37 protein-coding genes are annotated in these 57,533 nt (G+C 44.6%); 31 read left to right on the top strand and 6 right to left on the bottom strand.

The features are described from left to right. From eno to mgtE, 3 genes are all read left to right on the top strand, one after another. Nucleotides 1–878, top strand: an 878-nt coding sequence (gene eno / locus RWS24_RS03670) for a surface-displayed alpha-enolase (protein WP_314365501.1), incomplete at its 5' end; no start/stop codon positions are given. Between the two features lie 68 nt (nucleotides 879–946). Then, nucleotides 947–1,564, top strand: coding sequence for an HAD-IA family hydrolase (locus RWS24_RS03665; protein WP_314365502.1), 618 nt, complete (start codon nucleotides 947–949; stop codon nucleotides 1,562–1,564). Between the two features lie 59 nt (nucleotides 1,565–1,623). Next, a complete protein-coding gene (gene mgtE, locus RWS24_RS03660; RefSeq protein ID WP_314365498.1) occupies nucleotides 1,624–2,964 on the top strand; it encodes a magnesium transporter in 1,341 nt (446 codons plus the stop codon). A gap of 52 nt (nucleotides 2,965–3,016) precedes the next feature. On the opposite strand, the gene RWS24_RS03655 is transcribed toward mgtE, so the two are convergent. Then, nucleotides 3,017–3,202: a hypothetical protein gene (locus RWS24_RS03655; RefSeq protein ID WP_125332215.1), complete on the bottom strand. Its 186-nt coding sequence runs from the start codon at nucleotides 3,200–3,202 to the stop codon at nucleotides 3,017–3,019. 68 nt (nucleotides 3,203–3,270) lie between these two features. Next, the gene (locus tag RWS24_RS03650; RefSeq protein WP_314365495.1) at nucleotides 3,271–4,281 is read right to left on the bottom strand and encodes a lactonase family protein; all 1,011 of its coding nucleotides are present in this window, start codon (nucleotides 4,279–4,281) and stop codon (nucleotides 3,271–3,273) included. A gap of 241 nt (nucleotides 4,282–4,522) precedes the next feature. On the opposite strand from RWS24_RS03650, the gene RWS24_RS03645 reads away from it, so the two are divergent. The 13 genes from RWS24_RS03645 (at nucleotide 4,523) to RWS24_RS03585 (ending at nucleotide 37,944) form a co-directional block, all read left to right on the top strand. Continuing rightward, complete coding sequence (locus tag RWS24_RS03645) at nucleotides 4,523–4,795, top strand: hypothetical protein (RefSeq protein ID WP_002895853.1); 273 nt, start codon at nucleotides 4,523–4,525, stop codon at nucleotides 4,793–4,795. A gap of 28 nt (nucleotides 4,796–4,823) precedes the next feature. After that, on the top strand, nucleotides 4,824–6,089 hold the full coding sequence (locus RWS24_RS03640; protein ID WP_314365492.1) for an efflux RND transporter periplasmic adaptor subunit: 1,266 nt from the start codon (nucleotides 4,824–4,826) through the stop codon (nucleotides 6,087–6,089). Next, nucleotides 6,076–6,750: an ABC transporter ATP-binding protein gene (locus RWS24_RS03635; protein WP_314365490.1), complete on the top strand. Its 675-nt coding sequence runs from the start codon at nucleotides 6,076–6,078 to the stop codon at nucleotides 6,748–6,750. Before RWS24_RS03640 ends, RWS24_RS03635 begins: the two co-directional genes overlap by 14 nt. Before the next feature lie 12 nt (nucleotides 6,751–6,762). Further along, a complete protein-coding gene (locus RWS24_RS03630; RefSeq protein ID WP_314365488.1) occupies nucleotides 6,763–7,980 on the top strand; it encodes an ABC transporter permease in 1,218 nt (405 codons plus the stop codon). A 21-nt stretch (nucleotides 7,981–8,001) separates the two neighbouring features. After that, nucleotides 8,002–8,658: a response regulator transcription factor gene (locus RWS24_RS03625; protein ID WP_268686529.1), complete on the top strand. Its 657-nt coding sequence runs from the start codon at nucleotides 8,002–8,004 to the stop codon at nucleotides 8,656–8,658. Then, nucleotides 8,655–10,028, top strand: a complete 1,374-nt coding sequence (locus RWS24_RS03620) for a cell wall metabolism sensor histidine kinase WalK (protein WP_048774436.1) — start codon at nucleotides 8,655–8,657, stop codon at nucleotides 10,026–10,028. The genes RWS24_RS03625 and RWS24_RS03620 overlap by 4 nt, the downstream gene beginning before the upstream one ends. 169 nt (nucleotides 10,029–10,197) lie before the next feature. Continuing rightward, nucleotides 10,198–11,376 (top strand): AI-2E family transporter, encoded by a 1,179-nt coding sequence (locus RWS24_RS03615; protein ID WP_314365480.1) that lies wholly within the window; start codon nucleotides 10,198–10,200, stop codon nucleotides 11,374–11,376. Continuing rightward, entirely contained in the window at nucleotides 11,363–12,592 is a 1,230-nt protein-coding gene (locus tag RWS24_RS03610; protein WP_314365478.1) for a tetratricopeptide repeat protein, read from the top strand. The genes RWS24_RS03615 and RWS24_RS03610 overlap by 14 nt, the downstream gene beginning before the upstream one ends. Nucleotides 12,593–12,741: 149 nt before the next feature. After that, nucleotides 12,742–13,461, top strand: a complete 720-nt coding sequence (gene budA / locus RWS24_RS03605; protein ID WP_314365476.1) for an acetolactate decarboxylase — start codon at nucleotides 12,742–12,744, stop codon at nucleotides 13,459–13,461. A gap of 74 nt (nucleotides 13,462–13,535) precedes the next feature. Then, nucleotides 13,536–14,027, top strand: coding sequence for an NAD(P)H-dependent oxidoreductase (locus RWS24_RS03600; RefSeq protein ID WP_314365475.1), 492 nt, complete (start codon nucleotides 13,536–13,538; stop codon nucleotides 14,025–14,027). A gap of 170 nt (nucleotides 14,028–14,197) precedes the next feature. Then, nucleotides 14,198–23,467: a CshA/CshB family fibrillar adhesin-related protein gene (locus tag RWS24_RS03595; RefSeq protein ID WP_314365474.1), complete on the top strand. Its 9,270-nt coding sequence runs from the start codon at nucleotides 14,198–14,200 to the stop codon at nucleotides 23,465–23,467. 205 nt (nucleotides 23,468–23,672) lie between these two features. Then, nucleotides 23,673–29,294: a CshA/CshB family fibrillar adhesin-related protein gene (locus RWS24_RS03590; RefSeq protein ID WP_314365472.1), complete on the top strand. Its 5,622-nt coding sequence runs from the start codon at nucleotides 23,673–23,675 to the stop codon at nucleotides 29,292–29,294. 337 nt (nucleotides 29,295–29,631) lie between these two features. Further along, a complete protein-coding gene (locus tag RWS24_RS03585) occupies nucleotides 29,632–37,944 on the top strand; it encodes a CshA/CshB family fibrillar adhesin-related protein (RefSeq protein ID WP_314365470.1) in 8,313 nt (2,770 codons plus the stop codon). A gap of 188 nt (nucleotides 37,945–38,132) precedes the next feature. On the opposite strand, the gene fbpA is transcribed toward RWS24_RS03585, so the two are convergent. After that, the gene (gene fbpA, locus RWS24_RS03580) at nucleotides 38,133–39,782 is read right to left on the bottom strand and encodes an Rqc2 family fibronectin-binding protein FbpA (protein ID WP_314365466.1); all 1,650 of its coding nucleotides are present in this window, start codon (nucleotides 39,780–39,782) and stop codon (nucleotides 38,133–38,135) included. Nucleotides 39,783–40,314: 532 nt separating this feature from the next. On the opposite strand from fbpA, the gene trpX reads away from it, so the two are divergent. The 9 genes from trpX (at nucleotide 40,315) to RWS24_RS03535 (ending at nucleotide 49,515) form a co-directional block, all read left to right on the top strand. Next, a complete protein-coding gene (gene trpX, locus RWS24_RS03575) occupies nucleotides 40,315–41,322 on the top strand; it encodes a tryptophan ABC transporter substrate-binding protein (RefSeq protein ID WP_314365463.1) in 1,008 nt (335 codons plus the stop codon). Nucleotides 41,323–41,433: 111 nt separating this feature from the next. Further along, entirely contained in the window at nucleotides 41,434–41,733 is a 300-nt protein-coding gene (locus RWS24_RS03570; RefSeq protein WP_314365461.1) for an AbrB/MazE/SpoVT family DNA-binding domain-containing protein, read from the top strand. A 220-nt stretch (nucleotides 41,734–41,953) separates the two neighbouring features. Continuing rightward, the gene (locus RWS24_RS03565) at nucleotides 41,954–42,703 is read left to right on the top strand and encodes an ABC transporter ATP-binding protein (RefSeq protein ID WP_314365458.1); all 750 of its coding nucleotides are present in this window, start codon (nucleotides 41,954–41,956) and stop codon (nucleotides 42,701–42,703) included. Then, nucleotides 42,700–43,434 (top strand): ABC transporter permease, encoded by a 735-nt coding sequence (locus RWS24_RS03560; RefSeq protein ID WP_314365455.1) that lies wholly within the window; start codon nucleotides 42,700–42,702, stop codon nucleotides 43,432–43,434. The genes RWS24_RS03565 and RWS24_RS03560 overlap by 4 nt, the downstream gene beginning before the upstream one ends. 282 nt (nucleotides 43,435–43,716) lie before the next feature. Next, on the top strand, nucleotides 43,717–44,766 hold the full coding sequence (gene pheS, locus RWS24_RS03555) for a phenylalanine--tRNA ligase subunit alpha (RefSeq protein WP_002900605.1): 1,050 nt from the start codon (nucleotides 43,717–43,719) through the stop codon (nucleotides 44,764–44,766). A gap of 45 nt (nucleotides 44,767–44,811) precedes the next feature. Beyond that, entirely contained in the window at nucleotides 44,812–45,321 is a 510-nt protein-coding gene (locus RWS24_RS03550) for a GNAT family N-acetyltransferase (protein ID WP_314365451.1), read from the top strand. Between the two features lie 246 nt (nucleotides 45,322–45,567). Then, nucleotides 45,568–47,973 carry a phenylalanine--tRNA ligase subunit beta gene (gene pheT, locus RWS24_RS03545; protein ID WP_314365450.1) on the top strand — a complete coding sequence of 802 codons (2,406 nt, stop codon included), beginning with the start codon at nucleotides 45,568–45,570 and terminating at the stop codon, nucleotides 47,971–47,973. 171 nt (nucleotides 47,974–48,144) lie between these two features. Then, entirely contained in the window at nucleotides 48,145–48,537 is a 393-nt protein-coding gene (locus tag RWS24_RS03540) for a YbgA family protein (RefSeq protein ID WP_314365448.1), read from the top strand. Between the two features lie 150 nt (nucleotides 48,538–48,687). Then, entirely contained in the window at nucleotides 48,688–49,515 is an 828-nt protein-coding gene (locus RWS24_RS03535) for an alpha/beta hydrolase (protein WP_314365445.1), read from the top strand. Between the two features lie 123 nt (nucleotides 49,516–49,638). On the opposite strand, the gene RWS24_RS03530 is transcribed toward RWS24_RS03535, so the two are convergent. Beyond that, nucleotides 49,639–50,784 carry a cobalamin-independent methionine synthase II family protein gene (locus RWS24_RS03530; RefSeq protein WP_314365443.1) on the bottom strand — a complete coding sequence of 382 codons (1,146 nt, stop codon included), beginning with the start codon at nucleotides 50,782–50,784 and terminating at the stop codon, nucleotides 49,639–49,641. A gap of 131 nt (nucleotides 50,785–50,915) precedes the next feature. Continuing rightward, entirely contained in the window at nucleotides 50,916–51,383 is a 468-nt protein-coding gene (locus tag RWS24_RS03525) for a GNAT family N-acetyltransferase (RefSeq protein WP_314365441.1), read from the bottom strand. 233 nt (nucleotides 51,384–51,616) lie between these two features. Between RWS24_RS03525 and RWS24_RS03520 the strand changes: the two genes are divergently transcribed. Both RWS24_RS03520 and RWS24_RS03515 read left to right on the top strand, forming a co-directional pair. Continuing rightward, nucleotides 51,617–52,087, top strand: a complete 471-nt coding sequence (locus tag RWS24_RS03520) for an SP_0198 family lipoprotein (protein WP_314365440.1) — start codon at nucleotides 51,617–51,619, stop codon at nucleotides 52,085–52,087. 331 nt (nucleotides 52,088–52,418) lie between these two features. Beyond that, the gene (locus RWS24_RS03515; RefSeq protein ID WP_314365437.1) at nucleotides 52,419–53,456 is read left to right on the top strand and encodes a zinc-binding dehydrogenase; all 1,038 of its coding nucleotides are present in this window, start codon (nucleotides 52,419–52,421) and stop codon (nucleotides 53,454–53,456) included. Between the two features lie 90 nt (nucleotides 53,457–53,546). Here the strand turns inward: RWS24_RS03515 and RWS24_RS03510 are convergent, their stop codons facing one another. Further along, nucleotides 53,547–54,272 (bottom strand): hypothetical protein, encoded by a 726-nt coding sequence (locus RWS24_RS03510; RefSeq protein WP_314365436.1) that lies wholly within the window; start codon nucleotides 54,270–54,272, stop codon nucleotides 53,547–53,549. 109 nt (nucleotides 54,273–54,381) lie between these two features. Between RWS24_RS03510 and RWS24_RS03505 the strand changes: the two genes are divergently transcribed. From RWS24_RS03505 to RWS24_RS03490, 4 genes are all read left to right on the top strand, one after another. Continuing rightward, entirely contained in the window at nucleotides 54,382–54,990 is a 609-nt protein-coding gene (locus tag RWS24_RS03505) for a TetR/AcrR family transcriptional regulator (RefSeq protein ID WP_314365433.1), read from the top strand. Between the two features lie 67 nt (nucleotides 54,991–55,057). Further along, nucleotides 55,058–56,119, top strand: a complete 1,062-nt coding sequence (locus RWS24_RS03500; protein WP_002925166.1) for an ABC transporter permease — start codon at nucleotides 55,058–55,060, stop codon at nucleotides 56,117–56,119. Beyond that, nucleotides 56,120–56,785, top strand: a complete 666-nt coding sequence (locus tag RWS24_RS03495) for an ABC transporter ATP-binding protein (protein WP_314365427.1) — start codon at nucleotides 56,120–56,122, stop codon at nucleotides 56,783–56,785. It begins immediately after the preceding gene. A gap of 48 nt (nucleotides 56,786–56,833) precedes the next feature. Continuing rightward, nucleotides 56,834–57,250, top strand: a complete 417-nt coding sequence (locus RWS24_RS03490) for a GNAT family N-acetyltransferase (protein WP_314365424.1) — start codon at nucleotides 56,834–56,836, stop codon at nucleotides 57,248–57,250. The last annotated feature ends 283 nt before the right edge of the window (nucleotides 57,251–57,533 follow it).

The following is a 57,533-nucleotide window of genomic DNA, read 5'->3' as shown; positions in this document are numbered from 1 at the left end:
CAACTCCAATGATGAACATCATCAATGGTGGATCTCACTCAGATGCTCCAATCGCATTCCAAGAGTTCATGATCTTGCCAGTTGGTGCTCCAACATTTAAAGAAGCTCTTCGTTACGGTGCTGAAATCTTCCACGCTCTTAAGAAAATCCTTAAATCACGTGGTTTGGAAACTGCCGTAGGTGACGAAGGTGGATTCGCTCCTCGTTTCGAAGGAACTGAAGACGGTGTTGAAACTATCCTTGCTGCTATCGAAGCTGCTGGTTATGTTCCAGGTAAAGACGTATTTATCGGATTTGACTGTGCATCATCAGAATTCTACGATAAAGAACGTAAAGTATACGACTACACTAAATTTGAAGGTGAAGGCGCTGCTGTTCGTACATCTGCAGAACAAATCGACTACCTTGAAGAATTGGTTAACAAATACCCAATCATCACTATCGAAGATGGTATGGATGAAAACGACTGGGATGGTTGGAAAGCTCTTACTGAACGTCTTGGTAAGAAAGTACAACTTGTTGGTGACGACTTCTTCGTAACAAACACTGACTACCTTGCACGTGGTATCCAAGAAGGTGCTGCTAACTCAATCCTTATCAAAGTTAACCAAATCGGTACTCTTACTGAAACATTCGACGCTATCGAAATGGCTAAAGAAGCTGGTTACACTGCCGTTGTATCACACCGTTCAGGTGAAACTGAAGATTCAACAATCGCTGACATCGCAGTTGCAACTAACGCAGGCCAAATCAAGACTGGTTCACTTTCACGTACAGACCGTATTGCTAAATACAACCAATTGCTTCGTATCGAAGATCAACTTGGGGAAGTTGCTCAATATAAAGGTCTTCAAGCTTTCTATAACTTGAAAAAATAATCTACCAAGATATAAGAGGAGCTAGGACTTAGTCCTAGCTTTTTTGATGTGTAAAGATATAACAATGAATATTTTTTGATTTAGGAACCACCCTAATTGATGAGAGGGAGATTTATCATCTTTTCCTAGAGCATTGCTTAGAAGTTCTGTGTGAGGCTGGGCATACTTTATCTCTTGAGGAATTTGAGGCTAAAATGATAGCTTTTGCTAAGGAAAATAAAGATCCTGTTAAGAAGACATGGACTTTCTTTGCACCGAGTGCTCTTTCACATCCCAAATGGGATCATACAACAGATATTCTCTTTCAAGATGTAGCAACTGTTTTGGGAGAATTGAGCAAATCTTATCGCTTCGGCATCATTGCCAATCAGCAAGAAAATCTAGCAGAGCGTTTAGAACGATTTGAACTAGGCTCTTATTTTGGAGTAGTTGTAGGTTCTGCTGATGTTGGATTCAGTAAACCTGATCTAGCTATTTTTGAATACGCTTTGGAAAAAACAGGTATTTCTCCACAGGAAGCTATTTACGTTGGAGATCGTATTGACAATGATATGATTCCTGCTAAAAAGCTAGGAATGACAACAATCTGGATTCGACAAGGTTTAGGAAAACATAATCAAGAGAACCCTGCGTTTCCTTGTGACTACATGGTTGAAAAAGTGAGTGATTTACTAAAGATTTTATAGCTTTCTTGTATAAAAATCAGTCTTTTATGGTATACTAGCAAAGTGGAAGGAGGAGCACAATGGAAGAATTATTAAATCAGGTCTTACTATCACAGGATAGGGAAGTTTTTAATCAGATATTTGACGATTACTATCCCATTGATATTGCTCTTTCTTTGGAGGCCTTGGAGGATGAGGAAGGAAATCTCCTCAAAACCTTTACGGAAATGGCTAGTGATGATCAATTGGTAGAGATTTTAAAAGAAGCCGAGCCGGAGTTGCAACGACAGATTATCCAATCGATTTCTTTCAAACGTACCAGCACTCTTTTTTATCTTATGCCAGATGATGATGTGGTAGATATTTTGGGTTACTTGAGTGTTGACTTGCGTAAGCAATACTTAAGTATGATGAAAAATGCCAGTCAAGAGAATTTGAAAGCTATGTTGGCTTACGATCCTCAGACAGCTGGTGGTCTGATGACGAAAGAATTCATTACCTTAAATGAAAATCTGACCGTCTCAGCAACTCTCAATAAATTGAGAGAAATTTCGCCCAATACAGAAGTTATTGATACCTTATTTATTAGAAATGTGCATCATTCGCTAGTTGGCTGGATTGATATCCGTGATTTGTTTATTCATGATGCGGAGATGAAACTCAGCGAATTTATGAACACTCAGTTAGTGACTGTGACGCCAGAGGTTGACCAAGAAGAGGTAGCCCAGCTTTCTGCCAAATATAATTTATCTGTCGTACCGGTCGTCAATCATCGGCAGGTATTGCTAGGAATCATCACAATTGACGATATCGTCGATGTTTTGCAAGAAGAGTACCAAGAAGATATCTTGCGGATGGGTGGTGTCCAAGAAAGTGAAGAAATTGGAGGACCTTTCAAAGAATCACTCAAGAAACGCTTACCTTGGTTAATGATTAACCTAGTGACAGCCTTTCTGGCTTCTGCGACAGTAGCACTTTTTGATGATACGATTTCAAAAGTTGTAGCATTAGCAGCGATTAGTCCTATTATCACGGGAATGGGCGGAAATTCTGCCTCTCAGACACTTGCTTTGGTTATCCAGGGGATTGCCTTGGGCAAACTAGATCTGAAAGAAGATCGGTATTTAGTATTTAAAGAAATCGTGCTAGCTTTGGTTAATGGTTTCTTTACTGGCTTGATTGCAGCGATTGTCATGTTTGTCTTCTATCAAAATTTCTATCTGTCTGTTATTGTGGTATTGGCAATGATGATCAATCTAGCATGTGGTGCTCTATTTGGTTACTTTGTACCGCTGATTATCAAGACACTGAATCAGGATCCAGCTCTAGCTTCGACCATTTTCATTACCACGGCAACAGATGTATTGGGTTATCTAGCTTTTCTAGGCTTAGCACAGGTTTTCTTGCCATTGATTATATAAAAAAGAGAACACAAAAAACGCTTGATTTTTCAAGCGTTTTTGTTATGTTTACTTAGAACAAACCTTTAATTTTATCAATCGCGCCGCTAGCCATTTCATTTCCAGCTACTAGTTTTTTAGCTTGATCAAGGTATTCACCGAGTTTGTCTTTGTTTTCTTCAATAAATTTTTTGGCACCATCAAAGTCTTTCTTTTCAATCATTTCTTTTACTTGGTTAAATAAATCTACTGAATTCATAGATGTTGCTCCTTGGTAATTTTTTATACTATTTAATCACATTTCTCATAGAAAAACAAGAAATCGGTTTATTTAAAGGTCACACAAACAGCTTCGGGAACGTAGAAATCATGGGAGATTTCAGTTAATTTTCCGCTCTCTGCATCGCGTTTGAAAATAGTTGCATTATCAGAGTCTTGATGGACAGCGATGATATGGTTTTGATCCGGTGTGATGTTGAAATCTCGTGGATTTTTTCCATTGGTAGGTACAATCTGGATTAAGTCCAAACTGCCGTCAGCTAAGATTTTGTAAACGGCAAGAGAGTCATGGCCGCGGTTGGAACCGTAGAGAAACTTGCCATCAGCAGACAGGCGGATAGCAGCTGTTCCATTGGCTCCTTCAAAGTCCTCTGGTAAGGTGGAGACAGTTTGCAGGTGTTCAAAATGGCCGACTCCATCGTAAATCAGGACTTCAATAGTAGAATTAAGCTCACAAATCAAATAGGCGATTTTGTAATGATGGTGGAAAACGATATGACGGGCACCAGCTCCAGCGGCACACTTGTAGGTGTTCAGAGGAGCAATCTTTCCATCTTCAGCAACATCATAGGTGGTGACTTCATCAGTTCCCAAGTCGCAGGTGATCAGGTATTGATCTGGTGTAAGGTCAGCATAGTGGACATGGGCAGAGGTTTGGTTGGCGTGTGGTCCTTGACCTTGATGGCTAGCTGAGTCAGCCAGTTCCAGTCTTCCATCAGCCAGTTGTCTGTAGACCAAGACTTGTCCCTTATGATAATTGGCACCGTAAACCAAGTCACGCTCTTCGTCAACTGCCACATAGCAAAGCGGAGCTCCTTCTTCAACGACATGGTTGAGGAGCTGACCTGCCTTGTCAAAGGCTGCAATTCCCCCCTGTCCGTCCTTTGCCCCGACAGAATAGAGATGTCCAGCCTTATCAAAGGCTAGGTAGGTTGGACTAGGCTCTTCAGCGATCAAGGTCAAGTTTTCTAGCGCTCCCTTGGTAGAGTTAAAATCTGCCTTGTAAATTCCCTTGGAATCTCTGCGAGTATAGGTTCCAAAGTAAACTGTTTGTGTCATTCCATTACCTCGTATGTATTTAGATTGCTTGCTACTATTATATCATAAAAGCAGATGATAGGTCTTAGAGCGGAGGATTTGTCTGATTTTCAAAAGAATAGTATTGGTTTTAAAAAACAGATAAAAAACAGATAGCGGGTAGGAAGGGGATAGATGGCTTTGTTAGAATAGAATTGTTCAAAAAAACAATTACTGTCAGGAAGCAACAAAATTCCTGCTTGCTAAACAAAGGAGAAATCAAATGAACGTTAAAAAAATTGCTATGCTCGTTGCCCTTATCGGAATGTCAGGATTCTTTTTAGCCGCATGCGGAAATAAAGAAGCAGATAACTCAGAAATTAAGGACGGGAAACAAGTAGACTTCCAAAAGGATGCTGTTGATAAGAAGACCAAGACAGTCGATGGCAAAGAAGTGACAGAATACACAATGCCTGATGGAAATGTTATCCAAATCCCAGCAGATGGTGAAGAAATTCCAGAAGATGGATCAGGATCTAGCTCAGAAGCTGAATAAAGATTAAAACATGTAGGTTGGAGGCAATATGTTTCGAAGAAAAAAAATGAATCGTAAGACCATTCTATTGGGCAGCACGGTCATTCTCGCTTGTGCTGGACTGGGAGGCTATCTGTATTTTAGACAGATCAATCAACAACAGGCCATGAAAATGGCAGATAAGACGATTGATTCGCTGACGGTCCAAGAAGCTGTCAACAACAGTAAAAAAACAAGCCTGGTTTTATCTGGGGAAGTAGTTGCCAACAATAGCAGTAAGGTCAAAATTGACCCTTCTAAAGGGGAAGTCAAGGAAGTATTTGTCAAAAATGGTGATACCGTTACACAAGGGCAGCCACTCTTTTCCTATGCGACAGAGCAGCAATTGACAGCCCAGTCGGCTCAATATGATGCCCAGTCCAAGGCTAATGGCATCACAGCCGCTCAAAACAGCGCTGCGATTAAATGGGAAACTTATAATCGCAAGTTGGCCAGTCTCAATGCTCTCAAAGACAAATACAATTCCAGTCAGGATGAGTCACTGCTGGAGCAGATTAAGTCAGCTGAAGACGAGCTGGCTCAGGCGCTGAGCGATGCCAAGACGGCGGATAATGAAGTAACGACAGCTCAGATTGAGGCTGAAAAGGCTCAGGTGACAGCTCAGACAGAATCAGATCGAATGAAGTATGATACTGTGACTGCAGATACAGCAGGAACAATTACCGTTATGAATGAAGATTTGCCCAATCAGTCCAAGGCCAAAAAGGAAGAAGAAAACTTTATTGAGATTATGGACAAGTCCAAAACTCTGATTAAAGGTACTGTCAGTGAATTTGACCGTGAGAAGCTGAGTGTCGGCCAGAAAGTGGAAGTGGTGGATCGCAAGGATCCTAAGAAACGCTGGAGTGGTACGGTAACTCAGGTCGGCAGTCTGACAGCAGAAAATACTTCCAATAATAATGGTGGGAATAAGCAACAGGAAAACCCAAACCAAGGTAAGTATCCTTATACTGTTGAGCTGGATCAAGGTGGTGAAATGCCGCTAGTGGGCTCCCATTCCTATGTCAATATCGTGGAGAATGCTCCCGAGGCAGGAAAGGTAGTTGTCAATAAGGCATATACTTTCAATAAAAATGGCAAGACCTATGTCTGGAAGGTAGAGGGTAAGACTCTGAAAATGCATGAAGTCAAGACCAAGAAAGTGTCTGACCGTTTGGTAGAGATTACAGAAGGTTTGACTATGCAGGATACCATTTCAACCCCGAGAGCAGGTATGGAAGAAGGGATGGAGGTAGGACAGCATGTTAAAGCTTAAGGATATCCACAAATCTTATCAGCAGGGCAGTCAGGAATTCTCAATTTTAAAAGGAATTGATCTGCATGTGAAAGAGGGGGATTTTCTGGCTATCATGGGACCGTCTGGATCAGGTAAGTCCACTCTGATGAACATTATCGGCTGTCTGGATAAGGCAAGTTCAGGGACTTATCATATCGAAGGAACCGATGTGTCTGAGCTGTCTGACAATCAGCTGTCCGATTTGCGCAATCAGAAAATTGGCTTTGTTTTTCAAAATTTTAACCTCATGCCCAAGCTAACGGCCTGCCAAAATGTGGAACTGCCTCTGACTTACATGAAAATTCCTAAAAAAGAGAGACGGGAGCGGGCTCTGGAAATGTTGCGATTGGTCGGACTGGAAGAAAGAAGTGATTTCAAGCCTATGGAGCTGTCCGGTGGTCAAAAGCAGCGGGTAGCTATTGCACGAGCCTTGGTAACCAATCCCAGCTTCATCCTTGGTGACGAACCAACGGGGGCTCTGGATACCAAGACCAGTGTGCAGATTATGGACCTTTTCAAGCAGTTTAATGATGAGGGCAAGACTATTGTCATCATTACCCATGAGCCGGAAGTAGCCCAACTCTGCAAGCAGACGGTTATCCTGCGGGACGGTAATATAGAGAGCAAAGCGATAGGATAGAAAGGAAGCTGTATGGAAGATATTTTTGTAGCTCTGAATTCAATCTTGTCGCATAAAATGCGCTCTATGCTGACCATGTTGGGGATTATCATCGGGATAGGTGCTATCATTGCTATCTTTTCCATCATTGAGGGAAATACGGAAAATACCAAGCGTCAGCTCATCGGCGGCAACAATAACACAATCAAGGTCGTCTATGACAAGAAAAGCGCCATCGATCCAACCATTCCAGAGAAATCTCAAGCCCAGAAGCCTTCTTATATTCCCTTTATGGGAGAGGATGTTTTGAGTAAGATTAAGGAAATCTCTGGGGTCAAGAATGCTCTGCTGACCTATGGTACAGATGAGAAGATTTACTACCTGAGCCAAAAGTCATCTGGGAAGATTCAGGCGGTTTCGCAGACAGCCGCTGACATCAAGCAGCAACGCCTGCTAGAAGGTGAAGGATTTGACTCAGAAGCCTTTAAAAATCAAGAGCAGGTGACCTATCTGGAAAAGTCCCTTTATGATAGTCTTTTCCCAAAGGGGGATGGCATTGGCAAATATGTGGAAGTCTTGGGCAATCCCTTTAAGGTTATTGGCGTATTTGAGTCAACTGAGCAGAGTGGCCTAACAGCTGGTGCGGAAAAGGTGGCCTATATTCCCCTGCAGCAGTGGCATCGGATTTTTGATACCATTAATGTCAGTCCTGAAGTGACTGTCCAAACCCACAAGGCAGATGATTTGAAGAAGGTGGCCAAGAAGGTCAGTGATTATCTCAATCAGCAAATGTCACCGTCGGACTATATGTTTGGTGTGCTCAACCTGCAGGAATTTGAACGGCAGCTGGATAATCTCAATAAGTCTAACTTCGTCTTGCTAGCAGGTATTGCCAGCATCTCTCTCCTAGTCGGAGGTATCGGTGTTATGAATATCATGCTGGTTTCAGTGACAGAGCGGACTCGTGAAATCGGAATTAAAAAGGCTCTGGGAGCTCGACGGAAGATCATTCTCAAGCAGTTCCTGATAGAGGCAGTCATCCTAACCTTGATGGGAGGAATTATTGGCGTGGTGGCTGGTATCGCCTCTGGCTTTGCCATCACCCAGTCTCTAGCATATCCGTATATTCTATCCCTCTTTTCTGTCTTTGTAAGTTTGCTCTTTTGTTGTATAATAGGAGTAGTATTTGGGCTCCTGCCAGCTGTGAAAGCATCCAAGCTGGATCCAATCGAGGCCCTGCGATTTGAATAGGTAAAGGAGAAACATCTAAGTATGCACAAGATTTTAGTGGTGGAAGATGATACGACGATTAATCAAGTGATTTGCGAGTTTTTAAAGGAAAGTCAGTATGAGGTGAGGCCAGTATTTGACGGAGGCGATGCCTTGCAGGCTTTTGAAGAAGAACCCTTTGATCTGGTCATCTTAGATATGATGCTGCCGACCAAGAGCGGTCTGGAAGTACTGAAGGAAATCCGCAAGACTTCTCAGATTCCGGTCATGATTTTAACAGCACTTGATGACGAGTATACCCAGCTGGTCAGCTTTAACCATCTCATCAGTGATTATGTAACCAAGCCTTTTTCACCGCTAATCTTGGTCAAACGGATTGAGAATATTCTGCGCAGAAATACAGTTGCTTCAGAGATTGCTGTTGGCGACCTGACGGTCTCTATTGATGACTGCACGGTTTACTGGCAGGGCGAAAAGATGCCTCTGACCAAGAAAGAATATGAAATCTTGCAAGCTCTGGCTAAGAGGAAGGGCCACTTGGTGACCCGTGATCAGCTGATGAATACCATTTGGGGCTACAGCGAGCTGGATAGTCGGGTACTGGATAATCATATCAAGAATATCCGTAAAAAGATTCCGGGTGTGCCTCTGAAAACCATTACGGGTATGGGTTATCAGCTTGGAGGAGAAGACAAGTGAAAATTGTCAAAAAGAACTTTCTCTTGACCTCGTCCATCATTTTCGTGGTGGTGACTATCGTTCTGGCCAGTCTTTACTTTGCCATGCCGGTGTATTATCAGCAGGTTAAGAGCGGAGAAGCTCAGAGAGAATTTGACCAAGTTTCCAAGCAAGTCAAGGGAAAGTCCAGTCAGCAAATCGGCGAGCTGTTGAGTGATTATAGTAAAAAGAGCAATCTGATTTGGTTTACCTTGCTGGCGAAAGACAATACTATTCTCTATCCCTCTCTTGAGGCAGGAGATGAAAGTTCTCTGCAGCTGACCATCGTTCCAACGATTGCCAACAGTGACTATGAGAGTAAGAGTTTATCAGAAAGCTTTCGAACTTCAGATGGTAAAGAAGTTGTCCTGAGAGGGGAATATTCCTTACAGCCGGTTTCTGATGCTAGTCGGATTTTGCTCAATCTCTATCCATTTGTCTTGCTTGTGTCTCTGAGTCTAGGTGGTCTGGCTGCCTATCTCTATAGCCGGACTTCCAGTCAGCGGATCAAAGCTATCTCTAAGAGCACCCGTCAAATGACGAGTCTGGCTCCAGATGTGACCTGTCAGGTCAAGGGGCGTGATGAGATTGCTGAACTGGCCCAAGACATCAATCATCTCTATGCTAATCTACTGACCAGTATTGAGGCTCTGCGCCTAGAAAATGAAAAGGTAGCAGAAAGCGAGCGGGAAAAGGCTGAGTTTTTGCGGATGACATCGCATGAGCTCAAGACACCCATTACCAGCATGATGGGGATGGTTGATGGCATGATCTATGGAGTAGGAGAGTTCAAGGATCGAGACAAGTACTTGCAGAAGTGCCGAGAAATTCTAGAAGAGCAGTCGGAGTTAGTCCAGTCTATCTTAGCCATTTCTAAACTGGAGATGAAGACTGAAACTGAACAGGAAGTCTTTTCACTCAAGCAGGTCTTGGAGGAAAATCTGAGCACCTATCGAGTTTTAGCAGATGTCAGACACTACCATTTTCAGGTTGAGCTGGCAGAAGCGAAGGTTAAGGGTAACCGCACCTATCTGCTCAAGGCTATCAAGAATCTTCTGGACAATGCCTTTCATTATACAGTAGAAGGTGGACAGATTCTACTTAGGCTGGAAGAGCGTAAGCTAGTCATCGAAAATGAAGCAGAACGAGTCTTAAACAAAGACCAAATCCAGCAGATTTTTCAGCCTTTCTACCGACCAGACTACAGCCGCAATCGCAAGGATGGCGGAACTGGTCTGGGACTCTTTATCGTTCAGCAAATTTTGGACAAGCATGGTCTGCGATATCAGTTTGAAGCCGTTGATGGGCGGAAGATGCGCTTTAGCATTTCTCTGCCGGCTGTTGAAAAATAGTCTTGCATTCTAGCCGGTCCTGCAGAAGCCGAAGAGAGAAGTCAGAAGCTGTATTTTGCGAAAAATACAAGTCTTCTGGCTCCTCTCTTTTTTGCTTTTCCCTATAGCTGAGCAGAGAATTTTTCTCTGAAAAATGTTACAATGAAATGACGAGTCAAAGGAGGAGAATATGGAGCACAAAGAAAAAGATTTTAGCCTATCTTGGTTTTTTAAATGGTTTTTGGATAACAAGGCCATTACAGTATTTCTAGTGACCCTTTTGATGGGACTGAATATTTTTATACTTAGTAAAATCAGTTTTATTTTTAACCCAGTCATTGAATTTTTGGGAGTAATCATGCTGCCGGTTATTTTAGCTGGCCTGCTTTATTATCTGTTAAATCCCATTGTCGATTGGATGGAAAAGCACAAGATTAATCGACTGGTTGCTATTACCATTGTCTTTGTTTTAATTGCTTTTTTGATTATCTGGGGCTTGGCTGTTGCTATTCCTAGCTTGCAGCATCAGGTCATGGCCTTTGTCAGAAATGTTCCGGCTTATCTGAAGCAGGCTGACAAGTTCATCGATGATGTCGTGACTAAGTATATTTCGGCAGATTTCAAGCCGCAGATTGAGGAATACACTAGCAATCTGTCTAGCCAGATTACCGATTGGGCCAGCAATTTTTCATCGCGGGCAGTCAATTGGGCGGGGAACTTAATCAGTACAACTTCGCAGATTGTCGTGGCTATTATCATCATGCCGTTTATCCTTTTTTACCTGCTGAGAGACGGGAAAAATCTGAAAGGCTATGTGACCCAGTTTCTGCCGACTAAATTCCGAGAATCTTTTGGTCAAGTGATGACGGATATCAACAGCCAGCTGGCTAACTATGTGCGAGGTCAGGTGACGGTCGCTATCATTGTAGCTCTGATGTTTATCGTTTTCTTTAAGATTATTGGTCTGCGCTATGGTGTCACTCTTGGAGTAATTGCCGGCGTTCTCAATCTGGTACCTTATCTGGGCAGCTTTTTGGCCATGCTTCCGGCTCTGGCAATCGGTTTGATTGCTGGCGGTCCGGTGATGTTGGCTAAAGTCATTGTCGTTTTCATCATTGAGCAGACTATTGAGGGACGTTTTGTGTCTCCTCTGGTCTTGGGCAGTCAGCTCAGCATTCATCCGATTACGATTTTATTCGTATTATTGACTTCTGGTACTATGTTTGGGATTTGGGGCGTTTTCCTGGGAATTCCTGCCTACGCTTCGGCCAAGGTAGCCATTGCGGCCATCTTTAAGTGGTATCAGAAAGTAAGTGGACTTTACGAAGCCGATTTTGAACAAGAAGGAGAAATCAGTGAGCAAGAGTGAGCAAATGATGGCAGCTTTACAGGAGCAGGACCTAGCTCTGGCTGACCGCTATTTCGAGCAAGCCCTGACTACAGACAGCGAAGAAGAATTATTGGATTTGGCCGATTACTTAGAGAGTATCGGCTTTTTCCCTCAGGCCAAGCGTATTTTTGAAAAGTTGGCTCCTGACTATCCAGCTTCTTATATCAGTCTGGCAGCTATTGCCAGTGACGATGGGGACTTGGAGCAGGCTTTTGCCTATCTGGAGGAGATTCAGCCAAGCAGTGACTGGTATGTCGCTGCTCTCTTGGCTAAGGCTGACCTCTATCAGCTAGAGGGGCTTCCTGATGTGGCTCGTGAAAAATTAGCTCAGGCAGCAGAGCTGACTGATGAGGCTTTAGTAACCTTTGGTCTGGCTGAGATAGATTTGGAGTTGGGGGATTTTTCTCAGGCGATTAAGGAATACGCCCAGCTAGACAATCGCTCAATCTTTGAGCAGACAGGTGTCTCAACCTATCAGCGGATTGGGGTCTGCTATGCCAGTCTTGGAAAATTTGCAGCGGCCATTGAGTTTTTGGAGAAAGCAGTTGAGCTGGAGTATGATGATGCCACAGTTTATGAACTGGCGACTATTTTAGCAGACCAGGAAGAATACCAAAAGGCCAATCTCTATTTCAAGCAGTTAGATACTCTATCGCCGAATTTTGAGGGCTACGAGTACGGCTTTGCCCTGTCTCTTCATGGAGAGCATCGGACGGCTGAAGCCCTGACGCTCGCCCAGCAGGGCTTGGCTAAGAATCCTTTTGAGACTCGGCTCTTGCTCCTAGCCTCACAGCTTTCTTATGAACTTCATGATGAGAAAGCGGCTGAACATTATCTCTTGCAGGCTCAGGAAGATGCGGATGATATGGAAGAGATTGTCTTGCGGCTGACCACTCTTTACTTGGAACAGGAGCGCTATGAGGATATTTTAGAATTTGCAGAGCAAGAAGTTGATAATGCTTTGACCCGCTGGAATCTGGCGCGTGCTTATCAGGCTTTGGAAAATCTGGAAAAAGCAGAGGAGCTCTATAATCAACTGGCTCGTGAACTGCAAGATAATCCAGAGTTTCTAGAGCAGTATGTCTATCTTTTGCGAGAACTAGGCCGATTTGAAGAAGCTAAAAGGGCTGCTGCTTCTTACCTGAGATTAGTACCTGATGATGCTAGTATGCAGGAGCTTTATGAAAGCTTATAAGAGCTGAAGAAGCACTCATTCAGCCATTTCCCGCGATTTATGGTATAATGATTGGCGTTGAAATTCAGTAAGCCAATGTAATAAAGATGGAAAAAACTTAGCTGGATGGGCAATAGTATTTATAAGAAGAGAAAGATTAAGGAAAAAGAATGGCAGAACCAATCAAATTATTTCAATATAATACTTTGGGAGCTTTGATGGCTGGTCTTTACGACGGCAGTATGACTGTTGGAGAGCTGCTGCAGTATGGAAATTTGGGCTTGGGAACGCTGGACTCTATTGATGGCGAGCTCATTGTTCTCAATGGTAAGGCTTATCAGGCAAAGGGATCTGGAGAAGTGCCAGAAGTGGTTGAGGTGTCACCAGATATGACAGTACCTTACGCGGCAGTGGTTCCTCATCAGGCGGAGGTCATTTTCCGTCAGCGTTTTGAGATGGATGACAAGGAGCTAGAGAAGCGGATTGAGTCTTACTATGATGGGGAAAATCTTTTCCGCTCTATCAAGATTCATGGTGATTTCGCCCGCATGCATGTTCGGATGATTCCCAAGTCTACAACGGAGCGGAAGTTTGCAGAAGTAGCGGTCAATCAGCCTGAGTACTGTAAGGAAAATATCACTGGAACCATCGTTGGTATCTGGACGCCTGAGATTTTCCACGGGGTCAGTCTGGCAGGCTATCATCTGCATTTTGTATCGGATGATTTGACTTTTGGCGGTCATGTCATGGACTTTGTCATCAAGGAAGGTGTCGTCGAGTTGGGCGCTGTAGACCAGCTGGATCAGCGTTTTCCAGTTCAGGATCGCAAGTATCTCTTTGCTAAATTTAATATGGATGAGATGAAAGAAGATATGGAAAAGTCGGAATAAATAGCAGGGGCTAGCATTGTTTGCTGCCCTCTTTTTTGATATAATTGGAAAAAGAATAGAGGAGAAGTGAAGCTATGATTTATTTGGTAAACGCCAGCCCAAATAGGAATGGCAATAGTTTTAAGCTGGGGCACTTTTTTCTGCGAGATAGAGATTATGAGGCCCTTCAGTTAGTGGACTACCACATTGAGCAATATGGCCAGTCAGCAGAAAACGATCAGTTCTTTCAAGTCTATGAGCAGCTGAGCCAAGCCGATGTACTGGTGTTTACCAGTCCTATTTATTGGTGGTCTTTCTCGGGTCTGCTAAAAACTCTGTTGGACCGAGTAGCTGATGTGCATGAGCCGCAGGAAGCACTTAAGGGCAAAAAGGTATTCTTGCTCTTGCAAGGTTCTCAGCCCAGCAAAGAAATTGAAATGCTGGACTACGTCATGAACCGCTTTTGCCGGAACTGCGGACTCAAATATGAGGGGCTGGCAGTGACCAATCATAAGCTAAAAGAAATCGAAGGTTGGGAATTAGAAGCCCTGCAGGAAAAATTAGATAAGGTTTTATCAGAAGGTTAAAAGTTAGAAGATTCGTTTGCGGATCTTCTTTTTTACTATAAAAATGGAGCCTTTTTTTTATGTGTCCATTTTTGGACACAATAGCCCTCAACTACAGTCATATCCATGGCTAACTAAATATAAATGTTGTATAATACCAGTTGCTATTAAATATTAATATAGGAGATTCTATGGGAAAAGAATTATTTAATCCCCATTTAAACAAGTTTTCAATTCGAAAATTAAATGTCGGAGTTTGTTCGGTATTATTATCTACCGTTTTCCTTTTAGGTACTGCGGCTACAGTCAATGCAGATGAAACTACCAGCGGATCTGTAGATGATAATATTTCACTGCCAGAAAAACCGACGGACTCTGCTGTGAGTCAGCCAGTCAGTCAGCCTGCTCTTGAGAATACAGCAACATCTGCTGTTTCTGAAACAGCTAACTCAGAAGCAAGAGCGGAACAAAATCAGCTGGTAAGCCCAGCTGCAGCTCCAGAGCAAGCGACACCTGAAAAGGCGCAAGAAGCTAATCAGACAGCTGAGACCTCTAATGAAGCAGAACCTGCTGAAGCTAGTCGGACGCGCTCTTACTCAGTGCAATATACGCCAAAACCAAGTTCTGCAGCTATGCCTAGGTCTGAACGTAATGGCCAGCCGATGGAGAGAGGAACATCATTCCGTACTACCAGTCCTGCTGGCCAAGCTAGTTCTGCCATACAAGATGCAACAGCTAATCCTACAGTTTCTAAACCAACACTGGAAGAATCTGTAAGAAAACGCTCTGATGAGTTGATGAAGCAAGTAAACTGGCTAGATTTTGGTGATACGAAATCACTGAGAAATCTAGATAGAGATGGCTCCTTTAAAGTTGGAACGGTCTATGAAAAAGAGATTTCTCCAGGCTATGTGGTCAAACTGACTGTTACTGAATTGAAACCTTTCTATGCGACAGAGATCTATCGTGATCGAGTAAAGGGAACTGAGTACGAAAACAGTTATGATCCCAATGCAAAAAATACTTGGCTTCAATATAACAATAGTAATAATTATGCTTATCAGTATTGGTATGGTGATGATTACCGTCCTAAAATTACTGGTGCTGCTCAGAATCAATATTCAGCTATTAAGTCAGAGGGAATTGATACTAAAGGTCGTAAGACCCAACTGCAGGTTCCTAAAGATGAAGCCAACTATGGTGTGAAGTTCAAAGTTGAAGCTAGATATCGTGGGAAGCCAGTTAAAGCAACAGTTGTCATGGCTGATGGAGAAGAGGCAAACCCTGGTGAGTATGCTATCTTTACAACCAATGGTAAGGGTTGGGAACATTTGGCCGAGTGGAAGCGCACAGTTACAGACGCAAATGGTGTGACTACTGAGATTACAGAAACCTATAAGCCGATGAAGCCTACTACAGAAGGCCAATTTATTGGAGATGACGGTACTGGTGTTCATTGGCAGGCCTATGTCAGTCCTGACCAAAAGACTGGCGGACTGGGAAGTCAAGTATTTGGACCTAACATTTCTAGAAATAATACGATTCCACTTGTGATGACTCGTGGTGCATCAGAGGTTGGTATTTACATAGCTTCTTCTGGTCAGCAGGCTGCGATGATTGGTTTTATGGCAATCGATGAAGGTGATGCACCGGATTCCTATGGAAAAGCTATCCATGCTATTTCAAGATACAATGCAGAAACTGGCGGTCAAAATCCACAGCCATTCTTGGGCCGTGTTGCGGCTGATATTGATACCACATCTGGAAACAACTGGAAGCATGACGATCAGAATGATTTAGCCGATGAAGGTATTAATCAGCTCTTGTCAGATGATTTAGTCGGGAAAACCAATGGTCTTTTTCCAGTAAACCGTCTGCACGACGGAGATTATTCTCTCCGCATCCATGCTTCAGCTAACGGATACGAAAAAGCCTATGTCCGTGCCTGGATTGACTTCAATAATAATGGTGTCTTTGACGAAGACGAAGCCAGTGAATTTACCGAAGTAACAACTGCGGGAGATTATACTGTCAACTTTAAGAAGAATCCAGCCATGACCAATCCTGAACTTAGCAAGCTTGGAATGCGGGTTCGGATTGCCTTGAACAAGGGAGATATTGAAAAGCCAACTGGAACTGCATTTAGTGGTGAGGTGGAAGACCTAGAAGTTGAACTGACTTACCCACCAAAAGGTGAGGAGAAGGAAAGTACTGGAATCCGTGATCAGAGACAGACAGCCACTCTTCATTTCACTCCACAGGGGATTGCTCAAAATACTGAAAATAAGAAAGTAGCAATTGATACTACTAAAGCTCCGATTGTATTGGATGCGAGAGGAAAGGTTCTGACTGCTGATGCAGCAGGCTGGTACAACACTGCTGAAGGCCGTTATAAAGTAACAGCAAACGGTGCTGATGTAGATGTGGTATATGAGCCTAAGGCTGGCTTTATCGGCACAGCTCAGGGGATTAACATCCGTCGTTTTGATACTAACGGCGCAAGTACAGATTGGATTGCAAAAAATCAGGCTGAAGCAGTCATCAATGACCAGCTCAACACCATGGACGGACGCTATGTACCAACCGTGCTGAATGTTCCTAAGTATGAAACAAGGGATGCTCAAGGACTAACGCAAGAAAAGACGCCTATCTTTCATGATGGTGATGCTAGCAAAAGTCCGGCAAGTCCAAGTACAGCAAATCCTGTAAAATTTGTGAAAGCAGATGGAACAACTACAGATGATACTAGAGTTCCAGCTTTATCAAATGGTCAGGAAGTTGGCCGTTTTGAAGTGGAGCCTGCAACAGGTAAGATTACTTTCAAACCAAACAAAAACTTTGTTGGTACTGTTGACCCTGTGTCTGTTCAAATGATTGATGGCAAAGGTATTCCGCATCAAGCTGTTTATCAGCCAAAGGTGACTCCTGTTAGACCATCTGCTCAAGGTGCCAGCAGCGAGGGCATTCAAGGCGCAGTTCAGACAGGACAGCTGACCTTCAATCCAGGCAATAATCGTGTACCTATTGATAGCAAGAAGTTGCCAACCTTTGATAATGGCAGCCAGACTAAAACAGTTGCTGGTGTTGGTACCTATCAGGTTGATAATCAAGGTCTAGTTACCTTTACTCCACTGCCGACTTATACTGGACGTCCAGAGGCAGAGACTGTCAAGCGAGTAGATGTCAATGGAACAGAAGTAACAGCTAACTATCAGGCTGATGTAAAAGCAGCAACACCAAGTGCGACGAATGCTGAAACCAGTGGCATACAAGGCCAAGTTCAGCGAGGCAAAGTCAGCTTCACAGAAGGTTCTGCGCAAGTCAACGGTCAAAAACAAACTGTGGCCTTTCCAGCTGATTCAACTCCGCTCTTTGACAATGGTTCGACTGTTAAAGAAGTGCCTACTGTTGGTAAGTTTGAAGTTGACGTGAATGGAAATGTAACCTTTACTCCAGAGAAACAATTTAAAGGCCTTACGCCAGACATCAGGATTACTCGTATAGATACGAATGGCAGCACAGCTACAGCTATCTACAAGGCAACAGTCACTGCTGTAACTCCAACAGGAACAAACATCACCAGCACTGGTAAACAAGGCCGCCCACAGACAGGTAAGCCAAACTTTGTCAGTGGCAACCCAGATGTACCATTGGATAATGATACTCCAGCGACTTTCGAAGATGGAAGCAAGCGCAAGGTGGTTCCAAATGTCGGAATCTTTGAAGTGGCACCAGATGGATCTGTTACTTTCACACCTGACAAGCAATATGTTGGCACACCAGATCCGGTTGTTGTTAAGCGTGTAGATAAGAATGGCACTCCTGTGACGGCTAAGTACACGCCTACTGTTGAGAAAGTGACTCCAAGAGCCACAGGCGCTCAGACAAAAGGCCCTCAAGGTCAAGTTCAAAAAGGCAAGGTTACTTTTGAACCAGGAAGTCCTCAGGTTGGTTTCCCAGAAAACAGCACACCAGTCTTTGATACTGGTACGAATGTGAAAGAAATTGCCAAAATCGGTAAGTTCGAAGTTGATGGAGAGGGTAATGTCACCTTTACTCCAGTCAAAACGTTTGTCGGCAAAACTCCAGAAGTTGAACTTAGCCGTGCAGATGTCAATGGCACAGTAGTCAAGGCTAAATATCGGGCGATTGTGACTGCTGTGACTCCGACAGGAACTGGAGATCAGACAGAAGGTACGCAAGGTCAAGTTCAAAAGGGCCGTGTAACTTTTAAAGCTGGCGATCCAAAAGTAGGATTCCCAGCCAATAGCACGCCAGTATTTGACACGGGTACGAATGTCAAAGAAATTGCCAAAGTCGGTAAGTTTGAAGTGGATATAGAGGGCAATGTTACCTTTACCCCAGTTAAAACCTTTGTAGGTGAAACACCCGAAATCAGCATTGTTCGAAAAGATGCAAATGGTATTGCCGCGAAAGTTACTTATATCGCGACAGTTACATCAGTAACTCCAACAGGAACTAATGTGACTAGCACAGGTCCTCAAGGTCTTCCGCAAACAGGTACCCCAACTTTCCAAGGTGGTGATCCGCAAGTTCCGATTGATGAAGCAGTCACGCCAACCTTTGAAGATGGAAGCAAGGAAAAGACTATTTCAGGTCAGGGAACCTACACCATTGCACCAGATGGCACAGTGACCTTCACACCAGAGAAGCAGTTTGTAGGAAAGCCAGATTCAATCACTGTAAAACGTGTCGATAAGAATGGTACACCAGTCACTGCGACTTACAGTCCAGAGTTTACCAAGGTAACTCCAACAGGTACTAGTGATAAGACAGAGGGCTTGCAAGGTCAGGTTCAAGAAGGTCATGTCACCTTCACGCCTGGTCATGCCTCTGTACCATTCCCAGCTGAAACAACTCCGCTCTTTGACAATGGTTTGACTGTTAAAGAGATTCCAACCGTTGGTAAATTTGAAGTGGATGCCAATGGCAAGGTTACTTTCACGCCAGACAAGCAGTTTAAGGGAACCACTCCTGAGCTGACATTGGTTCGAGCTGATGTGAATGGCACTCCTGTCACCGTCAAATACCAAGCTGTAGTGAAAGAAGTGGTTCCAACGGGAACAAATATTACCAGCATTGGTGAGCAAGGCCGTCCACAAACAGGCAAGCCAAACTTCGTGAGCGGCACTCCAGGAGTTCCACTGGATAATGATACTCCGGCTACTTTCGATGACGGAAGCAAGCGCAAGGTTGTTCCAAATGTCGGTATCTTTGAAGTGGCACCAGACGGTTCTGTTACCTTTACCCCGGATAAGCAATATGTTGGGACGCCAGATCCAGTTGTTGTTAAGCGAGTGGACAAAAATGGCACTCCTGTGACCGCTAAGTACACGCCAACAGTTGAAAAAGTGACTCCAAGAGCGACAGGTGCTCAGACAGAGGGGCTTCAAGGCCAAGTTCAAAAAGGTAAGATTACTTTTGAAGCCGGAAGTCCGCAAGTCGGCTTCCCAACCGACAGCACACCGGTCTTTGATACTGGCACGAACGTCAAAGAAATTGCCAAGGTCGGTAAGTTCGAGGTTGATGCGGATGGTAATATTACCTTCACACCAGTCAAAACGTTTGTCGGTAAGACACCAGAAGTTGAACTTAGCCGTACAGATGTTAACGGTACAGCAGCTAAGGCCAACTACCAAGCAACTGTGACTGCTGTTACTCCGACAGGTACTGGTGATAAGACAGAAGGATTACAAGGTCAGGTTCAAAAAGGTCATGTCACCTTCACGCCAGGCCATAAATTAGTTCCATTCCCAGCAGATTCGACTCCGCTATTTGGTAACGGAAAAAATATTAAAGAAGTACCAAATATCGGTAAGTTCGAAGTAGATGCTGATGGCACTGTGACCTTCACTCCAGACAAACAGTTTAAGGGTGAAACACCAGAATTAGGAATTATTCGTGTGGATGCCAACGGAACTCCAGTAACAGTTAAATACCAAGCGGTAGTGAAAGAAGTAACTCCGACAGGTACCACCGTTACGAGCACCGGTCCACAAGGTATCCCGCAAACAGGAACTCCAATCTTCAAAGCTGCGGACCCACTAGTTCCGATTGATGAAACAGTTGAGCCAACCTTTGCAGATGGAAGTAAGGAGAAGACCATTCCAGGTCAGGGAACTTACACCATCACTCCAGATGGCGTAGTGACTTTCATGCCAGAGAAGCAGTTTGTAGGCACACCGGACCCAATCACAGTGAAGCGAGTGGACAAGAACGGCACTCCAGTGACGGCAACTTACAGTCCAGAGTTCACTAAAGTAACTCCAACAGGAACCGACGCGACTAGCACCGGTCCACAAGGCCGTCCACAAACTGGTACCCCAACCTTTGAGGGTGGAGATCCACTGGTTCCAATCGATGAAACAGTTGAGCCAACCTTTGCAGATGGAAGTAAGGAGAAGAAGATTCCAGGTCAGGGAACTTACACCATCACTCCGGATGGAGCAGTGACCTTCACGCCAGAGAAGCAGTTTGTAGGCAGACCAGATCCAATCACTGTGAAACGAGTGGATAAGAATGGTACTCCAGTAACTGCGACTTACAGTCCAGAGTTTACCAAGGTGACTCCAACAGGTACCGGCACTAAAACAGAAGGTCTTCAAGGCCAAGTCCAAGAAGGCAAAGTGACCTTCACGCCTGGTCATGATTCAGTTCCATTCCCAGCTGGTTCGACTCCGCTTTTTGATAACAATTCAACAGTGAAGAAAGTACCGAATGTTGGTAAGTTCGAAGTGGATGCGGACGGCAAGGTGACTTTCACTCCAGACAAGCAATTCAAGGGTGAAACGCCAGAACTTGAATTGACTCGTGTAGATGCCAACGGCACCCCTGTTACAGTTAAGTACCAAGCGGTAGTGAAAGAGGTAACTCCAACAGGCACCACCTCAACCAGCACTGGTCCACAAGGCCGACCACAAACGGGTAAACCAAACTTTGTCGGTGGCGACCCGAATGTACCACTGGATAATGATACTCCAGCGACTTTCGATGATGGAAGCAAACGCAAGGAAGTTCCAAATGTCGGAATCTTCGAAGTAACACCAGATGGATCTGTCACTTTCACACCTGACAAGCAATTTGTTGGCACACCAGATCCAGTTGTTGTTAAGCGAGTGGATAAGAATGGTACACCAGTGACGGCTAAGTACACACCAACTGTTGAGAAAGTGACTCCGACAGGCGCCGCCACGACCAGCACCGGTCCTCAAGGCCTGCCTCAAACGGGTACTCCAACCTTCACAGGTGGTGATCCGCTGGTTCCAATTGATGACTCAGTCGAGCCAAGCTTCGACGATGGCAGCAAGGAAAAGACCATTCCAGGTCAGGGAACTTACACCATTACTCCAGATGGCTCAGTGACCTTCACTCCAGACAAGCAGTTTGTAGGCAAGCCAGATCCAATCACTGTTAAACGTGTGGACAAGAATGGCACTCCAGTAACGGCAACCTACAGTCCAGAGTTTACCAAGGTAACTCCGACAGGTACCGGCACTAAGACAGAAGGTCTGCAAGGCCAAGTCCAAGAAGGCAAAGTCACCTTCACGCCAGGACATGACTCTGTTCCATTCCCAGCAGGTTCAACTCCACTGTTTGACAATGGTGCAGCTGTTAAGGAAGTTCCAAATGTTGGTAAGTTCGAAGTGGATGCGGACGGCAAGGTTACTTTCACTCCAGACAAGCAATTCAAGGGCGAAACGCCAGAACTTGAATTGACTCGCACTGATGTCAATGGAACCCCTGTTACAGTTAAGTACCAAGCGGTAGTGAAAGAGGTAACTCCAACAGGCACCACCGTGACGAGCACTGGCCCACAAGGCCTTCCGCAAACAGGCACTCCAACCTTCAAAGGTGCGGATCCACTGGTTCCAATCGATGAGACTGTTGAGCCAACCTTTGCAGATGGCAGCAAGAAGAAGACCATTCCAGGTCAAGGAACTTATACTATCACTCCGAATGGCATTGTGACCTTCACGCCAGAGAAGCAATTCGTAGGCAAGCCAGATTCAATCTCTGTGAAACGAGTAGATAAGAATGGTACACCAGTGACTGCGACCTACAGTCCAGAGTTCACCAAGGTAACTCCGATAGGTACTGGCACCAAGACAGAAGGCCTGCAAGGTCAGGTTCAAAAAGGTCAAGTGACTTTCACGCCAGGACATAAATTAGTTCCATTCCCAGCAGGTTCGACTCCACTCTTTGGTAACGGAAAGAATATTAAAGAAGTGCCAAATGTTGGTAAGTTCGAAGTGGATGCGGATAACAAGGTGACCTTCACCCCAATAAAACAATTCAAGGGCGAAACATCAGAACTGGGATTAATTCGTTTAGACGCTAACGGAACTCCTGTTATTGTCAAATATCAAGCAATAGTGAAAGCAGTAGTCCCAACTGGTAAAGATACCACATCTACAAATATCAAGGGACATGTTCAAACTGGCACCCCTGTATTTGAAGCAGGTGATCCATTGGTTCCAATTGATAAAACCGTTGAACCAAGCTTTGAAGACGGAAGCAAGGAAAAGACCATTCCGGGTCAGGGAACCTATACTATCGCACCAGACGGTACAGTCACTTTCACTCCAGAAGCTGATTTCCTTGGTCAGGGAAGCGGTGTGACTCTTGTCCGTCGTGATAAGAATGGCACCTCAGTGACGGCTAGCTATGTTCCAACCGTGGTTGAACCATCAACCAGCAAGGACAGTGTGTCCAGCGGTCGCAAGGGTCAAGCTCAAACGGGAACGCCAACCTTTGAAGGGGCGATTGACCAGGCGGTAGCACCAACCTTTGCGGATGGTAGCACCGAAATGGTTGTCCCAGGAGAAGGAACTTATCGTTTCAATATGCTGGGAGCAGTAACCTTTGCGCCGGAAGCCGACTTTGTCGGAACTGCTCGCGGAGTTGTCGTGAAACGTTCAGATATTTATGGCAATGTCGTGACGGCTACCTATACCCCAACTGTCTTGGGAAGCACTGATACAGAAGATACCAGCAGCACTGGTCTTAAAGGCCAGCCTCAGACCGGCAAGCCTATCTTTGAAGGGGATGTGGATCCAACCGTTCCGCCAACTTTCGAGGATGGCAGCACGGAAAAGGTTGTTCCAGGTCAAGGTACTTACACGATTGCGCCAGATGGCACTGTGACCTTTGTACCGGAAACGGGCTTTGTCGGTCAAGCTGATGGCGTGACAGTGATTCGCAAAGATCGTAATGGTCAGACGATTTCAGCGGTTTACATTCCGACTGTGACAGAAGATCCTGTTCAGCCAGAGCGAACGATTACGCCTGCACCACCGTCTCTTTCTAAGAGTGAGGGAGCACAATCTCTTCCTAAGACCGGTACAGAAGAAACCTCATACTTAGCTGCAAGCTTACTTGCGGGAGTGTCAGGTTTGGGACTGATTGGCTTAGATAAGAGAAAGAAAAAGTCTGAAGACTAAAAATTAAGAATTTAGGTTTTAGATACCAAATTAAAAGAGGAAAGATTCGTTTAAGGATCTTTCTTTTTTTTAAAAAATAGACCATTTTTAAAAAGTGTCTATTTCTAAATAAAAATTCCATAATTATAGTTATATATATAGCTAAGTAAAAAGGAATAGTGTATAATAAAGCCGTTGTAATTAAATGATTATTTAGGAGATTATTATGGGAAAAGATTTGTTTAATCCACACCTGCGTAAGTTTTCGATTCGAAAACTAAACGTCGGTGTTTGTTCTGTGCTCTTATCAACCCTGCTTCTTTTGGGAGCAGCTGCGCAGGTTAGCGCTGATGAGACTGTTTCTTCTGGGACTCAAAACGAGGTTTCTGAAATAGGTATAGCTGATTCCTCAGTAAATACTGCAGAGCCGCTAAATTCACCAGCTGAGGAAAGTAATCCTGCCACTATTTCAGCTCAGGCAGAAGATGCATCTGCTGTAACGACTACAACGCCTAATTCAGATGGCAAGTCAACAAGTGAGCAGCCGGCTGCAGAAACTGCCTCTTCACAAGCAGGTATTCCTACAGAAGTTAAGTCTGAGGAGAATATCCAACCAGCTCCTGCTCAACCAGCAGCAGTCGCAGAGGCAGCTCAGCCTAATCGCTCTCGTCGGGTAAGACGGGATGCGGCACCTACTGGTCTGCGAGATGGTGATCCTAACAACACAATTGAAAAGCCTACTTTGGCTGACTCTGAAAAAAAGAACCCAACGGAGTTGATGAAGCAGATCAACTGGCTGGATCTCGGTGATAGAAGCGCCATCAGAAACTTAGATACGGATGATTCCTTTAAAGTTGGTACTGTCTATGAGAAAGAAATTTCTCCAGGCTATCGTATCAAACTGACAGTGACGGAATTAAAACCCTTCCACTCAACAGAGATTTATCGTGACCGCGTCAAGGGTACTGCGTATGAAAACAGCTATGATCCGAATGCGAAAAATACTTGGTTTAAATATGTAAAAGAAGAATTTCAAAAACAAGAAGTCGAGGGAGATTCAGCTAGACCGAAAATTATAGGAGCGGAACAGAATCAATGGACAGCCGTCCGAGACCAAGGGATTAATACTAATGGTCGAAAGACTCAATTACTAGTCCCTAAAAATGGTGCTAGTTATGGAATAAAATTCAAGGTAGAAGCGACTTACCTTGGGAAACCTGTAAAAGCAACCGTTATCATGTCTGATGGAGAAGAAGCCAACCCAGGGGAGTATGCTATCTTCACGACCAATGGCCAAGGATGGGAACACTTGGCAGAATGGAAACGTGTCCTGCCAGATGGTCGGGAAATTACCGAAACTTATGCACCGATGAACCCTAACAGATATGGTCAATACATAGGGGATGATGCGACTGTACCTGTAATCGACTGGACTGCTTTTACTAATCCAGATCAAAAAACAGGAGGCTTGGGCTCTCAGGTCTTTGGTCCTAATACTTCTAAAGATCACACTGTTCCGATTGTGATGACACGTGGCGCTTCAGAAGTTGGGATTTATATTGCTTCTTCTGGTCAGCAAGCTGCTATGATTGGTTTTATGGTAGTAGATGAGGGAGATGCACCAGCTTCTTATGGAAATGCTGTTCATGCTATTTCTGGTTATGATGCTAATACAGGTGCAAGAACTCCTCAGCCATTCTTGGGTCGGGTTGAAGCTGATATTGATACTACTTCAGGTAATGACTGGATGCATGATGAAAATACTGATCACGCAGACGAAGGGGTTGATCAGCTCTTGCCTTCAGATTTGACTGGTAAGACAAATAACCTTTTCCGAGTTAATCGTCTTCAAAATGGTGACTACTCAGTTCGTCTCCAAGCCTCAGCCAATGGCAATAGCAAGGCTTATGTCCGTGCTTGGATTGATTTCAATCAAAATGGTGTTTTTGATGAAAATGAGGCCAGTGAATTTACTGAAGTAACAACGGCTGGTGACTATACTGTTAATTTTAAGAATAATCCAGCGATGACCAATCCTGCAGTTAGCAAGCTGGGAATGCGGGTCCGTATTGCCCTGAATAAGGGAGATATTGAAAAACCTACAGGAACAGCCTTTAGTGGGGAAGTTGAAGACTTAGAAGTCATCTTGACCTATCCACCAAAGGGAGAAAAGAAGGAAAGTACGGGAATAATTGGTCAGCGTCAGAAAGCTACTCTTCAGTTTACACCTCAAGGTATTGATCAAAATGATGAAAGCAAGAAAGCGGCTATTGATACAACTGTAGCACCTCTTGTTTTGGACAATGCAGGTCATACATTAACAGCAGATGGCGACGGTTGGTACAATACTGATGAGGGACGATATAAAGTAACAGCCAAGGGTGCAAATGTGGATGTGATATTTGAACCTAGCACTGGCTTTATCGGTACTACTCAAGGAATTAATATCCGCCGTGTTGATACTAATGGTGCAAGTACAGATTGGATTGCGAAGAATAATGGAGAACCTGTTATCAACGATAAGTTGAATAATATGGATGCTCGCTATATTCCGACTGTTTTGAATTTCACAGAGCATCGTTCGACGGACGCACAAGGTTTGCCTCAAGTGCAGGATATTGTCTTTAATGATGGCAATCCTGCTAAGACACCTGCTCAACCATCTGCAACGAATCCTGTCTTTTTCTTGGATGCTGATGGCAATCGTATTGTTGGAACAAGTGCGAAGGCAACCTCGCAAGGCCAAGAAGTGGGAACCTTTGAATTAGATCCAGCTACTGGGCGAGTGACTTTCACTCCGAATAAGTCATTTGTGGGAACGGTCGACCCTGTTAACCTACAATTGCATGATACCGATGGAACAGAGCACCGTGTAACCTATCAACCAACAGTAACGCGTGTTGTTCCAACAGCGCAAGGAGCAAACTCTGAAGGTATTCAAGGTGCTGAACAATCTGGTAATTTGATCTTTAAGCCAGGTGATAATCGTGTGCCAATTAATGAGGCAGTTGCTCCAACTTTTGATAACGGTCAAACAACTAAGGTTGTTCCGAATGTTGGAACTTATATGGTTGATAACGCAGGTCGTGTAACCTTCCAACCAGTTCCTAGCTACACTGGCCGTCCAAGTGCTGAATCCATTAAACGTGTTGATATGAACGGGACTGAAGTAACCGCTGCTTATCAAGCTGAAGTTAAGGCCGCAAGCCCAACTGGTCAAGATACACAGTCTACTGGTTTACAAGGGAAACTTCAAACGAGTCACCTAAACTTTACTCCAGGTCAAGCAAGTATTAATGGACAGACTGCTACTGTGCCTTTAGCGCCAGAGGGACCACAATTTGTAGTTAATGGGCAAATTCAACAAGCTAATAGTCTGCCTGTTTATGATGCAAGTGGCAAGCTACAAGGAACTTATACTGTTCAAGCTAATGGAGATATTAGCTTCCAACCTGCACCTGATTTCCATGGGACGCCAATTCCTGCTCGTCTTCGTGTAAGGGATAAGAACGGATCTACAGCAGAAGCAGTTTACCAACCTACAGTGATTCAAGTAATTCCAACTAGCACCGATGCGACTAGCACTGGTCCTCAAGGTATTCCACAATCAGGTACACCTACTTTCACTCCTGGCGACTCAGCTGTTCCAATTGACATGGATAGTCCAATGACCTTTGAAGACGGTCATCCTAAGAAGACTGTTCAGCAAGTAGGGGAATTCACTATCAACTCGGATGGTTCTATCACCTTTACTCCTGAGAAACAGTATGTTGGCACACCAACACCAGTTACAGTAAAACGTGTGGATAAGAATGGAACCCCGGTAACGGCTACATACATTCCAACCGTTACCAAGGTAACTCCGACAGGTACTGGCACCAAGACAGAAGGCCTGCAAGGTCAGGTTCAAAAAGGTCAAGTGACTTTCACGCCAGGACATAAATTGGTTCCATTCCCAGCTGGTTCGACTCCGCTGTTTGATAACAATTCAGCAGTGAAAGAAGTGCCGAATGTCGGTAAGTTCGAAGTGGACGCAGACGGTAAGATTACTTTCACTCCAAACAAACAATTCAAGGGTGAAACACCGGAACTCGAATTGACTCGTGTGGATGCTAATGGCACTCCTATCACCGTCAAATACCAAGCGGTAGTGAAAGAAGTGATTCCAACCAGCACCGATGCGACAAGCACCGGTCCTCAGGGTGTGCCTCAAACCGGTACCCCAAGCTTCCAAGGTGGCGATCCCCTGGTTCCAATCGATGACACAGTAGAGCCAACTTTCGCAGATGGCGGTAAGAAGAAGACCATCCCAGGTCAAGGAACTTATACCATCGCACCAGACGGGGCAGTGACTTTCACGCCAGACAAGCAGTTTGTAGGCAAACCAGATCCAATCACTGTGAAACGTGTTGATAAGAACGGCACACCAGTGACTGCCACTTACAGTCCAGAGTTTACTAAGGTAACGCCAACTGGCACTAACGCAACTAGCACAGGTCCGCAAGGTGTTCCTCAAACGGGTACCCCAACCTTCACAGGTGGTAATCCACTTGTTCCAATTGATGAAACAGTAGAGCCTACCTTTGAAGATGGAAGTAAAGAGAAGAACATTCCAGGCCAAGGAACTTACACTATCACTCCAGATGGGGCAGTGACCTTCACTCCTGAGAAGCAATTCGTAGGCAAGCCAGATCCAGTTACTGTGAAACGTGTTGATGAGAACGGTACACCAGTGACTGCCACTTACAGTCCAGAGTTCACGAAAGTGATTCCTACAGGTTCCAACGCGACGAGCACAGGTCCTCAGGGTGTTCCACAAACCGGCACCCCAACCTTTGCGGGTGGCGATCCATTGGTTCCAATCGATGAAACAGTAGAGCCAAGCTTCGAAGATGGAAGCAAGAAGAAGACTATTCCAGGTCAAGGAACATATACCATCACTCCAGATGGCGCAGTGACTTTCACTCCAGACAAGCAATTTGTGGGTAAACCAGATCCAATCACTGTGAAGCGAGTAGATAAGAACGGTACACCAGTGATAGCGACATACAGTCCAGAGTATACTAAGGTAACTCCGACTGGTAAAGATACCACATCTACAAATATCAAGGGTCATGTTCAAACCGGCAAACCTGTCTTCGAAGCAGGTGATCCATTGGTGCCAATTGATGAAACCGTTGCGCCAACCTTTGAAGACGGAAGCAAGGAAAAGACCATTCCGGGTCAGGGAACCTATACTATCGCACCAGACGGTACAGTCACTTTCACTCCAGAAGCTGATTTCCTTGGTCAGGGAAGCGGTGTGACTCTTGTCCGTCGTGATAAGAATGGCACCTCAGTGACGGCTAGCTATGTTCCAACCGTGGTTGAACCATCAACCAGCAAGGACAGTGTGTCCAGCGGTCGCAAGGGTCAAGCTCAAACGGGAACGCCAACCTTTGAAGGGGCGATTGACCAGGCGGTAGCACCAACCTTTGCGGATGGCAGTACTGAAAAGGTTGTTCCAGGTCAAGGTACTTACACGATTGCGCCAGATGGCACTGTGACCTTTGTACCGGAAACGGGCTTTGTCGGTCAAGCTGATGGCGTGACAGTGATTCGCAAAGATCGTAATGGTCAGACGATTTCAGCGGTTTACATTCCGACTGTGACAGAAGATCCTGTTCAGCCAGAGCGAACGATTACGCCTGCACCACCGTCTCTTTCTAAGAGTGAGGGAGCACAATCTCTTCCTAAGACCGGTACAGAAGAAAACTCCTACATAGCAGCAAGCTTACTTGCGGGAGTATCAGGTTTAGGACTGATTGGCTTAGCGAAGAGGAAAAAAAGTCTGAAGGCTAAAATTTAAGAATTTGGGTTTCTTAGATACTAAAATAAAAGGGAAAAGATTCGTTAGTGAATCTTTTTTCTTTATATCCAAAGAGAAAAACTCTTAAAAACTTCATAATAATAGCATTTCTAAAATATTAAATATTAAAGTAGAATCTGAAATATCCTTAGATTTATTTAATTTATAAGGATTTTTCTATGGTTTATTTTTTCTTTTGTTTTAAAAAATAGACTGCAAAGCGCTTTATGTCCATTTTTAAAAAATTTTATATAATTATAGTTATATATATAGCTAATTAAAACGGAATGTTGTATAATAAAACTATTGTAACTAGATGATTATTTAGGAGATTATTATGGGAAAAGATTTATTCAATCCTCACCTGCGTAAGTTTTCGATTCGAAAACTAAACGTCGGTGTTTGTTCTGTGCTCTTGTCAACCCTGCTTCTTTTGGGAGCAGCGGCACAAGTTAGTGCTGACGAAGCTAGTGATTCTGGTGTCCAAAACGAAGTTTCGCAAACAGGAATAGCCGAATCATCAGTGAATTCTGCTGAAACTGTTGCTTCTGAACATATACAAGCAAAAGAAAGTTCAGCACTTGCTTCTGCTACTGAGATTCCTCAATCAGATGATAATCCTAGTCCAAGAAGCTCAGAGCCTGAGAAAGTTGAAGGATCTACTGAATCTACAGCAACTAAATCAGTTGAGAATACTCAACCAATCACTGTTCACCCAGAAATATCTAACGCGGCTGTCGTGGCTGAAAAGTCAGAAGCAATAGCAGATGTATCTCAGCCTAATCGCTCTCGTCGTGTGAGACGGGATGCTACACCTACTGGACAACAGAACAGCCTAACAACAGGAGTTACGATAGGTACTGGACCAGCTGGGGCAGATGATGCTACCTCTACGCCACGAGTACCTAAACCAAGCTTGGAGGAATCTGTCAAGAAAGATAGTACCCAATTAGCCAAACAGATTACTTGGCTTGATTTTTCGGATACTGCAAGTTGGAAAGGATTGGATTCACGAGGCGGACTCCAAGTAGGAACTACCTTTAAAAAGGAAATTTCACCGGGCTATGAAGTAACCCTGACGGTCACTGAGCTTAAACCTTTTAACTCGACTGAAACTTATAGAAAACGGGTTGAAGGAACACCGACAGCAAATACTTATGACCCAAATGCTCAGAATGGATATTTAAAGTCTGCAGCAAAGTATGGTCAAACCCCTCCTTCGGTGACAGGAGCTATTCAGAATCAATGGACTGCCATCCGTGATCAAGGGTTCAATACGCAAGGACGAAAGACCCAGCTGGTTTACCCAGAGAACTCAACCAACTGGGGAGTAAAATTCCAAATTGAAGCTACCTATCTAGGCAAGCGCGTAGCCCCTACGGTGGTTATGGCCGATGGTGAAGATGCCAACCCAGGTGAATTTGCTATCTTCACTACTAACGGAGAAGGATGGGAATATCTCGGTGAATGGAAGAATAAGAGTACTGCCAAAGAAGCCTATACCGTTATTACCAAGCAAATGTTGGATGATGAAAATGTAAAGAGAAGAGGTCTCTTAATCTTAAGAGATACAAGCGTAGACTGGTATAAATACCTCAGTCCGGATACAGTGACAGGTGGCTTGGGGACTCAGGTCTTTGGGCCAAACCGCTCTAACGAACGGACGGTTCCTGTGGTGATGACGCGTGGGGCATCTGAAGTAGGTTTCTATGTAGCATCATCTGGGCAACAGGCTATGATGATGGGATTCTTAGTGGTGGATGGCAGTGATGCGCCAGCGACTTATGGCGAAGCCTTCCATACCATTTCAGGTCGTGATTCTCTGACTGGTAAGTTAATTAATCAGCCTTACTTAGGGACTACTCCAGCAGACATTGATGTTGATACAGCTAATAATTGGGTTCTGGATGATAAAAAGGAACACAAGGACGAGGGGGCCAGCCAATTACTAGCGGACGATCAATTAAGTGCTTCTAATGATTTGCTTGATTTAGACAAAGCAAAAAATGGAACTTACACAATTAAAATCAAAGCTAACCCAAATGGCAATGCTAAATCTTATGTCAAGGCATGGATAGACTTCAATAATGATGGAGTCTTTAATGAAAGCGAAGGTAGCAACCTACAAGAGATTACAGCTGCTGGTGACTATACCTTGACCTTCAATGCCAACCCAAATATTATTGGTGGCCAAGTGGACAAATTGGGTATGCGTTTCCGAATTGCGACTAATAAAGGCGATATTGAGCAACCAACCGGTATTGCCTTTAGCGGTGAAGTAGAAGATATGCTCTTGCACCGCATTTATCCTCCAAAGGGGGAGAAGCAGACTACAGACGGCTTTACAGGCGAGACTCAAACTGCTGTCCTTCACTTCACACCTAAAGGAACGGATCGCTCAGACGACAGTGTCAATGCAGTTATGAGCACCCAAGCGCCTCAGGTTTTGGATAAGCAAGGCCAAGTTCTGACAGCCGTTGATGGCAACTATATTCGTCCAGAAGGTACCTATCACTTGACCGTCAAGGACAATGATGTGCAAGTTGCCTTCACACCAAATGCTGCCTTTTCTGGAACTGCTGATGGAATTAATATTCGTTGGAGTGACAGCAATGGCACCTCGACTGGTTGGACTTCGACGGATGCTTCTGACCCTAATAAAAATGATCAGTTGAATAACATGGACGGCCGTTATGTGCCAACAGTCCGTAAGATTCCAAACTACGAATCAAGTGGTCTTCAGGGACTGGAACAAAATAAAACGCTAGTCTTTAATGATGATGATGCGAATACGACCCCTGTCATGCCAGAAGCTACTCGTCCGGCTAGCTTTGTGGATGCTAACGGTCAGCCGTTAGCAGGCAACACGGTGCCAGCCATGTCCAATGGCCAGCAAGTCGGGACCTATGAATTGGATCCAAATACCGGCCAAGTGACCTTCAAGCCTATCAAGACTTTTTATGGCACGCCAGACCCAGTGGTAGTTCAAGTCAGTGATACCGACGGTAAAGCACACCGAGCACGTTATCAACCTAAGGTAACCCAAGTAACGCCAAGAAGTACCAATGCTGAATCAACTGGTCTTCAAGGTCAAGCACAAAGTGGTAAGCCAACTTTCACTGCAGGTGACCAACAAATCCCAATTGACATGAGCAAAGCCATGACTTTTGAAAATGGGACGGACACCTTGGAAGTAGCTAATGAAGGAACTTATACTATCAATTCAGATGATACCATTACCTTCAAGCCACTTAAGCAATTCACTGGCAAGGCAACACCGGTTACAGTCAAACGTGTCGATGCCAACGGCACAGAAGTGACTGCAACCTATACACCGAACGTGACCAAGGTCACACCAACCAGCACACCTGCTACTTCATCAGGTCCTCAAGGTGTTCCACAAACAGGAACGCCAGTCTTCAAGGAGGGCGATCCAGCGGTCCCAATCGATATGACCAAGCAAATGACCTTTGACGATGGTCAACCTAAGAAGATTGTTGCGGGCGTAGGGGAATACACCATCAATTCAGATGGATCTATTACCTTTACTCCAGATAAGAAATATGTTGGAACCCCAGCCTCGGTGACGGTCAAACGAGTTGACGAAAATGGCACCGAAATAAGAGCAACCTATACGCCAACCGTGACGGAAGTGACGCCAAGAAGTACCAATGCCGTTTCAAGCGGCTTGCAAGGACAACAACAAAGTGGCAAGCCGATCTTCACCCCAGGCGACAAAGCTGTGCCGATTGATATGGCCCAACCAATGACCTTTGAAGATAATCAAACAACTAAGAAGGTAGACAAGGTTGGGACTTATGTCATTGAGTCAGATGGCTCGATTACTTTCACGCCAGACAAACAATACGTCGGAACCCCAGCTCCAGTGACAATCAAACGAGTAGACACAAATGGAACAGAAGTGACGGCTGCTTACACACCAACCGTGACGCGTGTCACACCAAGAAGCATCAATGCTGAATCAACCGGTCTCCAAGGTCAACCGCAAAGTGGCAAGCCGACCTTTACCCCAGGTGACCAAGCAGTTCCAATCGATATGACCAAGCCCATGACTTTTGAAAATGGGACTGACACGTTAGTAGTAGCTGATCAAGGAACTTATACCATTAATTCAGACGGTTCCATTACCTTTAAGCCGGAGAAGAAATTTACTGGTAAGGCAACACCAGTCACGGTCAAACGTGTAGATGCGAATGGAACCGAAGTGACAGCTAAATATACTCCTACTGTTGAAGAAGTTATTCCAAACGCAACTGGCGATCAGACTGAAGGTCCACAAGGATTGGTTCAGAATGGTAAGATTACTTTTGAAGCCGGAAGACCAGAAGTTGGTTTTTCAGCAGATAATCCGCCAGTTTTTGACACTGGTACCAATGTGAAAGAAATTGAAAATGTTGGCAAGTTTGAAGTGGATATTGATGGTAATATTACCTTTACACCGGTTAAGACTTTTGTAGGTAAAACACCAGAAATTGAAGTCAGTCGTGCAGATGTCAACGGTACCGTTGCTAAGGCAAAATATCAAGCAACAGTAACGGCTGTAAAGCCAACTGGTGTTGGAAACAAGACAGAAGGCCTGCAAGGTCAAGTTCAAGAAGGTAAAGTGACCTTCACCCCAGGGCATGACTCTGTTCCGTTCCCTGCGAATTCAACACCATTGTTTGATAATAATTCAACAGTGAAAGAAGTACAGAATGTCGGTAAGTTTGAAGTAGATGCAAATGGTAAAGTGACCTTCACGCCAGACAAGCAGTTTAAGGGTGAGACACCGGAACTTGAATTGACTCGCACCGATGCTAATGGCACTCCTGTTACAGTCAAATACCAAGCAGTGGTGAAAGAAGTGGTTCCAAGAGGCACCGATGCGACTAGCACAGGTCCTCAGGGTGTTCCGCAAACAGGTAGTCCAAGCTTCCAAGGTGGTGATTCACTGGTTCCAATTGATATGGATTCTCCAATGACATTTGAAGATGGCCAGCCTAAGAAGACTGTTCAGGGAGTGGGAGAATATACCATCAATTCAAATGGTACTATCACCTTTACTCCAGACAAACAGTATGTTGGCACACCAACACCAGTCACAGTAAAACGTGTGGATAAGAACGGAACGGAAGTGACTGCGACCTATACGCCAACGGTAACACGAGTAACGCCTACTAGTACCAATGCTGAATCAACCGGTCTCCAAGGTCAGCCGCAAAGTGGCAAGCCGACCTTTACCCCAGGTGACCAAGCGGTTCCAATCGATATGACCAAACCAATGACCTTTGAAAATGGAACTGACACTTTAGTAGTGGCTAATCAAGGAATTTATACCATTAATTCAGATGGTTCCATTACCTTCGCCCCAGATAAGCAATTCACTGGCAAGGCGACTCCAGTGACGGTCAAACGTGTAGATGCTAACAGCACAGAAATAACTGCTACTTATACCCCAGAAGTTACCAAAGTAACCCCAACTGGCACCAATGCTGAATCGACTGGTCTCCAAGGTCAACCGCAAAGTGGCAAGCTGACCTTTACCCCAGGTGACCAAGCAGTTCCAATTGACATGGATTCTCCAATGACTTTCGAAGATGGTCAGCCTAAGAAGACTGTTCAGGGAGTGGGGGTATACACTATTAACTCAGATGGTTCTATCACCTTTACTCCTGAGAAACAGTATGTTGGCACACCGACACCAGTTACAGTAAAACGTGTAGATAAGAATGGAACTGAAGTAACCGCTACCTACACTCCAACCGTTACTAAGGTTACACCGGTAGGTACTAATGCGACTAGCACAGGCCCTCAGGGCGTTCCACAAACTGGTACCCCAACCTTCCAAGGTGGTGATCCACTGGTTCCAATCGATGAAACAGTAGAGCCTATCTTCGCAGATGGTAATAAGGAAAAAGTGATTCCAGGTCAGGGAACTTACACGATTGCACCAGATGGTGCAGTAACCTTCACACCAGACAAGCAATTCGTAGGCAAACCAGATCCAATCACTGTGAAACGTGTTGATAAAAACGGCACTCCAGTAACGGCTACCTATAGTCCAGAGTTTACTAAGGTAACTCCAACTGGTACTGATGTCAAGACAGAAGGCCTGCAAGGTCAAGTTCAAGAAGGTAAAGCGACCTTCACACCAGGGCACGACTCTGTTCCATTCCCTGCTGGTTCAACTCCGCTGTTCGATAACAATTCAACAGTTAAAGAAGTGCCGAATGTTGGTAAGTTTGAAGTGGATGCTAATGGCAAGGTTACCTTTACGCCAGATAAGCAGTTCAAGGGTGAAACACCAGAGCTTGAATTGACTCGTGTGGATGCCAATGGCACTCCAGTAACCGTCAAGTACCAAGCGGTAGTGAAAGAAGTGGTTCCAACCGGCACTGATGCGACTAGCACTGGTCCTCAAGGTCTTCCGCAAACTGGCACTCCAACTTTTGCGGGTGGTGACCCACTAGTTCCGATTGATGAAACAGTGGAGCCAACCTTCGAAGATGGCAGCAAGGAGAAGAAGATTCCAGGTCAAGGAACATATACCATCACTCCGGATGGTGCAGTGACTTTCACACCAGACAAGCAGTTTGTAGGCAAGCCAGATCCAATAACAGTGAAGAGAGTAGATAAGAATGGTAGCCCAGTAACGGCTACCTACAGCCCAGAGTTTACTAAGGTTACGCCAATCGGCACCAACGCAACCAGCACTGGTCCTCAGGGTGTTCCACAAACCGGCACCCCAACCTTTGCGGGTGGTGATCCACTGGTTCCGATTGATGAAACCGTTGAGCCAACCTTTGCGGATGGAAGTAAAGAAAAAACCATTCCAGGTCAGGGCACCTACACGATTGCCCCAGATGGCGCAGTGACCTTCACTCCAGACAGGCGGTTTGTAGGTAAACCAGATCCAGTGACTGTGAAACGCGTTGATAAAAACGGAACGGAAGTGACTGCTACCTATAGTCCAGAGTTTACGAAAGTAACGCCAACAGGAACAGGCGACAAGACAGAAGGCCTGCAAGGTCAAGTCCAAGAAGGCAAAGTCACCTTTACTCCAGGCCATGACTCAGTGCCATTCCCAGTTGACTCGACTCCGCTGTTTGATAACAATTCAACAGTGAGAGAAGTGCCAAATGTCGGTAAGTTCGAAGTGGATGCAGATGGCAAGGTTACTTTTACTCCAGACAAACAGTTCAAGGGCGAAACGCCAGAACTCGAATTGACTCGTACGGATGCCAATGGCACCCCTGTTACAGTCAAGTACCAAGCGGTAGTGAAAGAAGTGATTCCTTCAGGTGCCAATGCGACCAGCACTGGTCCTCAGGGTGTTCCACAAACAGGTACTCCAACTTTCCAAGGTGGTGATCCACTGGTTCCAATTGATGACTCAGTAGAGCCTACCTTCGCAGATGGAAGTAAAGAAAAGACCATTCCAGGTCAGGGAACTTACACCATTGCTCCAGATGGGGCAGTGACTTTCACACCAGAAAAGCAATTTGTGGGTAAACCAGATCCAATCACTGTGAAGCGAGTAGATAAGAACGGTACACCAGTGATAGCGACATACAGTCCAGAGTATACTAAGGTAACTCCGACTGGTAAAGATACCACATCTACAAATATCAAGGGTCATGTTCAAACCGGCAAACCTGTCTTCGAAGCAGGTGATCCATTGGTGCCAATTGATGAAACCGTTGCGCCAACCTTTGAAGACGGAAGCAAGGAAAAGACCATTCCGGGTCAGGGAACCTATACTATCGCACCAGACGGTACAGTCACTTTCACTCCAGAAGCTGATTTCCTTGGTCAGGGAAGCGGTGTGACTCTTGTCCGTCGTGATAAGAATGGCACCTCAGTGACGGCTCGCTATGTTCCGACTGTGGTTGAATCATCAACTAGCAAGGACAGTGTATCCAGTGGCCGCAAGGGCCAAGCTCAAACGGGCACGCCAACTTTTGAAGGGGCGATTGACCAGGCAGTAGCACCGACCTTTGCGGACGGCAGCACAGAGATGGTTGTCCCAGGAGAAGGAACTTATCGGTTCACTATGCTAGGGGCAGTGACCTTCGTACCGGAAGCAGACTTTGTTGGAACTGCTCGCGGAGTCGTCGTGAAGCGTTCAGATATTTATGGAAATACCGTGACGGCTACCTATACCCCAACTGTTTTGGGAAGCACGGCCACAGAAGATACCGGTAGCACCGCTCTCAAAGGCCAGCCGCAGACTGGTAAACCAATCTTTGAAGGAGACGTGGATCCAACCGTTCCTCCAACTTTCGAGGATGGCAGTACTGAAAAGGTTGTTCCAGGCCAAGGAACTTACACGATTGCGCCAGATGGCACAGTGACCTTTGTACCGGAAACTGGCTTTGTCGGTCAAGCTGACGGCGTGACTGTCATTCGCAAAGACCGCAATGGTCAGACGATTTCAGCAGTCTACGTTCCGACTGTGACAAAAAATCCTGTTCAGTCAGAGCGGACGATTACGCCTGCACCACCATCTCTTTCTAAGAGTGAGGATGCAAAATCCCTTCCTAAGACTGGTACAGAAGAAACCTCATATTTAGCAGCAAGCTTGCTTGCGGGAGTATCAGGTTTGGGACTGTTTGGCTTAGACAAGAGAAAGAAAAAGTCTGAAGACTAACATAGGCTTGAAGAAATTCCGTTAATAAACTAGAAGAATTTCGGAAAAGCTCAAAAACAGGTAGAACTTATGTTCTACCTGTTTTTTTTTAACAAAAAATTGTTGGAATTAATAGAAAGAATAGAAAGCTTCAGCTAGCTAATGACCGTCCTGCTCCTAAGTCAGTTTGATAGTTAAAGAGGGTAACTTTATATCTTCATGCTTTTAATTTTCTCTTCATCTGGTGTGACGCGCAAGGTTTTCTGGCCCGTATAGGTGACAAATCCTGGCTTTCCACCGGTTGGTTTATTGAGTTTTCTAGTCTCAATCATATCAACTTGGACCAGATTGGAGAGTCTGGCCTTGGAGAAGTAGGCCGCTAGCTCGGCAGCGTCTGTCTTGACCTCATCGCTAGGCTGAAGATTGCCTGTGATGACCACATGACTGCCTGGAATATCCTTGGCGTGAAACCAAAGCTCGTCCTTCTTGGCCATCTTAAACGTCAGCACATCATTTTGTAGATTGTTACGTCCAACCAGGATAATGGTTTGGCCATCTGTTGCCAAATATTTCTCCGGTTTCTGCCTTTTTTGGATTTTCTCTCTCTGGCGTCGGCGGATAAATCCAGTCTGGATTAGTTCCTCTCGTATTTCTGCAATTTCAGTCAGGCTGGCCTGAGCAAGAGCTATTTCCACGCTCTCTAGGTAGAGAATCGTAGTCCGTGTCTCCTCAATCAAGCTGGTCAGGTGTTTGACGGCTTCCTTGAGCTTCTGGTAACGTTTGAAATAGCGCTGGGCATTTTGGTTGGGAGTCAGGGCCTTGTCAAGCGAGATAATAATCTTCTCACCTGTATAGTAATTATCCAACTCAACCTGGTCCTGATCGTTAGGTACCTGATGGAGAAAGGTAGTTAAGAGCTCCCCTTTTTGGCGGAATTCTTCTGCATTCTCCGTTGCTAGGAGCTCTTCCTCTTGCTTGCCCAGCTTTTTCCGGTTCTTTTCCAACTCATTTTCTACTCGGCGAATCAGTTCGCTGGCCTGCTGGTTGACCCGATCTCGCTCTGCTTTGTCCTTATAGAAAGAGTCCAAAAGCTCGGATAGCGTGGACATTTGGGTCTTGCTGTCGGAAAATAGCAGAGCAGAGAAGGATTTTTCGGTTAGGCTTGGCTGAGTCGGACTGGCAAAGAAGGCTCGGAAAGTTTTGAGCTTGTCAGCTGTCAGACGATCACTGAGTTCAGTAGCCGTATCCCGACCCAATCCCTGAAAAATTTGCTGCAGGCGTTTGGGCTCTAAATCCTCAGTATGTAGGATTTCAAAGAGTTTTTCATCGCCCACAGTGAAAGGGTTGAGACTGCTTGGCTGAGGTGGTGCAACATAAGTTGAACCTGGCAGGATAGTTCGGTAGCTATTTTGAGAAAATCCGACATGTTTGATGGCTTCAATAATCTTACCGCTAGCCTTGTCCAAGAGAATGATGTTGCTGTGCTTGCCCATGATTTCAATAACCAGAGTCACAGCCACGCTATCGCCGATTTCGTTCTTATTGGAGACGCTGATTTCCAAAATCCGGTCATTCTCCACTTGCTGGATTGCTTCAATGACAGCGCCCTGCAGGTATTTGCGCATCACCATGATAAAGGTATTGGGAATAGCTGGATTTTCAAAAGTAGTCTCAGTCAGCTGGACGCGCCCAAAGACAGAGTGGGCTGATAGGAGTAGCTTATGGCTTTTGCGATTACTACGAATTTGTAAAACCAGCTCCTGTTCAAAGGGCTGATTAATCTTCTGGATGCGGCCGCCCACTAATTCGTGGCGAAGTTCCTCAGTCATGTGATGTAAAAAAAATCCGTCGAAAGACATGCTTATCTCCTTGAAAGTTACTATAGAAAATTATAACAAAAAAATAAGGTAAAAGCTTCTAAAGTCTCGGCAAAAAGCAATTTAATTTTTTCCTATAACTGCCTCTATAAATCAAATCCGAACATTTTATAAAAATTTTCAAAAAGGTCTTGACATCTTTTCAGGAAAAACTTAAAATATAGGAAATTAGAAAAGTAGTAGATGCATTTGTTTTTAGCGAGCTTGTGGGTGGTGGAAATGAGCAGCAAATCTTTATGAAATTGGGCTAATGGATAAAATGAATTTGAAACAATAAGAATTCGGTAGGCACACCTTACAGTGCAGCTTGTTTGATGACAAGACAGAGATATGGAGAATACTATCTTTTTTCCATAATTGAGGTGGCACCGCGATTTTCGCCCTCACACAGAATACCTGTGTGAGGATTTTTTGTTGCTTATTATAAAAAACAAGGAGAATTGCCTATGTTTAAACGATGGCGTCCCTAGGGATTATACAGAAAAAATATAAAACATAGAAATGGAGAAAGAACATGAAAAACAAACGATTAGTAACTATCTTAGGCCTTTTGGCCGTTTTGGCAATCGGTGGGATTGTCTATTCCAGCTTGAACAGCAAAGGCAACACTACTAAGACTAGTAGTGATAGTCAGACAGTCAAGGTAGGCGTGCTGCAGTATGTCAGCCACCCTTCGCTGGATTTGATTTACAAGGGGATTCAGGATGGTCTGGCTGAGGAAGGCTATAAGGGCGGCAAGATTAAGATTGACTTTATGAATGCTGAGGGCGATCAGAGTAAGGTCTCTACTATGAGTAAGCAGTTGGTTTCCAATGACAACGATGTGCTGATTGGGATTGCGACTCCGTCTGCACAAGGACTGGCAGCAGCTACTAAGGACAAGCCTATCGTCATGGGAGCTATCACAGATCCGGTCGGAGCGAACCTAGTGAAAAATCTGGACAAGCCAGGTGGCAATATCACTGGTGTCTCTGACCGCAATCCAGCTAAGCAACAGCTAGAGCTGATTAAAAAATTGACTCCAGATGTCAAAACTATCGGTGCGCTATACTCTAGCAGTGAAGATAACTCCAAAGCTCAGGTAGAAGAATTCAAAAAATTGGCTGAAGAGGCAGGCTACAAGGTAGAGGAATACTCTGTTCCTTCGACCAATGAAATTGCTTCAACCATGAATGTCATGACTGGCAAGGTTGACGCTATCTGGATTCCAATTGACAATACCATTGCATCAGCTTTTGCGACAGTTGTGTCCAGCAATAAAGAAGCTAAGAAACCAATTTATCCAAGTGCGACAGCCATGGTAGAAGAAGGTGGTCTTGCCTCTGTCGTTGTAGACCAGTATGACCTAGGTGTTGCGACTGGTAAAATGGCAGCTAAAGTCTTAAAAGGTGCTAAACCTGCTGATACTGCAGTAGATATTTTTGATACTGGTAAATCTGTTATCAATACCAAAAATGCGAAAGAACTTGGCATTACTGTGCCAGAAGATGTTTTGAAAGAAGCAGGACAAGTGATTAAATAGAAAGAAAGGGAGTCTGTTGTTTAACAGACTTCTTTTTCTCGATTGTCTCTTCTTGTAAAACCTTTCTCGCAGTTGTATAATAGAATTGGCTCAAGTGAATGGGAAGAGCAAATGAAGTGCAGTTTGCTCCAGTCGATTTTACGAAGAGATAGAAGCGGAAAGGGAGTTAGTCAAGATAGAATGGAAGAAGATATTCAAAAAAACCGCTATATGGGATCGGTCAAGGTTGGCCCCAAGGGGCAGATTGTCATTCCAAAAGAAGTGAGAGATATGTTTGAAATTCAACCTGGGGATGCTCTGGTCCTCTTTGCAGATGCCCAGCAAGGTATTGCCATCCAGCGTTACGAGCTCTATGAAGATCTATTTAATCAGACCTTCAATGGAGACAAAAGTTCAAAAAGTGATTTATAAAATCGGAATCTGCTCAAGCAGATTTTTTCTTTTGCTTTTATTTGCTACTACTAATGAATAGGTGTATAATAAGTATAATAAGTTATACAAATTATACCAAATTCTTTTGAGATTGAGTTTAAATAGCTTAGTTTTTAGCTAAATGAATAAGTTATGACTAGCTTTAGATGTCAAAGTCTTATCTTTAAATAACATTTCGTTTTTTATTTCCTCATATCTGATGAAAGGAGATGTCCTTATGTATGCAGTTGAGATGCAGGATTTGACTAAGCAATACGGCTCAAAGACGGTTGTTGATGGTTTGAATCTAAAAATTGAAGAAGGTGAATTCTTTGCCATGCTGGGGTCTAATGGTGCGGGGAAGACAACAACGATTAAGATGCTGTCCTGTCTAGTTGAACCGACAGCAGGAGATGCCCTAATGCTAGGTCATAGCATTCGCAAGGAGGAAGATGCTGTCAAGGAAGTGATTAATGTTTCACCTCAGGAAACAGCTGTTGCACCCAAGCTGACGGTCAAGGAGAATCTGGAGATGATTGCGCGTCTTTATGGATTTTCTAAGGAAGAAGCGGCGCAAAAGACAGAGCATCTGATGGAGACATTTGACCTGACGGATAGGCAGCATGATCGGGCCAAGTCCCTGTCAGGTGGCTGGCAGCGCAAGCTCAGTATTGCAATGGCTCTAATCAGTCAGCCCAAGATTTTGTTTCTGGACGAACCGACCTTGGGGCTGGATGTACGGGCTAGAAGGGAGTTATGGAAGAATATTGAGCAGCTAAAGGGAAAAGTTACAGTAATTCTAACCACCCATTATCTAGAAGAAGCAGAGGCTTTGGCCGACCGACTTTGCATTATGGATAAGGGAGTGGTGCAGATCTTGGGAACAGCAGAGGAAATTATCCAAGCTTCCGGCAAGAAGGATTTTGAAGAGGCCTTTCTGTCCTATACGGAAGGAGGGGAATTAACATGAGAGCCTTTATTTTTGCTAAGCGTAATTTCAAAGAGATCATGCGTGATTATGTCAGCAGTCTGATGGGAATTGGTTTTCCGGTCTTTCTGATTATTGCCCTGTCCTTGATGAAGCAGAGTCTCAAAGGGATGCCAGCTATCTTTTCCATTGAAAATTTTGCTCCTAGTATGATGGTATTTGGTGCTTCCTGGCTGACTATTTTTGTCGGCAGTTTAATGGCCACGGACCGCAATAGCTCTTTTCTCATGCGTCTCCTATCTACACCGCTTAGAAGTGTGGATTATATCTTAGGGTATTCGATTCCAGTTCTGCCTCTGGCTCTTTTACAGGGCATAGCCAGTTTTGCGACTGCAATGATTTTTGGCTTATCCTTAAATTTGGGAACTTTTTATGCCCTCTTGGTTTTGATTCCCGTGGCTTTGTTCTTTATTTCCTTGGGCTTGCTTTTAGGATCAGCCTTCTCTAGCAGTAATGCAGTTAGTGGTTTTGGAACTATTCTTGTCAATGCCACGGTTTTTCTCAGTGGAGCAGTGCTTCCGATTAAGATGATAGGAGGTGGTTTTGAAGCATTTTGCAATGCCTTGCCATTTGCCCATGCAGCAAAGGCTGTTCAGTTGGCATTGGCTCAAGATTTGAATTCGCTTTTGCCTCATCTGTTTTGGGTTCTGCTCTATGCTTTCCTATTCTTTATCCCTTCTGTCTGGATTTTCAAAAAGAGGATGAAAGGGTAGAGGTTTAGTTCAATGTAGAAATCAGCTGGATTAGCTTGCGAAATGTTTAGAAATCTGTTAGAATGAAATATAATTAAATAGCAATCCGCAAGACCAGTAACCTAGGGGAAGTTTAACAGGGAGGGGAGCCAGCGACTGAAAGCTCTCTAGATGAAAGCTAGGCGAATTCACTTGCTCTAGGATTGATAAGTAAGGTCTGGCTTGCCAGATAAAAAACGGATGGTACCGCGTGTCAACGCTCCGCTTATGGAGATTGGCGCGCTTTTTTATTTTGGAGGGAAAATGACGAAAACGATTGAAGAACAACTAAAAAGCCTGCGTGAAGAGACTCTAGCTTCTCTCAAGCAGCTCAAGGCTGAGAATCAAAAGGAACTGCAGGACTTGCGTGTAGCAGTCTTGGGTAAGAAGGGGTCGCTGACTGAAGTCCTGAAAGGGATGAAGGATATTTCAGCTGAAATGCGGCCGATTATCGGTAAGCATGTCAATGAAGCGCGTGATATTCTGACAGCAGCCTTTGAAAAGACTGCTCAAGAGATGGAAGAGCAATTAGTAGCTCTGAAACTGGCTGAGGAATCCTTGGATGTGACCCTGCCAGGCCGTCAAATTCCGGTTGGGAACCGTCATATTCTTAGCCAGACTAGTGAAGAAATTGAAGATATCTTCATCGGGATGGGCTATCAGGTCGTGGACGGCTTTGAAGTGGAGAAGGACTATTACAACTTTGAGCGGATGAATCTGCCTAAGGACCACCCAGCACGGGATATGCAGGACACTTTCTACATTACAGAGGAGATTCTGCTCAGAACCCACACCAGTCCGGTGCAGGCGCGAGCTATGGATGCTCATGACTTTTCTAAAGGGCCACTCAAGATGATCTCACCAGGGCGCGTTTTCCGCCGGGATACCGATGATGCGACTCACTCACACCAGTTCCATCAGATTGAAGGCTTGGTGGTTGGAGAAAATATTTCCATGGCAAACCTGCAAGGAACGCTGCAGCTAATTGTCCAGAAGATGTTCGGTGAAGACCGCAGTATCCGTCTGCGTCCATCTTACTTTCCATTCACTGAACCATCTGTTGAAGTGGATGTTTCCTGCTTTAAGTGTGGCGGCGCCGGCTGTAATGTCTGCAAGAAGACCGGCTGGATTGAGATTATGGGAGCTGGTATGGTGCATCCGCGCGTGTTGGAAATGAGCGGCATTGATGCAGAGAAATACTCTGGATTTGCCTTTGGTCTTGGCCAAGAGCGGGTAGCTATGCTCCGCTACGGTATCAACGACATTCGTGGCTTCTACCAAGGAGATATTCGTTTTTCTCAGCAGTTTAAGTAGAAACCTGTATTCATAGATGCAGCTTTTCTGAGAAAGGAGTGCAGTATGCTAGTCAGAGTTAAGAAAGAAGAAGCGAGCCTCCTGCGAGAGTTGGAAGTCGCGACCTATCAAGAAACCTTTGGTCCATTTATCAAGGAAGCTGATATGGCTCATTATTTTGACAATGAGCTGTCACTTGCAACTATCGAAAAGGAGCTGTCGAATCCTGAGTCAGAGACTTATTTTGTTGTCAAAGACGGTGAAATTGCTGGTTTTCTCAAGTTTAACTGGGGACAGGCTCAAACGGAGCACGAATTGCCACAGGCCTTTGAGGTTCAGCGAATCTATGTCTTGAAAGCCTATCATGGTCAAGGCCTGGGCAAGGAGATGTTTGAATTTGCCTTGGAAGAAGCCGAGAAACGAAGCTTTGACTGGGTCTGGCTGGGCGTTTGGGAAAAGAATTTTAGAGCTCAAGATTTTTACTTTAAATACGGCTTTGAAAAATTCAGTCAGCACGACTATATCACTGGTGAGACAGTAGACACAGACTGGCTGCTGCGCAAGAAATTGAAATAAACAAGAAAATTTAAAGAGAGGAAATGACACGACCTAAAAGCTTTAGATTTAGATGATTTGTTTCTGAAATCAGGATTTCAGACAAATCCCTAAAATTTGGTCGATCAAGTTTCTCAGCGATAGAATAGAGAAAGGAATTGAACCCGGGCTAAAAACTCGGAAAAAAGATAGATTTGCGATCATTCGCCGAATGCTTAGCAAATCTCCTATTTTTCAGTCGTTTTTGACGCCCTTGGTATCTTAAATATGCTAGTAAGTTATAAGTGGTTAAAAGAGTTAGTAGACATTGATGTGGTGAGCGCTGAGCTGGCTGAGAAAATGTCAACGACAGGAATTGAAGTGGAAGGTGTGACATCACCAGCTGCTGGCCTGTCAAAAATTGTTGTTGGTGAGGTGGTATCGTGTGAGGATGTTCCTGATACCCACCTACATGTCTGCCAGGTCGATGTCGGAGAAGAGGAGAACCGTCAGATTGTCTGTGGTGCTCCAAATGTTCGTGCAGGCATCAAGGTTATGGTAGCTTTGCCAGGTGCTCGTATTGCAGACAATTATAAGATTAAAAAAGGGAAAATCCGTGGCTTGGAGTCACTGGGTATGATCTGCTCTCTGGGTGAGCTGGGTATTTCAGACTCAGTTGTGCCAAAGGAATTTGCGGATGGCATTCAAATCCTGCCGGAAGAAGCAGTGCCAGGTGAGGAAGTCTTCTCTTATCTGGACTTGGACGATGAGATTATCGAACTTTCCATCACACCAAACCGAGCTGATGCTCTGTCTATGCGTGGGGTGGCTCATGAAGTGGCTGCCATCTATGACAAGTCAGTCCGTTTCAAAGACTTCCCGCTGGTGGAGAATGAAAAACATGCAGCTGACAGTCTTTCAGTTGCCCTTGAGACAGAGAAAGCCCCTTACTACGCGGCTCGTATCTTGGAAAATGTTACTATTGCTCCAAGTCCGCAGTGGCTGCAAAATCTCCTCATGAACGAAGGAATCCGTCCGATTAACAATGTAGTGGACGTAACTAACTACATCCTGCTCTACTTTGGTCAGCCTATGCATGCCTTTGATCTGGATACGTTTGAGGGCGACCAGATTGTCGTGCGGGAAGCGCGTGCTGGTGAAAAACTGGTGACGCTGGACGGAGAAGAGCGGGAGCTTGAAGTTAGCGACCTAGTCATTACTGTCGCAGATAAGCCTGTTGCTCTGGCTGGTGTTATGGGTGGTCAAGCAACAGAAATCTCTGGCCAGTCTACTCGTGTTGTTTTGGAAGCAGCTGTCTTTGATGGGAAATCAATCCGCAAGACCAGCGGGAGACTTAACTTGCGCTCGGAATCATCTTCCCGCTTTGAAAAAGGCATCAATGTAGCAACTGTCAATGAAGCTTTGGACGCGTCAGCAAGCATGATTGCGGACTTGGCAGGTGCAACCGTTCAGGCTGGTATCGTATCTGCTGGCAGTTTAGACACTAGTGATGTAGAAGTGGTGTCTAGTCTCGCGGATGTCAACCGTGTGCTGGGAACAGACTTGCTTTATACAGATATTGTGGATGTCTTCCGCAGACTTGGCTTTGGCCTGTCAGGAAGTGCTGAACAGTTCACTGTCAGCGTGCCTCGCCGACGCTGGGATATTTCAATCGAAGCAGACCTCTATGAAGAAATTGCCCGCATTTACGGCTATGACAAATTGCCAGCTAGCCTGCCAAAAGATGATGGGACTGCTGGTGAATTGACTGCAACGCAGCAACTGCGCCGTCAAGTACGGACCTTAGCAGAGGGAGCTGGACTGACAGAAATCATCACCTATGCTTTGACGACGCCAGAAAAGGCGGTTGAGTTCACTCTCAATCCTAGCAACTTGACTGAGCTCATGTGGCCGATGACAGTGGAGCGCTCTGTTCTTCGTCAGAACATGGTTTCTGGTATTTTGGACTCCCTAGCCTACAATGTGGCTCGTAAAAATAAGAACCTAGCTCTCTATGAGATTGGAAAAGTCTTTGAGCAGACCGGCAATCCTAAGGAAGAACTGCCAAATGAAATCAATAGCTTTGCCTTTGCTTTGACAGGTCTGGTTAATGAAAAAGACTTCCAGACCAAGCCAGTAGCAGTTGATTTCTTCTATGCTAAGGGTGTAGTGGAAGCACTCTTTGCTAAGTTGGGCTTGACAGCTGAATACACGGCTAACAGCCAGATTAAGAGTTTGCATCCTGGTCGGACTGCTTTGATCTCTATCAATGGCCAGCCTGTCGGCTTTGTCGGCCAAGTCCATCCTGCGACAGCCAAGGCTTATGATATTCCTGAAACTTATGTGGCTGAGCTCAATCTGTCTGCTATTGAAGAGCAGCTCCAGCCAGCGCAGCCATTTACAGAAATCACTAAATTCCCAGCTGTCAGCCGGGATGTGGCCCTCTTGCTCAAAGCAGAAATCACTCACCAAGAGGTTCTTGATGCAATCCAAGCAGCTGGTATCAAGCGCTTGACCGATATTAAGCTCTTTGATATCTTCTCTGGTGACAAGCTAGGTGTCGGCCTCAAATCCATGGCCTACAGCCTGACTTTCCAAAATCCAGAAGCCAGCCTGACTGACGAAGAAGTGGCTAAATACATGGAAAAAATCGAAAAATCTCTGACCGACAAACTTGGGGCAGAGGTGCGCTAATGAATTATTCCCCAGTCATGTGATTGGGGATTTTGATTAATACTCTTCGAAAACCTATTCAAATCATAGTTGATTAGCTTTCTATCTTGGCAAACTTATTACTGGGATGCGAGCAATGATGTAGACGACACGAGAAGAATTCGAAATTGAAAATCAGTAGGGAAAGAAATCATGGAAAATGTAAACCAAATCTCCCAAAGTCAAACTCTTTGGGCTAGAAATAAATATCTGGTTCTCAGTCATTCCAGTAAGATTTATCTGGAAATCCGCCAATATCTGAAAAGTGACTCGGTGGAAGCAGCACATGTTCAAGACTTGATTGATCAGGCGGTGGCCCTGCCTGAAAACCGCGGTCAGGTCAGCAATGCCTTTCAGCATGTTTGGGGCTATTTTAAGAAAAAAGTCAGCACTTCAGAAAAAGAAGATTTTATGCATCTTTTGCTTCGTTACCAATCCGGACAGGCTGAGCAGAAAGACTTGGTAGGAGCTGTAAGGGACCTGCTAGTCAAGTATCCCAATCCTTATCTGCAGCAGTCGACATTGATATTTGAGGATGAATCATGAGGAACTGAAATCCAGGAGAAAGAATAAGCTTGCTCGTCTAGTAGCTTTGGGGGGTGTAGATGATAAGAATAATTTGTTAGGCTCATAAACAATATTATTTTGACTGGTTTCGATAAAGGCTCCACCTCGAGCAAAACGTATCTTTAAGGTATGATTGGAGAAAAAATGTTTTTTACTTATCAGGGAAATAAATTATATTATAAAGTGATTGGTCAAGGAAAGCCAGTCTTGGCAATTCATGGTTTGGGCTGTTCATCTGAATTGATGGAAGGATGTTTGGAACCTATTTTTGAGAAACATGCTGGCTATAAAAGGATTTATTTAGATTTACCTGGCATGGGTAGGTCTGATGCCAATCCTGCTTTTGCAAGTGCGGATGCGATTTTAGAGATGCTCCTGAACTTTATAGAAACTGTAATCGGAGGACACAGCTTTCTCTTAGCTGGAGAGTCTTATGGTGGTTATCTTGCTCGAGGAATTTTGGCTAAGAAAAATTCGCAGATTGATGGTTTGCTGCTTATTTGTCCAGTAGTTGTACCCAATCCGCAAGAAAGAATTCTGCCAAAAGACAGCCTGCTAATTAGAGAGGTAGGTTTTGATATAGCAGGTAAAAGCGAAGATTTCGTTGATTTAGCGATTTTACAGACTAAAGAAACTTATCAACGGTTTGAAAAAGAAATCCTAATTGGGCTTCAGATGATGAATGTTCCCTTTATCCAAAAGCTGCAAGAAAACTATTCTTTTTCGTTTGAAGTGGATCAAGAGATACAGGAAAAGGGCTATGACGAGCCCAGCCTTTTTATAGCAGGAAAGCAGGACCAAGTCGTGGGCTTCCAGCAGTTAGCGCAACTGTCTCACTATTATCCAAGGGCAACCTATGCTGAGATGGATCTTGCCGGTCACAATGCACAGATAGATCAAGAGGCTCTCTTTACTGCCTTAGTTGAAAATTGGCTCAAGCGAATTGAACTTTCCTGATACTACAAGATTTAATATGTTGAACAGGTGCAGATGAAACTGGAGTTCACCAAAGAGATCTAATTCAGTTCCCAATTGATTTTAAAAGCATAGAAAAAAGCGGTCACACCGCTTTTTTGCTTATTATCCCCAGAATTTTTGGGCGATTGCTTGGCCTTGTTTGATTTTTGCCCATTGTTGCTCAATGGTGAGTTCGTTTCCAGAGTCACAAGAGGCGAAGCCACATTGGTGGGAGAGCAGGAGTCGCTCTTTTGGTAGAACAGTTGCTGCTTTCTCGAGGAGGTCTAGGACGCGTTTTTCGTCATCCAAGCTTGTCGTCTTACTGGAGAGCAGTCCTAAAACAACTTCTGCATCTTTGTCCTTCAAAGCTGCTAGGGCTGAGACATCTCCAGCCACGTCACTGTCCCAGTCTAGGAAGTAGCGATCATAGTGTTGGTCGCGCAGGAATTTTTCCGCGATAGCTTCGTAGGTACCCTCAGCAGCAGAGCGGCTTTCGTAGTTACCACGGCAGTTGTGGGTCCAGACAGTCAGTCCAAGCTCATGGGCGTAGTCTACGACTTCGTTATTAATAGCGACAAACTCGTCTGCTAGGTCAGCCAGACTAGCATTCCCCTCCGCAAAGAAGCTAGCAGGATTGGACTCGTCAAAGAGTTCCCAGAGGCAGTCGTCAAACTGGATAATCTGTCCGCCAGCTGCCTTATAGTCGTCCAAAAATTCCTTATAGGCTTGAATCAAGCCTTTTTTCAAATCTTCATTGGTCTCATAAACTTGTCCTGGTCCCGCTAAGCGGTCAAAGACAGCTAACTCAGTATAAGCATGGGCAGGCCCCCAGACAGTTAGCTTAGTATCTTCACCAGCAGCCTCTTCCTTGACTAGCTTATAAATCTCGATAAAGTGATGGTTTTTACCAGAGAGTGGTGCTGTGATGCGGATACCAATGTCCTTGCGGGTCTCGTATTGCCCACCGTCGTGGTCCTTGAAGGTATAGCCGTGGTCAGCAATGTAGCGCTCAATTCCCTTAAGTCCCCAGACAAAGTCCAGATGCCACATAGACTTGGAGTATTCTCCATCCGTCAGGATGTCAATTCCCTTAGCCTTTTGCTCAGCAATAATCTCCTTGATGTCAGCTGTCTCCGTCTCATGGTAGCCTGGGAAGCTGTCGTAGAAGGGGTACTGAATATCATCGCGGTGCTCAATTTCTGTCTTATACTGGCGGAGATTTTCTGGGCGCAGAAGGGATCCAACCAGTTGAAATTTTGATTTTGTCATAAGATTTCTCACTTTCATTAGGGATTATGGTCCATTGTATCGAAAATTCCTCGGCAAATAAAATAGTTAATTATACTGGTAGGGTATAGCCGAAAACTATTGCTCGCGCTTCCTGAAATTTTTCCTTCAAATCAAAGTATCTTCTCCATTACAGTTTCCTGAGCCTGAAGCCCTAATCGCTCATAGAAACGCAGAGCTCCGACATTGTCGTTCCAAACATTGAGAGTCAGATTATAGCAGCCGATTTTCCGAGCATAGTCTTCCGCAAAGCGGTAAAGCTGCTCGCCAACCTTTTGCCCTCTGGCTTTCTCATCTACACATAAATCCTCAATAAAAAGTGTCTTGATGGGATTGAGTACAGGACTGTTCGGTTCCTTGATGGAGCAGAAGTGGTGACCGAGGATTTCTCTGGATTCACTTTCAAAGACGAAAATAGGGGTGGAATCCTGGCATAGAATCTTCTCAAGTTCTTCATTGTTAAATTTGCTTCCCTGATCTTTAAAAATATCTGGCCGAGCTTGATGATGAACCAGCAGGACTTGCTGGAGGAGTTCTTGTAGTGCAGGAATATCGCTGACTTGGGCTTTTCTGATTGGCATAATTTTCTCCATTCATCTTTTATAGAATCATTATACGACAGGGAACTATTTTGTCAAGCGAGCTCGGAAAGACTAACAGAACAAGTAGCGCCTGACTATCAAAGGTCAGTCAGAGTGATTGATTTCGTCAAGGTGTATTTCCTTATAATAAAAACTATTTTTTCTTGACAAATGAAACAGACAAGTGTAGAATATAAGTATAAACTACAAATGTAGAAAAAGGAGAAAAGGATATGACTATTACAAAAAAAGCCTTTATCGGAATTCTATCTCTGACAGTAGCGGTCCTATTGACTGCTTGCTCAGGCAATACTAACCAAGGAGGGAATACTAGTTCATCACAGAATACACAAGGCCAAACATCACAATCTACGCAAAATCAGACTTCGCAGTCATCAGCTGCATCTTCCTCTAATCAGCCTTCTTCATCATCAAATGCAGGGCAGGCTACTAATCTAGACGGGCGCTACCAAGCAACCGACCATGATGGTGACCAGCATGTCCTGGAAATCAATGGTACGACTGGTACTTGGACTGAGACCGAGGTCGATGGCAGTAAGGAAATCAAGAAGGTACAAGTAGATAGCGCTAATCAAAGACTGATAGTCGGCGATGATGTCAAAAGTTACCGCCAAAATGGCAATCAGCTGATTGTGGACGAATTGGATGATGATCCAGACACTCTGACCTTTACCAAGCAGTAAAGCGCTTTTCATTCTGCTCAGGACAACAGGATGAGCAGTGAGGAAATCAAACTAGAGGCTGGGACAAAAGTCCTAGCCTCTCAATTGTCTTTGGATTGTCGAGCAAGACGCAGTGGTTGAGTGGGCTCTACTACGCTGATTTCATCAGCTTTTACAGCCCTACTCAACTGTGCGGAGGTGGGACGACGAAATCGAATTCTAACGAATTACCGATTTCTGTCCCACTCTCTTTTTTATAAGAATTTTATCGCCAATGATGTCAAAAATTTGAATTGAAGGGTGCTCTAAGTTGTATAATAGTTACTATAAAGATATCAAAGGAGAAGAAACGATGAAATTGGCAGTTTATACAAAAGCAGGTCAAGTTGGACTGACTGAGATTGATCGTCCGCAAATCATTGAGGCAGATGATGCCATTATTCGGATTGTTCGGACCTGTGTCTGTGGCTCTGACCTATGGCGCTACCGCAGTCCAGATATTGAAGCAGGCCATCAAAATAGTGGGCACGAAGCGATTGGAATTGTCGAGGAAATTGGCGATGCAGTAACAACTGTAAAACCTGGCGATTTTGTTATTGCTCCATTTACTCATGGATGCGGGCAATGTGATGCCTGTCGAGCAGGATTTGATGGCACTTGTGATTCTCATATTGGGAATAATTGGTCAAATGGGGTGCAAGCAGAATATATGCGCTTCGAATTTGCTAACTGGGCACTTATCAAAATTCCGGGTCAGCCTTCTGATTATACAGAAGGAATGCTCAAATCCCTCTTGACACTGGCTGATGTCATGCCAACTGGTTATCATGCTGCACGAGTGGCAGACGTCAAGCCTGGTGATAAGGTTGTCGTGATTGGTGACGGAGCTGTTGGACAATGCGCTGTTATCGCTGCTAAAATGCGTGGTGCTTCCCAAATCGTTCTTATGAGCCGTCACGAAGATCGACAAAAGATGGCCTTAGAGTCAGGTGCGACAGCTGTTGTTGCAGAACGTGGCGAAGAAGGAATTGCCAAAGTGCGTGAGATTCTAGGTGGTGGTGCAGATGCAGCTCTGGAATGTGTCGGGACAGAAGCAGCTGTTGATCAAGCTCTGGGAGTCCTTCACAACGGTGGCCGCTTAGGCTTTGTCGGTGTGCCACACTATAATAACCGAGCTCTTGGTTCTACCTTTGCCCAAAATATTACAGTGGCAGGCGGTGCGGCCTCTGTCACGACTTACGACAAGCAAATCTTGCTCAAGGCAGTTCTTGATGGTGATATTAATCCGGGCAAGGTCTTTACAAGTGAGTACAGACTGGATGAGATTGATCAAGCTTATAAAGATATGGATGAACGCAAGACTATTAAGTCCATGATTGTCTTTGATTAGGTGTATAAGAAAACAGCCTTGCTGCGGTCTATTTATGATGGCAGTAGGCTGTTTTTGAATAGCTTGGTAGTTCTTTTCATGAAAGGAAATTCATTCTTTTTGCTCTCTGCACCAAGCTATCCACTTTGACCATTCGGCGGCCAGATGGAGCTGGTGTTCTTTGATAAGGCTGTCTGGACAAAGGCTGGGGAATTCGACGCAGAATCGGGCTTCTAGGCCTTTTTCTGTGTCGCGAAACTGATGGCGAATTCCCCCGATATTGCTACCATTCGCTAGACTGGCGGCACCGACAGTTTGGAAGGGATAAGACGCATCACGAGGCTCCTCTATCTCAGCTTCACCACCAAGGTCAAGAAAAAACTGTGTTGGCAGTGGGCTGTTTCCTGCAGTCTCAATGACTTCAAGTTTGCCACTGTGCGGCTGCAAGGCATAATGGTCTGGACAGGCACCAAGATTGACTCTTTTATGAGTATCTGTCTTTTCTAACATTAATTTTTCTAGCCTTTTACTGAAAGAAGCAGCAGTCAGTCCACTTGCAAAAATCGTTACAACAGCTCTTTTTCGTGGTTTCTTGGACCATTTGGCTGCCCATTCCATCAAATATTGGCTCCATTTGATTTTGGTTCCGATTTGCTGGATTAGCTCTTCGTATGTCAGCTTCATTTTTGCTTCCAGTAGGGCTTGGTCTAAAATCTCCGTGTTGTCAGTATTAGGCAGCTGCAGATTAAGCATCTTAGCTGCTTTATGGATTCTCTTCTTCCGCCATTGCACAATTCTTTCTTGACTAACTTCTTTTTGATTGATCATAATCTTCATCTTTTAATCCTCTTGTTCTTGTCTTCTACTTATATTTATTATATAGTGGGAGCTGGATGACATACAAGCATCAATTTTAGATAGACTGTTGCATTTTGAGGTGAATAGCATGTATGAGAAAAAACGAAAAAAGACAGAAAAGCAGATAGAGGATAGCTTGCTGCAGCTGATGAAAGAGCAGACTTTTGAGACTATCAGTATTCGCCAATTGATTGACTTAGCAGAGATGAATCGCAGTACTTTTTATCGGCATTATTTGGATAAATATGATCTGCTGGAGAAGATAGAAGACCGCTTGCTAGATGATTTGAAGTCCTATTATCAAGAGGCTCTAGAATCTGCCTGCTTGTTCAAGTTAGAAAAGGAATTTAAAGTGGAAGACTATATCCATGAGAAACAAAATCTTTTTCATTTTTTTGAGCCTTACTTGGAAGACTTGGCTATTCTTTTGGGTCCAAATGGCTGTCCTACTAGTTCGTTGAAGTTGCAGGAAGCTCTGAGGGAGATTTTCTCGCAGAGTATTTCCTTGGGTGATCCACATTTAGAGGAAGTAGAGGCGGACTTGCTCCTGAATCATCAAGCCGCGTCCTTTATGGGAACCCTGATTTACTGGCTGGCTCATCCTCGCTATAAGGCTCAGCAAATGAGCGATTTTCATGCTAGGGTGACCGCTGTCGGTCTGGCGGGCTTTGTCAGAGAGCATATGGAGGGGGATTGACAGGATAGTTTTTCCAGCTTGCTTCTTTATGGTATAATAGTCTGGAATATCTCAAAGGAGGACAGCCTTGTTTTTAGCTTTTAAAGAGATTGTCTATAGCCGAGGGCGCTATCGTTTAGTCGTTGCTGTGGTCTTTCTCATTACCTATATGGTTTTCTTTTTATCTAGTCTTTCCGTCGGTTTGGCTAGGCTCAATCGCTTGGCTTTGGACCAATGGCAGGCTGAGTCGATTGTTTTGTCGGAGTACGCCAATAAGAATCTAATAGCTTCGACTCTCAAGGAAGAGGAATACAGCCGCCTGCTTCAAGGGGACTCAATCGCTGCTTTGGGACAAACATCAGCAGTGGCCAATTATGAAGATGGGACTGATAAACTTAATGCTCAGGTTTTTGGTCTCTCTTGGGATAGTTTTCTAGCGCCTGACATTATTGAGGGACGTCCTGCTGAGAATGCTTATGAAGTTATTGCGGATAAGCGTCTCCAGCAAAAAGGTGTGAAACTAGGCGACCAACTCCAGCTCAATGGCAGTGAGCGCCTCTATCAGGTTGTTGGTTTCACAGAGGATAATAGCTTCTTTACGCAACCTGTAATTTTTATGGATCTAGATGATTTCAGGGAATTAAAGTACGGCTCTAGTCAGGTTAAGAATATCAGCGCACTTGTGGTCAAGGATGGTCAGAAGATTGAAGAAGCAGGACTTAGTCAACTCTCTATGAGTGATTTTATAGAAAATATCCCTGGTTATCAGCCTCAAGTACTGACTTTTTCCTTTATGATTGGGGCCATGGTTCTGATTACATTTTTGGTACTGGGAATTTTCATGTACATCATTACCATCCAAAAGACGCATCTTTATGGTATTATGCGCGCCCAAGGGATTGCCAGTGGGAAGATTATTGCTTCTATTTTTTGGCAGATTTTCATCCTGTCCACTCTGGGAATCAGCTTGGCAGTCTTGGCTCTTTTGGGAACCCAGCTAGTCTTGCCGGCTTCTATGCCTTTTTACAGTGACTGGCGAGCTTATGCTGGATTGATTGTCCTGATTGTTTTCATGTCACTGGCTGGCGGACTTTTGTCCATTCACCGGGTTCTGAAAATTGACCCTATCACAGCGATCGGAGGTGAGTAAATGTCAATCATAGAACTAAAAGGGGTTACAAAAGAATACGGCCAGGGACATACGCTGGTTCAAGCCCTGAAACCAACTGATTTCCAACTGGAAGCGGGGCAGTTTGTAGCTATTATTGGGCCGTCAGGCTCGGGTAAAACAACCCTTCTGACCTTGCTGGGGCATTTACAAACACCCTCAAAAGGGCAGATTCTCTTGCATGGGAAAGATACTTCCCAGCTCAAGGAAAAGGAACGGGCAGCCCTGCGTTTCAATGATTTCGGCTTCATTTTGCAGGCTTCCAATCTCATTCCTTTTCTGAAAATCGAAGACCAGTTTCAGTTGATTGACCGCTTATCTAAAAAGGAAAGAACAGAACTAGACAGTCTGATTGAGCTACTAGATCTAAAAGGAACACTCAAGCAGTATCCCAAAGAATTGTCCGGCGGAGAACGGCAGAGAGCTGCTATCGCTAGAGCGCTTTACAATAGCCCAGATATTATCTTGGCTGATGAGCCGACAGCTAGTCTGGATACGGAGCGGGCCAAGCGCGTGGTCCATTTACTCAAAGAGGTGACCCAGAAATTCCATAAGAGCGTGGTCATGATTACCCATGATACCCGCCTGCTGGACGAGGTTGACAAGGTTTATGAGATGCAAGACGGAGTGCTGACTCAAGTTCGATGAAGATGCAAGCAAACGGAAAATAGTTTCCGACAAGATAAGGAGGTAGCCATGATTCATTATAAAACAAATCCTCAGCTAGATTTTGCGGCAGTGCTAGACCTCTATGCTTCGGTTGACTGGAGCAATTACACTAATCATCCTCAGCAGTTAGAGCAGGCCTTCCATCAGTCCTTGTTTGTGATGGCAGCTTATGACGATGAGGAGTTGGTTGGTTTGATCCGAGCGGTCGGAGATGGGCTTACCATTGTCTTCATTCAGGATTTGCTGGTGTATCCACACTACCAGCGTCAGGGGATTGGACGAAGCCTTCTTCAGAAAACATTGGAAAGATTTAAGGATGTTTACCAAATCCAGCTGGCAACGGAGCAGACAGATAAAAATCTAGCGTTTTATCAAGATCTCGGCTTTCGCAGGCAGGAAGATTTCGACTGTACGGGCATGATTTATGCACCTGATAAAAAGTAAAATTATAGAGAGAGTGGGACAGAAATCGGTAATTCGTTAGAATTCGATTTCGTCGTCCCACCTCCGCACAGTTGAGTAGGGCTGTAAAAGCTGATGAAATCAGCGTAGTAGAGCCCACTCAACCACTGCGTCTTGCTCGACAATACAAAGACAATTGAGAGGCTAGGACTTTTGTCCCAGCCTCTTTTGTCATGTTCACAAGAGGAAAAGGGAAGTAGAACTAGATCGATGAAAATATTTCTCGGCCTTTTTTTGTTTTTCCTTGACAGTTAAATTGTCAGAA

Source organism: uncultured Streptococcus sp., from assembly GCF_963528215.1.
Taxonomy (GTDB): Bacteria; Bacillota; Bacilli; order Lactobacillales; family Streptococcaceae; genus Streptococcus.
Note: the sequence above shows the minus strand (reverse complement) of the source record. Positions and strands in the feature narration are given on the sequence as shown.

Excerpts from the sequence above, each read along its gene's own strand:
- mgtE (WP_314365498.1), top strand. The coding sequence starts at position 1,624 with ATGGAAGAATTATTAAATCAGGTCTTACTATCACAGGATAGGGAAGTT.
- RWS24_RS03655 (WP_125332215.1), bottom strand. The coding sequence starts at position 3,202 with ATGAATTCAGTAGATTTATTTAACCAAGTAAAAGAAATGATTGAAAAG.
- RWS24_RS03650 (WP_314365495.1), bottom strand. The coding sequence starts at position 4,281 with ATGACACAAACAGTTTACTTTGGAACCTATACTCGCAGAGATTCCAAG.
- RWS24_RS03645 (WP_002895853.1), top strand. The coding sequence starts at position 4,523 with ATGAACGTTAAAAAAATTGCTATGCTCGTTGCCCTTATCGGAATGTCA.
- RWS24_RS03640 (WP_314365492.1), top strand. The coding sequence starts at position 4,824 with ATGTTTCGAAGAAAAAAAATGAATCGTAAGACCATTCTATTGGGCAGC.
- RWS24_RS03635 (WP_314365490.1), top strand. The coding sequence starts at position 6,076 with ATGTTAAAGCTTAAGGATATCCACAAATCTTATCAGCAGGGCAGTCAG.
- RWS24_RS03630 (WP_314365488.1), top strand. The coding sequence starts at position 6,763 with ATGGAAGATATTTTTGTAGCTCTGAATTCAATCTTGTCGCATAAAATG.
- RWS24_RS03625 (WP_268686529.1), top strand. The coding sequence starts at position 8,002 with ATGCACAAGATTTTAGTGGTGGAAGATGATACGACGATTAATCAAGTG.
- RWS24_RS03615 (WP_314365480.1), top strand. The coding sequence starts at position 10,198 with ATGGAGCACAAAGAAAAAGATTTTAGCCTATCTTGGTTTTTTAAATGG.
- budA (WP_314365476.1), top strand. The coding sequence starts at position 12,742 with ATGGCAGAACCAATCAAATTATTTCAATATAATACTTTGGGAGCTTTG.
- RWS24_RS03600 (WP_314365475.1), top strand. The coding sequence starts at position 13,536 with ATGATTTATTTGGTAAACGCCAGCCCAAATAGGAATGGCAATAGTTTT.
- RWS24_RS03595 (WP_314365474.1), top strand. The coding sequence starts at position 14,198 with ATGGGAAAAGAATTATTTAATCCCCATTTAAACAAGTTTTCAATTCGA.
- RWS24_RS03590 (WP_314365472.1), top strand. The coding sequence starts at position 23,673 with ATGGGAAAAGATTTGTTTAATCCACACCTGCGTAAGTTTTCGATTCGA.
- RWS24_RS03585 (WP_314365470.1), top strand. The coding sequence starts at position 29,632 with ATGGGAAAAGATTTATTCAATCCTCACCTGCGTAAGTTTTCGATTCGA.
- fbpA (WP_314365466.1), bottom strand. The coding sequence starts at position 39,782 with ATGTCTTTCGACGGATTTTTTTTACATCACATGACTGAGGAACTTCGC.
- trpX (WP_314365463.1), top strand. The coding sequence starts at position 40,315 with ATGAAAAACAAACGATTAGTAACTATCTTAGGCCTTTTGGCCGTTTTG.
- RWS24_RS03570 (WP_314365461.1), top strand. The coding sequence starts at position 41,434 with ATGAAGTGCAGTTTGCTCCAGTCGATTTTACGAAGAGATAGAAGCGGA.
- RWS24_RS03565 (WP_314365458.1), top strand. The coding sequence starts at position 41,954 with ATGAAAGGAGATGTCCTTATGTATGCAGTTGAGATGCAGGATTTGACT.
- RWS24_RS03560 (WP_314365455.1), top strand. The coding sequence starts at position 42,700 with ATGAGAGCCTTTATTTTTGCTAAGCGTAATTTCAAAGAGATCATGCGT.
- pheS (WP_002900605.1), top strand. The coding sequence starts at position 43,717 with ATGACGAAAACGATTGAAGAACAACTAAAAAGCCTGCGTGAAGAGACT.
- RWS24_RS03550 (WP_314365451.1), top strand. The coding sequence starts at position 44,812 with ATGCTAGTCAGAGTTAAGAAAGAAGAAGCGAGCCTCCTGCGAGAGTTG.
- pheT (WP_314365450.1), top strand. The coding sequence starts at position 45,568 with ATGCTAGTAAGTTATAAGTGGTTAAAAGAGTTAGTAGACATTGATGTG.
- RWS24_RS03540 (WP_314365448.1), top strand. The coding sequence starts at position 48,145 with ATGGAAAATGTAAACCAAATCTCCCAAAGTCAAACTCTTTGGGCTAGA.
- RWS24_RS03535 (WP_314365445.1), top strand. The coding sequence starts at position 48,688 with ATGATTGGAGAAAAAATGTTTTTTACTTATCAGGGAAATAAATTATAT.
- RWS24_RS03530 (WP_314365443.1), bottom strand. The coding sequence starts at position 50,784 with ATGACAAAATCAAAATTTCAACTGGTTGGATCCCTTCTGCGCCCAGAA.
- RWS24_RS03525 (WP_314365441.1), bottom strand. The coding sequence starts at position 51,383 with ATGCCAATCAGAAAAGCCCAAGTCAGCGATATTCCTGCACTACAAGAA.
- RWS24_RS03520 (WP_314365440.1), top strand. The coding sequence starts at position 51,617 with ATGACTATTACAAAAAAAGCCTTTATCGGAATTCTATCTCTGACAGTA.
- RWS24_RS03515 (WP_314365437.1), top strand. The coding sequence starts at position 52,419 with ATGAAATTGGCAGTTTATACAAAAGCAGGTCAAGTTGGACTGACTGAG.
- RWS24_RS03510 (WP_314365436.1), bottom strand. The coding sequence starts at position 54,272 with ATGAAGATTATGATCAATCAAAAAGAAGTTAGTCAAGAAAGAATTGTG.
- RWS24_RS03505 (WP_314365433.1), top strand. The coding sequence starts at position 54,382 with ATGTATGAGAAAAAACGAAAAAAGACAGAAAAGCAGATAGAGGATAGC.
- RWS24_RS03495 (WP_314365427.1), top strand. The coding sequence starts at position 56,120 with ATGTCAATCATAGAACTAAAAGGGGTTACAAAAGAATACGGCCAGGGA.
- RWS24_RS03490 (WP_314365424.1), top strand. The coding sequence starts at position 56,834 with ATGATTCATTATAAAACAAATCCTCAGCTAGATTTTGCGGCAGTGCTA.